The organism is Mesorhizobium sp. M8A.F.Ca.ET.218.01.1.1, from assembly GCF_004791165.1.
Taxonomy (GTDB): Bacteria; Pseudomonadota; Alphaproteobacteria; order Rhizobiales; family Rhizobiaceae; genus Mesorhizobium.
In genome coordinates, this window is sequence record NZ_SRUZ01000004.1 from 1 (window position 1) to 56,463 (window position 56,463).

The window sequence follows — 56,463 nt, forward strand, 5'->3', positions numbered from 1 at the left end:
CGGGTTCGCGAGGCCATGTTGTCGTTGGCGGCATAGACGAAGCTTTCCGAGAGCGTGGGGTCGCCAAGATTGGTGCTGGAGGTCAGCCGGTCGGCATTGTCATAGCCATAGGTCCAGCTGTCGGAGGCCGTCAGCCCCGTCGTGCCGGTGATGCGGCCTAGATTGTCGCGGGCGTATTGATCGTCGAGGAGAACCGTTGCGCCCCTCGATGTGGTGACGCGCGTCACCCAGCGCCGTGTCGGCGAATAGGTGAAGGCGGTCTTCACCCCGTTGGCGTAATTAATCTCCTTGGTCTGCCCGTCGGCCTCATAGATGGTTGAGGTGATGAAGCCGGAAGCGGAGGCAAGCTTGTTGCCGGCGGTGTATTGCAGCGGTGCCGCAACCGTCCCGAAGTCGAGCTGATTCGACCACGAGGACGCGCCGGTCGAGGCCGATAACGAGGTCAATCTGCCTACCACCGAAATTTACATTGGCGAGAATAACGGCCGGGATGCCTTGCGCCGTCAGACATTCAACGGCGCGCGCAAGGCTGGCCCGTTCGGAGGCGTGTTCTATGGGGTCGCCAATGAAAATCTCGATAGAGGCCAATCGCAGCCCTTTTGCGTCGAGGAAGGTTGTGGTCCGCTACGTCAAGATTGGTAACGCGCCCACTGGATGTTTATGTTGGCATGCGTTTCGGAAGTTCTTCAAGAGTGTTCCTAAACCGCTCCTGACACATCAACAACAATGACCGTAATGCGGCTTTTTGCAGTTTCCGGCAGCAATTCCGTGAGGGTCTTTTCCAGCTCATCCGCCGAGGTCGGGCGGGCCACGCCTTTGGGGGGAGCGGGAATTTTTCCCGTCATTTTGTCGCCAAACCAGAAGACACAATAGATGCCGAAACCCTTCGCGCCTGGGTCCGGCGTATAAAATCTGTCCAGCTGCCCCATCGCAGCGGTCCATAGCTCGGCATGGCTATCGCGTTTCAGCTCCCAAAGAATTTTATGCGTCGCAATCGACACCGCGATATCCGCGCGTTTGTCTCTTGCCATATGCCCTTCCGGCTCGGCAGCGATACCAAGGGCCTGAAGGGGCGGTCGCAGCATGGTGAGGAAATTGTCACGACAGGCTTCTTCCGGACGCGCTTCCGTGGGCTTTGCATGCGCGTCGATATTCCAGAACTGCTTGTAGATGTCGGTATTTCCCCGCTCGATGTGTTTTTTCAGGTCGAGCAATTGGGCAACGACCAGCGCGTGAAGATCGGCAACAGTAGCAGGTGGCCCGTTCGATAGGGCGGCCACGGTTCGCGGCCAGTCCGGGCGGTCATATTCCACATCGCGCCGGCGCTTACGCTGGTTCGCAAGGGCATGAAGAATATGAGGGCTATAGGACGCCAAATCAGCGTTTGCCACGAGCCTTTCAAGGGCATGGGTTGCGGCCACTGTTGGCAATGTTGAGATCGCATCGAACAGCCTGCGGCAATATTCCGCCGCGTCCCACGCATTCCTATCACCGCTCCATCCACCTGCGGGAAAGGATGCATCGGGAAAATAGGTGCCGGTCAAACGCGCCAGAAGTTCAAGTTGCGGGAGCGCGAGCGCCGTTTCGACGGGCTGCCCGCGTGAAGCAAAACCGCTCCGGTCACGGAGCAGAAAAATGATGTCCGGGCGCTTCCGCGCGAAATCCTCGACCCGATCTGCAAACTGCGCTGGGGATAAAAGGTAGGCTGTCGCCAGCCACATTTCATACTGTGGCTCGTTGTTGGCCGCAGTTCCCGCAAGCATCTCCTCAGCGACCGCCAGAAACTCCGCACGGGCATCCGGTAACTTGGTTGCCGCATCCAGCATGTCACCGAGGCGAAACAGGTTCGCGTTCGGGAAATCACGCAACAGTTCAAGCACACTTTCCTTGCGATAGGGCTCGAATGCCTCTGCGGTCAAAAGCTCGCGCAGCCCATCAATCCCTTGATCGCCAGCGGATAAGCGAAGCCGCGCGATTGCAAGATAAACGTCGCGCGCAAGTTCGGGGCGCTGTTGCAGCAGCGCGTCTCGCCAGGGATGCGTAAGCCAGGTGACGCTTCTGTTTCGCTTAATGGAAACCGGGTTCGTGACATCGAAAGCCAGGAGTGCTTTCAAGAAATCATCCGTCAGGCCGGCAAATCCTTCGCCCGTGGCCCAGCGCTCATTCAACCCGGCGACAAGCGCGTGCCACCAGTCATAGCACCTATGTTTCGCCATGAGGCCCATGACATCTGCAAAGGTTGGCAGATCATTGCGCAACAGCGCCGCACGCAACCCGGCAAGAGCAATCTCGATGAGATCGGCACCTACCCATGCCGCAACCCTGTCGCGGGGCTCAAGGCTCTGGTCGACGTCGCTGTACAACGCAAAGTAAATCTTCCCGAGATGGTTTAGCCACCCGAGATCCGCACCGCTGCGGATGCGCTCGACTTTTTGCACAAACTCCTCGCGCTGGCGCTCGCGCGCGGCATCATTCTCGGCTTTCCGGTTCTTTCGTCCCTCGAAGTACCCGTCATACAAGCTCGACCTGACCGCGTCGGCGCGTACCGGCTCAAGACTGGCTTCCTGGTCGGCCAATTTATACAAATTCCTGAACATTATGTCGGCCCGAGGCTGTTCCAGCCGATAACACAGACTGAAAGCAAGCTCGTAGAAAAAGGACCGCCTCGCGCTGCCTTGATCGGCGGCTGCGAGTTGCGCGACAACGATACCAAGCAAAGGACCAGCCGGGAGCGTTTGCAAGATACTCCGCTGGTATATGGAGTATTTTTGCCAGCGGTCGTTGTCCGCGACTAGCGTACTGAAGAAATGACTTGCAACAGCCTCCAGCTTTTTGGGCGCTTCGATGATCGCGTTGCGCAACTCCTCGATCTGGTTATCGTCGCCGAATGCCAGCCGCTTACTAAGCCAGCGCAACGCCCGTTCCGGGTCAAACGCGCGGTTTTCGCGCCATGCGCGCACGAGAGTATTGGCGAAGAACATGCCCACCTCGCTGTGCCTGCGATTATGTTCACCATACTCCTTCTGCCGAGTGGGTGCGATGCCGTCGAGCACCGATGGCAAATCGGCAAGCGGTACGCGGTCGGCCAATCCCCACAGGGTTCCGGTCGCAAGGAAATCCTCGTCGCTGTGCAATGTGTCGTTGACGAGCTGGACGACATCCGCATGACCAAAAGGATGCCCGTAAAGCTCCTTGATAATTTCGGCGCGGAGCCGAAGATCGTTGGCCGTGTTTCCGAGGTCGGCCTTGAAGGCTGCAACGATTGAAGCTTTCCCTTCATCACCGAGCCGAAGCAGGGCCAGCAGGGCATGCAAACGCTGTTCATAGGGCGCATCTTGTGAAAGCACTGCGACAAGGTCGGGCCGCATCTCGGGGAGTGGCGCACCTAAGCGGAGTGCATCGATCACAACCGAGCGCACCCCGAAGCCCGCGTTTGGGTCCTTCAAGATCGCACGAAATTCTTCAGCCATGTCACCGCGAGAGAGGGCGGCAATTGGAGGCGCATCCCTGTTTCCAGACCGAAACCAAGGGTCAGACTTGGAAAGGCGACCAAGAGCACGCAGGAGCGCTACGCATGATGACGGCGCCAGTGATGCCGCATCGCCATAGGTGAGAACGCCGTACGGGTCCTTTTCAATCAGTTCATCGGCATACTCGGGGAGATGCACCGCAAGCCACGCGTGAAGGCCCCTCAATTCGGATGCAGGATGTCCGTCAACGCCCATCAAAGCCGTGACCCGGTCGAACGGCAAGCCATCGCGCACCTGCTTCGCCAGAAACGCGGCAGCCAGATATTCGGCCGTGGTGCGGTGCGCGTAGTCGACTGTTTCGGCTTCCGGGCCTGCGACGAAAACCCTTCGACTTAAGGCCGCCTGAATCTTTGCTGGATCAAGGAAGGTCAGAGAACGATAGCCCGGAATTTCCGGAATACCTTCTTGCTCGGTCAGGCTGATCGCTTCAACATCGGCAATAAGCCGTGCTGCGCAGATCGCGCCGGCGACTGGCCGCAGTTCCGCAGTCGAATAGACGCCGCTGCCTTTGCGCGCATGGTCCGCGTCAAACTCTTGGAGCATGAGCCCGGTCGACTGCTCGAAAACCTCCCTGCGTGTCGCGGGCCATGAACCCGTTTTCACCGCGCGCCATAGCATGATGAGGTTTTGCGGGTTTTCTAGAAAGTCATCGAGCCCGCGGGCCATTGCTTCCTTAAGAAACGCGACAGCCTCGTGCGGCTGCAAGCCTTGTTGGGTAAGAACCCAGAGTTGTTCCTTGAATGAAAGTTTTTGAAGCAGCAGAACCGGCGGTGTGCCCACGTGTTCAAAGTACGGGCGAAGCGCAGCCAGGTCACTTTCCCCGAGCCAATCCGCTACCCGGCATGAAATCCGGACTTTTGCCGGGCTGACCTCGAATAATTTCTCGACAAGCGCATCAACCGTGTCCCGGTCGCCGCGCCCGGAGCGCTTTTCATCAAGCCCGTCGATAAAAAGTACCTGACCGGAGAGCTTGTTCGTGGGTGTCGCCAGAAAGGCGCGGGCGGTGATGAGCCTTGCGCCTTCGGCCTTTGCGGTTTCCCGAAAGAGGTACGATTTGCCGGCACCGGGATCGCCCAGCAAAACAATGTTGGGTGCGCTCCCGAAATCCGAAAAACGACGAGGGCGCGCTTCGTCGGGGTTGTCATGGGGTACGTTGGTTTGGCGAACCGTGCGGGTCATTTTCGGGAAATAATACAAATAGTGGAAAGCATGAAACTCATGTCTTGAAGCACCTTTTGTCAAGCAACAGTGCAAATGACCGGAGACGCCCTTCTGTGCAGGACCGGGCACTACGCGCATGCGCTCGAAACCGCTTCGCGTCTTCGTCCTTCGGGTGACGATCCCTTGCAGCTTCGGCTGCTTGGAGCACCGGCTGAGCCACTGCTCGGAGCCTTTGCGCCGCCCACCGCTCCCGCCAACCATCGCTACGTTCGTTGGCCCTTTTTCTCCTCATGCCGCTCCGCATTGAACGCCTGCTTCCCCTTCGCGGCCCACAGGTTGCTTGCATGCTCGCCTTCATGGCTCTGCAGCTTGGTGGCGATCCAAAGCATCGCTCCATAGATGATGGCGCGATCGTCATTTGTCAGCTCGACGATGCCTGCCTTTGCGACGAGACCGCCGAGTTCAATCAGTTGCCGGGTGCGCTTGCGGCGCTCGACCTGCCAGGTGCGCATTTCATTGCGAGCCATTGCCGCTTGCCAGCGATTGCGGGCCGCCCGATAGCGCTGCAGCGCCGCGAACGTTGCGCTAAGATGCCGAAGCAACTCGCCGGGAGCCGCTCTCGAAAAACATCGCCCCACGCTTCGCCCATGCCTCACGCTTCGCGGCGTCTTTCGTTTCGGCGATCGCGACCAGCGCGCCAGCCAGTTCTTCAGTGCTGAGTTGATCGGCGCCGGTGGTGAGCACCAGCTCGCCAAGCTGCTGCACCTTGCGCGTCTTGAGCTCCCGCGCCTTGTCCTCCAGCGCCTTCAGTTCCGCGTCGAAGTCCCGTGGTTTACGCATGTGCTGTCTCCATCGGTTGTTGATGCAGCGATGATAGGGGAGCGCGTGCTGGAAGGCTTCATGGTTGCCGAGACAGCCCGGGACGGGCTGGTCCATCCCGAGAATTTTTCGAGGGAGGGCGCGCTTATACGTCGTGCCGACGTGGGCTTTGACGTGCAAATGATCCTGTCGCGATGGCGATCTATCATCTTCATGTCAAAGTCATTGGCCGCAAGGCCGGGAGCAGCGGTGTTGCGTCTGCAGCCTACCGCTCGGCTTCGCGGCTGCGTGATGAGCGCATTGAGCGCAAGCATGACTTCTCGGCCAAACGTGGCGTCGTCCATTCCGAGGTGATGCTGCCGGAGAATGCACCGGAAGCCTGGAGCGACCGTGAACGGCTATGGAATGATGTCGAAGCTTTCGAGGTTCGCAAGGATGCACAGCTTGCCCGCGAAGTGGAGTTCGCCCTGCCGCGCGAACTAAGCCAGGCGCAAGGCATCGAACTGGCCCGCGACTTTGTGCAGGCCGAGTTTGTCAGCCGAGGGATGGTCGCCGACCTCAATGTGCATTGGGACAGGGCGGAGGATGGCAGTCCCAAGCCGCATGCCCATGTCATGCTCACCATGCGTTCGGTCGATAAGAACGGTTTTGGACCAAAGGTGCGCGACTGGAACAGCACCGAAATGGTCGAGCGCTGGCGCGAGCGATGGGCGGAGTTTGCCAATGAGCGCCTTGCCGAACTCGACATTGACGCCCGTATTGCTCATCGCAGTCTGGAGGCGCAGGGCATTGCTTTCGAGCCGCAGACCCAGATTGGCGCACCGGCTCAACGCATTGAAGGCAACGTCCTTGACGTCGCCGGCATTGAAGCCGATCGCGCCGAATTGCACCGCGAGATCGCCCGCAACAATGGTGCGCGCATCATCGCCGATCCAACCGTGGCACTGGATGCGATGACGCATCAGCAATCGACGTTCACGCGAAAGGACATTGCGAAGTTCGCGCATCGCCATAGCGACGGAATGGAGCAGTTCAACGCCGTGATGGGAGCTATCAGCGAAGCGCCCGATCTGGTCGAACTCGGCAAGGACGGCCACGGAGAAGATCGCTTCACCACGAGCCAAATGATCGAGACGGAACAGCGCCTGCATCGCTCGGCAGAACGCATGAATGGGCAGGATTGTCATGTGGTGAGTGACGCACATCGCGAGGCAGCTCTGGCGCATGCCAGGCAGCGCGGCCTTGTATTGTCGGGCGAGCAAAGCGATGCACTGGATCACATCACCGACGGCCGCGGTCTTGGTGTCGTTGTCGGTTTTGCCGGAACAGGCAAGAGCGCCATGCTGGGCGTCGCGCGCCAGGCATGGGCAGCAGCCGGCTACGAGGTTCGAGGCGCGGCACTCTCCGGCATTGCGGCCGAGAATCTCGAAAGCGGATCAGGAATTGTGTCGCGAACCATTGCCAGCATGGAACACAGCTGGGGACAAGGCCGCGATCTGCTCACCGCGCACGATGTTCTGGTGATCGACGAAGCCGGCATGGTCGGCACGCGCCAGTTGGAGCGCGTGCTCTCCCATGCCGCGGACGCTGGCGCGAAGGTCGTGCTGGTCGGTGATCCGCAGCAGCTGCAGGCGATTGAAGCCGGCGCCGCATTCCGTTCGATCCACGACCGCTACGGGGGCGTCGAGATCGGTCAGGTGCGTCGGCAACGCGAGGACTGGCAGCGTGACGCCACGCGCGATCTGGCAAGCGGCAGGATCGGCGCTGCGATCGGCGCCTATGAAGCACAAGGCATGGTGCACCAGGCAGCATCGCGTGACGAGGCGCGCAGCGGGCTTGTCGAGCGCTGGGACCGCGACAGGCAGGCAGAGCCTGAGGCGAGCCGGATCATTCTCACCCACACGAACGACGAAGTGAGTGCGCTCAACCAGGCAGCGCGCGAGCGCATGCGCGCTGCTGGAGATCTCGGTGAAGAAGTTCAGGTGGATGTGGAACGCGGTGCAAGGACTTTCGCGAACGGCGACCGGGTCATGTTCCTGCGCAACGAACGGTCGCTCAGCGTCAAGAACGGCGCGCTCGGCGTGATCGAAGAGGTCAGCGTGCAGAGTATGACGGTTCAAACAGACGACGGCAGGTCTGTGCGCTTTGACCTGAAGGACTATTCCCACATCGACCACGGCTATGCCGCGACCATTCACAAGGCCCAGGGCATGACCGTCGACCGCACGCATGTGCTGGCGACGCCAGGCATGGATGCCCATGGCAGCTACGTTGCCCTGTCGCGTCATCGCGACAGGATGGACCTTCATTACGGCAGCGATGACTTTGCATCCCGCGAACGGCTCGTCCGAACGCTGTCACGCGATCGCGCCAAGGACATGGCGTCGGATTACGATCAGATGGACCCGGCGCGAGACTACGCCGAGCGGCGCGGCATCACCTTCCGACAGCGCGTGGTCCAGATCGTGCGCCGGTTCGTTCCTGAGAAGCTCCGCGACAGGATCGGCGGCCTGCTGGGCGGTTTGCGCGCGCCCACAGACGCCGAGCCCAGCCAGGACCGCGGGGGCCGGCCGGAAAGGGGAGACGGTGGAGCGCAAAACGGAGATGCCGGCGCCGCGCCGGGTAGAGAAGCGTCTGCCCGAGGAGCGCAGCGCGAGGCGGATGCGCCGGTGGATTCGGAAGCGGCCTTGCGCAGCGCTCGCACGAAGGCGCTTGTGCGCCACGCGCGCGCGCTTGACGCTGTTATCCGCACAGGAAATGCGGACGGGCAGGGGACTCTTGAACAGATGCGCGAATTGCGAGATGCCCGCAGCGAGTTCGAGAAGATTCGGCCACACGGTTGGCGCGATGCCGAAGCGGCCTATGTCAAGAATCCCCAGATGGTTCGTGAGGCGGCCGCCGGGCGAGTCAATCGCATCGTCCTAGCTCTGCAACTTGAAACGGAAATTCGCACCGGGCTCGAAGCCGATCCGATCCGCCGCGCCGACAGTTTCGTGGAAAGCTGGCAAAAACTGGAAAGGACAAGCCAACGCCAATACCAAGCCGGCGACATGTCCGGCTACAAGTCAACGCGCTCGGCAATGTCCGACATGGCTAAGAGCCTCGAACGCGATCCGCAGCTTGAATCCCTGCTTGCCAATCACAAGAAGGCGCTTGGCATCCAGGTCGAATCCGGCCGGCGCCTGGGTTTGGAGCTCGCGTTCAACCACGGCATTGGCAAAGGGCGCGGTATAGGAATCTAAACCCTCCGATTTGCCGCCGTTACCACGCCCGAGATCGATGAGATGACAAATCTGATTGCGCCAAGCCCTGGGTTGTTCTGTTTGGTTCCAGCAGGTGTCAAATGCTCTCAGCGAAAGGCAAGTCGCGATGCCTGAACCGGATCGTATTGTTCGCCTTAGGACCGTCCTCGCGCGGACCGGCCTTTCCCGCTCGACGATGTACCGCAAAATCGCCGAAGGCACGTTCCCAGCTCAGATCAAGATCAGCGTAAATGGTGCCGGATGGCGGGAATCCGATATCAATCTATGGCTCGCTAATCCTGTCTCCTGGAGAGCGGGACGTGAAAACAGCGACTGATGGCGGTCGAATGCAAGTTGCTGCCACTTTGAGCAGTCGTGCATCGGGTGGGCCAGGCTTGCAACAGATCGAACTAAGGGTCGATCGACTCTGCCTATCGGCGAGGCGGTGAAGGTCCGCATCGCCGACCCGGATGTCAAAACAGGCGATCAGCCGAAGACTGAGGGCTGAAAGTCAGAAATGCTCTGGGATGTACCGGGTTGGGATCGGTCGAGGCGATGTGCAGCGGGTGCTATCACGGCCGCTTGGCCAAGCGCACACCGGCCCCTCCGCCGTTTTCTGGGATGAATTCAATCCCCGCAGCTTCAAGGGTTGTTCGGAGTGACGCCACGGTAGAAATCTTAAGCTGTTCGCCTCGTTCAAAGCGGGCGACGGTATCCGGCGATACGCCCGCGTTGTGGGCTAAATCTCTTGTTCCCCAACCTAGTGCCACACGTGCCATTTTACATTGGACTGCATTCATTTTCGTAACATTGATACGATTCTTGTTGATCCGCGATCTCGACCGCGTTATCGTATCCCTGATACGATTATGTCTACGACTGCGGCTGCTGACGGTGTTGAGACCACCTCCAGCAGCCTAACCATAACCTAAGCTTTCAGGGAGCTCGGATCATGGCTGATTCCGACCATAGCACGACTTTGTCTTCCGTCACGCGGCGGCTGCTGATGACGCAGATCGTTGCGTTGGCTGCTTTACGGCCGTTCAGGGCACGGGCGCGTGAATATATTCCGGCCAGAGGCCGACAGGACGATCCGGCTCTTCGCCTGTGTAAGAGCTGGCACGAGATTCACAGCTGCACCTCGAGTCTGTGCCAGGAACAACAGCGACTTGAGACATATCTAGTAAAAACCATCGGCTTTCCCTCTGCTAGTCTGCGGCTTTGCGATGGCCAGGAACAGACGGTCTATTCTCCCGAAAGCCTCAACGATCTCTATTCACCCGAAAATGAGATCGTATGGGGCAGGGCGCTTGCGGACTTAGCGGCACATCAAACTCGTTGGGACGCCGCTGATGCCGAGATCGGGTATTCGAGAACAGACGAATTAATACGAGAGTCGGAAGTGGCGGAACAGGCTCTTCTGGATCACCTGCCTCAGTCTCCAGCATGCACCGTCGAAGGTGCATTGGCCAAGCTCCTGGTCGTCCTGCGCTATGGCGAGCAATGGGAAGATCCAGACGATTTCCCGTGGCCCCATATCCGGTCAGTGCTTGACGACCTTGCCCGGCATCACAACATCGATCCTGCAAGCATCGGCGCATCCAGCGGAGTGAGGTAGGGGAAGTACAAAAAAGCCCCCCCGGCGGACCCCTGCCGAATGACCCAAGATGGGATTAGGCGGAGCGGACGCTCCAAGAATGGCGGCATAGCTCTTGCGCCTTTGACGGACACGAGGAAAGACGTGCGGAATTCGGAGTCTCTTCTGAGATTTCGAAACCCAGTGACAATGCCCCCCATTTCAAAGCTTATGTGTGATATTTGAGCAGGCGATTCACACGGTAGGGGTCACAGGTTCGAATCCTGTACCGCCACCAATGTTTTCAATCAGTTGAATGCTTGTAACACCGTAGGCGCCAGACTATGTCACATTGATGTCACCGAACGGGCTTGTTTTGTAAACCGAAGGTCGGGAGTTCAATCCTCTCTGCCGGCACCAGATTTTTCAAATAGTTACATGAAGGCCGCCCGTGCCAATTCTTTCCATGTAACTTTCATGTAACGGGGGACTCTGCTCGTACGAGACATGCAGCCCCGCTTTTGAATTATCGACGATCACTTCGTCTCCGCGCGCCGATGAGGGCGTCGCCCCTCAGGGATTTGTCTATTTCGTCGCCTTCGACCGATCTGGCGGCTTGAGCATTACGAGCCGTTTCTGTTTCCTCTTTAAGATTTCTCTAGTAAGATTTGGGAATGTCAGGACAATCGCAGCAAGCATTAGATAAAGCACCTCATATTCGCTTTCTCTCCATCAAGCGGTTTAGGGGGATAGAGAAGCTTTTGTGGAGGCCAAGTAAGGGCGTAAACTTGCTTCTCGGCGGTGGCATGTTGGCAAGACCACCATTCTGGAAGCAATTGCGCTTTTGCTGAACCCGACCAACGCCAGCGCCCTGTCGGATGCCGATTACTGGCAGCGCCGTTTTGAAGACGGATTTGAGATCGGCGCCGTGATGTCGCTTCCATTGTCTTGCGGCATTGCCGAGCAGCGCAAGGCGGCCTGGCCTTGGGAATGGGACGGGAAGGCGCCAAAAGTGCCGGATTTGGAAGTTAACAATGGGCAGGCCAATGACCCAGTGTTTTGCCTGCGCGTATGCGGCACGCCGGACTTTGAGCTTCAGTACGAGATTTGCCAGCCCGACGAGACCTTCGATCATTTTCCAGTGTCGGTGCGCCGCAACATTGGGCTCGTGCGTTTAAGCGGCGACGATCGGAATGACAGGGATCTCAGGTTAATCCAGGGGTCTGCCCTTGAGCGCCTCTTGAGCGACAGAACCCTGCGCTCGCGCTTGGGTAATAAGCTTGGGCAAACCGATGTACAAGCTGAATTGAAAGACGACGCGAAATCGGCTCTGGGCGAGCTGGATAAGCGATTTGCCAAGCGCGCGCTACCACACGCACTAGCCTTGGTCTGGTCGGCGGGCCCGGTTTTTCATTGAACGCACTCATTGGTCTGACAGCGACCAAGGACGGCGCGGTACTGCCCCTGTCGAGCTGGGGCGCTGGCACCAGGCGAATGGCAGCCCTCGAAGTTGCAGCCGCACACCATGTTGAACACCCGGTGATGGTCGTTGATGAAATAGAGCGCGGGCTTGAATCATACCGGCAGCGCGTACTCATGGAAGAATTGATAGCGCGGCCATCTCAGGTTTTCGTGACAACCCACAGCGCCCCCGCATTAAATGCGGCAGTGGGAGCGAGTCTTTGGTATGTCGATACCGGCGGGGCAGTAGGCAGTCTTCCGTCCATTGCACCACAGCAGAAACGCGACCCTGAAACATTCTTGGCCCGCTTGGCTATCATAGCTGAGGGTCAGACCGAAGTTGGTTTCGTCACAACGTTGATCAATCGCTCACTTGGCGGAGATATGCGCAATTACGGTATCTGGGTCAGCGACGGCGGGAGCAACACAGAGACGCTGACAGTACTGCGCGGGCTGGCTGGTAGCGGTCTCAAGATCGGCGGATTCGCTGGCAATGAGGGTACCGACAACGGGAATTGGCAAGCGGTCAAAGAGAGGCTGGGCGACTTGCTGATGCGTTGGCCAGATGGATGCCTGGAGACTAACCTCATTCCTCACCTTGCCGACGAGCAGCTCGCAAATTTCATCCGAGACCCGGATGGCGATGATGGTGAACGCCTGCGGACAATGGCCGATCGCCTCGGGATCGAGGACAAATCCTTGGCTGCGATTAAGGCTTCTACCGACGACATCCGCAAACTCGTGGCTGAGGCCGCGTGCGGAAACGCTCCGACCGACCCCGACGCTTCGCCGGAGCAGAAGAAGGCTTGGAAGAAGCATGGCCAACGATGGTTCAAGTCGACCGCTGGCGGCGTTGAGCTTGCGGAAAAGATGTTCGCGCTCGCTCTTTGGCCCCACGTCCAAGATCAGCTTCTGCCATTCGTAAATGCCATTCGATTGGCCGTCGGTTTTCAAGCTGTCCAGACGATTGATTGATGGGCGACGTTTCGGTTGCCGACGCGCTTAGGTCGCCCGCACGCCTTGTCGTTGTGGAGGCTCCAGGTGGTTGCGGCAAGACTTTTCAAGGTGCGAATTACGCCCGCGATGTAGCACCATCGCTCGGCAATGGCCGTCTTCTTATCCTGACCCATACCAATGCGGCCTGCGACGTTTTTGCCGGACGCACTCGCGGCCTAGGCAGCCGTGTGGAAATCCGCACGATCGACGGTCTGATCGGCGAGATTGCTGGCGCTTATAACAAGTCGATTGGCTTGCCGGCTGACGTAGGCGCATGGGCGCGGCGGGAAGCCAATGGCTACGCCATTGTCGCTCAAAAGACGGCAGTGCTTCTCACTCAGAATCCCATGATCGCAGAATACCTTGCCTGTCGTTATCCGGTGATAATCTGCGATGAGCATCAGGACGCGAATGCGGATCAACACGCAATCGTCATGTCCCTTCATGCGGCCGGGTCTCGTCTTCGGATATTTGCCGATCCGATGCAGCAAATCTTCAACGGTAGCCAGGCGCAAGCTGTGGCATCCGAACAGCGATGGACCGACTTGAAGAATGCGGCCGACCACTTTGATGAACTCGACCAGCCGCATCGTTGGAAGGATACCCAACCGGAGTTGGGCGAATGGACCCTTAGGGCGCGGGCGGCGCTAATGGCCGGGGGCCAGGTCGATTTGACCGCCAAGCTGCCGGCTGGACTTACTGTGCACTATGCAGATAATATCGCTTCTCAGCACGGTGGGTTCAGTGTGGCGCAAAATCTACGTGCTCCCATCTATGCCATGTCAAACGGGCGGTCTCTGTTGGTCCTCACTGGCCATAACGACACAGTCACATCCCTACGTGCCTTTTTCGGTCGTCGGTTACCCATCTGGGAGGGGCACGTTCGGAATGGATTAGCTGACCTCATCGCCCACATAAAAGTCCACCAGGGCGAACCTGTCGAGCTGGCGCGAGCAACTCTCAGTTTTATGGCGGCGGTGGCGTCCGGGTTTTCGCCTTCGGCTTTTGGCAATTGCTTGGTGACCGAAGTGCAAAATGGTTGTGCTGCCAAGCGCACCGGAAAGCCGCACCTGTTGCAATCGATTGGCCGACATATCTTGGATGCCCCAAATCATCAGGGTGTGGCGAGGGCGCTAGAGCGCTTACGAGAGCTAGTTGAAAAAGAATCGTGTTTTGCTGGCGTGCGGATTCATCATCCTCGTGAATTTGCCGAGGCGATCCAGCTCGGCAAATTTGAAGATGCCGATGAGGGCTTCGCCGAGATCGCCAGGCGACGAACGCATGCTCGCCCTAAACTCCCGAACAAGGCCATCAGCACCATTCACAAGGCGAAGGGGTTAGAATTCGACAGTGTGATGCTTATCCTTTGCGACCAAAAGAATTTTAGCAACACCCGAGCGTCCAGAGCAAAGCTTTACGTCGCGCTTAGCCGAGCCACTAGCAAACTCATGCTAGTGGTATCTAGAGGGCAGTCAACTCTACTACTCAAGATCTAGCTCCGAAGGAAGGAGTTATGTGTTCGAAACGCGTCGGCGGGGCCACACCGAGGTGATCGGTCCTGTCTTATATAATTTTCGTGTAACTACGCCGTATAGGTGACCGCTAGGTAGACCCTAGGCATCAAGTAATTGCGGATCAAGCCCTGGGTGCGCAGAAGTATGGGGACGACCCGAACTGGCGGCGATTCAACCCCTCAATCTGAGCGTAATGCCATTTCTGTTCACAAGACCAAGTACTCGCTGGACAAAATGTTGTGCGGGGCGGACACTTCGTGACGGGGGAGTTCATTCAATGATCGTTGCCGATAACGAGACCGACGTAGATTACTTATACTACGAGCCGGTTGCGAAGACCGTTGTCCGTCTCATACGGGAAAAAGCCGGAGAGCCGTTGACCATAGGTCTGCATGGGGACTGGGGGGCGGGGAAGTCCAGTTCCCTTTTGATGATTGAAAGAGCCTTTGCCGAGGAAGACGCTACTTTGTGCGTGCGCTTCAACGGCTGGCTGTTTGAAGGCTATGACGATGCCAAGGCGGTCCTGATCGAAACCATCGTCGCAGAACTGTTGAAAAAGCGCTCAACCATTCCGACGCTGAAGGCCAAGGCCAACCAGGTTCTCAAAAACGTAAGCTGGATGAAGGTCGCCCGCACACTCGGGGGAGCAGCCATGACGGCGTTCACGGGCCTGCCAAGCGGCGAGATCGTCCAGGGGCTCAGCAAAGTCGCGAAGGACGTCATCGCTAACCCTGCCGACGTGCTGACGGGCGAGATGTTCACCAGGGTTTTCGACGGCGCCGTGGAGCACTTCAAGGCTGACGGTCCTGAAAATACCGCCCCGCACCGAATCCACCAATTCCGGCAAGACTTCGAGCAGCTATTGTCCGAGGCGAAGATCGACCGCCTCGTGGTCCTTGTCGATGATCTTGACAGGTGCCTGCCGGAAACTGCCATCGCCACGCTTGAGGCGATACGGCTGTTCTTATTCGTACCCAATGCGGCGTTTGTCATCGCCGCTGACGAGGGGATGATCGAGTACGCTGTTCGCCGGCATTTTCCCGAACTGCCGTCAACCGTCGGTCCCAATAGCTACGCCCGCAACTACCTAGAGAAATTGATCCAAGTACCGTTCCGGATGCCAGCCCTTGGGCAGTTCGAGACCCGCATCTACCTGACGCTCTTGCTTTACCTGAATGCAGGAGCGGATGCCAAATCGGATGCTTTCAAAGCTGTCATCAACGTTGCAAGGGAGGCATTGAGGAAGCCGTGGATCGGGGAGGGCTTTTCGCGCGACGAGATAGGGAAGAAGACTGCGGTCAACGCTAAACTGGATGAAGCGCTTCAGGTCGCAGCCGACCTTACGCCGATCCTCGCAGAGGGGGCCAGCGGCAATCCGCGTCAAATCAAGCGCTTCGCCAACAGCATGAAATTGCGATTAGAGATCGCGGAGGAGAGGGGGTTCGGCAAGGACCTGAGCGCGCCCATACTCGGCAAGCTGATGCTGGCAGAGCGTTTTTCGGCGAACCTTTTCAACACCATCGCCTCGGACTCGGCTGCCAGCCGCAGATCCAAGGCGATTGCAGATCTGGAGGGAGCCGCGGCCCCAGGAGCCAAGACCACCACCAAAGCCGGTCCCCGTGCTGGACGAACGACAGAGACTTCGGCGGAGGAAATCTGGGCAACCCGGTGGGCGGCCTTGTCTCCCAAGCTCGCTGACGTCGACCTTCGCCCGTACATCTTCGTCAGCCGCGACCGCCGCGCCAATGTTGCCCCGTCGTCGGTGTCCGATCCGGTTGCGGCGTTGAGCGAGCGTCTTTCCTCGAACACTATGACTGTCCGCACTACCGACCTGAAGCTCGTCTCGTTCCTTACGACGGGCGATGCTGAGCGTGTATTCGAAGCCTTGGCGCTCAAGGTCACTTCCACTGGCGATCTGCGGCAACGCCCCGACGCCGCCGAAGGACTGGCTTTTCTTGTCGAGACCCGACGCGAGCTGCAGGACACGCTACTCGTCCTGCTGTCGCGCATGCCTATCGGAAACCTCGGTTCGTGGGTGCTCACAGGTTGGCAAAAGGCGTTCGACACCGGGCACCAGGCGAAATTCCGCGAGCAGGTCAAAAGCTGGGCAGCCCAGGACGAAAACACCCAACTTCGCGACATCGCCAAGCTCCAGCTCAGTGCCGGTCAAAGTCGCAAACGCGGAGCGAAGTGATGGGAACGTCAGGTAGCAACCGCGGCTCGCGACGCGGGCTTGTTCCGACCTGGGTGAGCGACCCCGCTCCGGCGGCTCCAAAACCTGCGCCGCCCCAAGCACCCGCAGGCGGTAGTTCGTCCCCCGGCGGACCTTCAAACCCACAAACTCCATCCGGGCCGCCTGCACCTATTCCGCCAGCAACGAAACTTCCCCCACTTCCCTCCGGATCGGCTGGCGCCAGCCTGGGTTCGGCCCGCGGTGATTTCACGCGAGCTGCCAGGACGAAGGGGGGCAGCAGCAGGCACCTAAAACGTGCCTCCGGCAAGTATGTTCGCGCGGTCGGTGGTGCCCGGAATGCGGCCCGGATCATGGCGCCATCTCGCGGCGTTGCGTCTGAGATCGGCCGTGTTGCCGCAGACGCGCTCCAGCGCGGTCCTGCCGAGGCGCTTCGCCGGTTCAACCTGGAGAGCATGGCCGGTACACCCGCGGCTGAGGTTTTTGAGACGCTTGCCGACATCATCTGTCCCGCGGGCGGCACCATTGACGAGGCCATCGCGCGGGAAGCTATGCTTGCCGCTGCCGCCGAACTTGCCGCCAGTGGCGTCACCTTCGACGCGTTGTCCGCCGAGGCCCTAGAAGCAGTATTCCTCGGAACGATCGCCAGGTCGATCGAAGATAAGCTTTTCAATGAACTTGGGTCTAAGGCGGTGCGCTTGCCGGATGACACCGCGGCCGTCGATCGCATCGAGCGTCAACTGCACGACTTCGTCACCGGTGCGGTCCGTGATGCCTTTGCCGGTGCAGACGGTGGGATTGCGACGCTCGATATCGCAACCGTTGATGCCACGGTCGCCGAAATTTACGAACGCACATTCGAGGTATTGCAGGTGCTTGGAGACAACGCATGAGGCGCTTTACCTTCGCAAGTCGCTTGGGTGCCGCCGACATGGCAATTATACCGTTGCTCCAGGAGGATTCCACCCTTGTACCCATCCAGTTTATCGAGGCCTATGACCGCCTAGACTATGGTCTGGGCGCTGCGCTGGACAGCCTCCATCGATTGGGCAGGCAGCCACCCGAAGTGGCGATCGACCTCGCCATCCTCGCCGCCACAATCAACGCTGCGGACACGCGGGTCTCCCGTGCCAGCAACGCACAGAACGGTTGGACCCGTGAGATCGATATTGTCGTGCCGGTTTCTGACCCTGTACTCTGGACAGCGCAGGGCGAAATCATAGGGCACCTGCTGCGGTTCCTGACCGGCGATCACTGGCGCGTCGCTTTCCGGGACCGCCCCACGGGCAAATCCCGGCTCGCAGAACCGCCAACCGTGCTGCCGGTCCTTTCGTTTGACGAGGTGGCACTTCTCTCTGGGGGACTCGACAGTCTCGTTGGCGCGATCGACGCCCTGGTTGCCGGTCGTCGGCCGCTTTTCATTAGCCACTGGTACGACGCTGAGACCAGCAAGGCGCAGAAAGCCGTACTCCACCACTTGGAAACTAAGTTCCCCGGCGACCGCTATCGTTCGATCAGAGTCAGGCTTGGCTTCGACAAACACCACGTCTCAACGGGCGAAATAGAGAACAGTCAGCGCGGGCGGTCGTTCCTTTTCTTTTCGCTCGCGGTCTTGGCCGCATCATCGCTCCAAGGTCAGGTTAAGGTCGGCGTGCCGGAAAACGGGCTGATCGGTTTGAACGTGCCGTTGGATCCGTTGAGGCTAGGAGCGCTGAGCACCCGCACTACCCATCCGCACTACATGGCGAGTTTCAATATCCTGCTTGAACGGCTCGGCCTGAACGTGGCGCTCGTCAATCCGTATCGGCACAAGACCAAGGGCGAGATGGTTGCAGAATGCGCCGATCTCGAATTCCTTAAGTCGTTGGTGCCGATTTCGATGTCGTGTTCGGCACCCGCAAAGGCTCGCTACAAAGGACTTTCGCCACGACATTGCGGCACGTGCGTTCCGTGCCTGATCCGCCGGGCGTCGCTTTTACATGGTCTGGGGCCAAAAGATGACACGTTGTATGCTACCGAGAGCCTTACCGCTCGTCCCCTGGATTCCGCCAAGGCAGAGGGTGAGCATGTGCGGTCGTTCCAGCTGCTAGCCGGGCGGCTCGCTGCCAATCCCAGCTTGGCCGGAACGATGGCACGTATACCCGGACCACTAAACGATGCCCCTGGGGAAATCGCAGCGTATATTGACGTCTTTCGCCGGGGCATCCAGGAGGTGGTCGCGCTACTCCAACCTGTTCAGGCACGCCCCGACTGATGACACGCAAACCGGACCAAGTCGACTTCCACTGCCATCTTGACCTGTACCCCGATCTGGCCACTGCGATCGCCATCTGCGAAAGCTCCCGCACCGCGACACTTGCGGTCACTACGACGCCCAAGGCGTTCCGGCGCAACATTCAGTTGGCCCGTTCGTCGGAGTTCGTGCGCGTTGCCCTTGGCTTGCATCCGCATCTGGCTGAAGATCGCCAAGGCGAGCTGCTCCTGTTCGAGGCACTCCTGCCAGAAACACGCTATGTGGGCGAGATCGGCCTTGACGCTGGCCCACGGTACTACCGATCCATGCCGACGCAGGAAATGGTGTTCCGAAAAATCCTGAGCATGTGCGCCACCAGCGGCGGCAAGATTCTGTCCGTTCACAGCGTCAGGACGGCGGGCCGTGTTCTTGACCACATCGACGAGTGCCTGCCACGGGACCGGGGCAAAGTAGTCCTGCACTGGTTCAGCGGCTCAGCCGCTGAAGCTAGTCGCGCGGTGCAGGCAGGCTGCTATTTCTCGGTCAATCAAGCAATGCTGGAAAAGCCGCGCGGGCGCGAGATCGTTGCTCAGCTGCCGTTAGATCGCATTCTAACCGAGACAGACGGGCCATTTGTCGACATCGACGGTGGACCAGTCACTCCGGGCGGAGTGTTGCCGACGATTAAAAGTCTTGCCGCGCTTAGTGAACTCGCTACCGCTGATATGGCCAACCAGCTTATTCGGAACTGGATCAAGCTCGTTTCGTAGCCCTTGCAGCTGCGCTCGGCACAAAGCAGGATCCCGTCCCGCCGGTGCCAAACCGCATCCGTCCGACCCAATTCAAGCCAGCTGCCATGGCAACAGCTCCCGTTGAAAACGGATCTGTTCTGGCAAGCGTTGCGCAAAATCGTCGAGCGGCCTGATCCAGGACCGCAATCCCGCATTGAGGGCAGATCGAACCCGGCGTGATCCGGTGACGCGCGCATGGGGACGGCTCACCTGGACCGTGCGGCAATGGGGAGCAGGCTGCTACAGGCCGCGCCGCAGGCAAGGGCAAAGCCCTCCTTCTCTTCGTTCCGGCCCTTCGGGTGCATGCGCCGCCTTGGCCCTCCGCCGCTGGAGGCTCCCGCCGCTACGGCGGTCCAGAAAGGAGCCAACCATGTCAACGAAGCGCGACACCTATCAGATCATCACCGACACCATCCTCGAAGCCCTCGAAAACTGCGGGCCTTGCGAGCGCCCCTGGGTCGGCCCGTCGCTGACCATGCCGGTCAACGCCGTATCCGGCCACGAATATCGCGGCACCAACGTGGTAATGCTTTGGATCGTCGCCAAAGAAGCTGGATATCCGGAAAATGCCTGGGCGACCTTCAAGCAGTGGTCCAAGAAGGGCGCTGTAGTCCGCAAGGGCGAGAAAGGCACGCCGGTGATCTGGTTCCAGATGCTCGAGCGCAGGGATGCCGATGACACAGGCGCCGACGAGAATGGCCGCCGCATTCCTTGTGCCCGGTTGAGCTGGGTGTTCAACGCCGGTCAGGTGGACGGCTACCGGCCCGAACAAGTCCGCCTGCCGGGCGACAACCAGGTGTCCCCGATCGCGCAGGCCGATGCCCTGATCGCCGCAAGCCTGGCCAAGATCACCCACGAAGGCGCACAGGCTTTCTACCGGCCCAGCGCCGACGAAATCGTGTTACCGCCGCAGCATCTGTTCACCGGCACCTCCACCAGTAGTGCTACCGAAGCCTATTACGGTGTTGCCCTCCACGAACTGACCCATTGGACAGCGCCGCGCCTGAATCGCGAATTCGGCAAGCGCTTCGGCGATACCGCCTACGCGGCCGAAGAACTGGTGGCCGAGCTCGGAGCCGCTTTCCTTGGCGCAAAGCTGGGCATCGAGGCGGAGCCACGCGCTGACCATGCCAAGTACCTGGCCAGCTGGATCAAGCTCCTGAAGGGCGACCGCAGGGCGTTTATCACCGCCGCCGGCAGGGCCTCTGAAGCCAGCGATTACCTGCTGGCCTTCATAGCCCGAGAGATGGAGAACGCGGCCTAATGGTCGCCTTTCTCCAACCTACGCCCGTCACTGCGCCTAGAAATGGCTCCGGCGAGGGGGGAGGGCCACTTACGGCCGGGTTCAGATAACGGATCGCACGTCCAGCCTTGCAGTCCTGAAAGACGGCTCTCCGCAACATTGATGGCAACCCTTCAGGCCAACTCGAACAGCAATGGCATCCGCTTGCGTGCTACCGAGCCTTGCCAATCGGCCTACGCTTTGGAGGGCCGAGGTTTCTCCCGCGCTCCCACATCCCTCCGCCCACAGCAGCTGAAATTAAGCGGGGATGCTCGTTAAGCAGCCGGGCGATGCGCGCTTCATCATCCAGTGCAATACCTGCATGTTCATCCAGCCAGCGCACGATATCAGCCACTTCGAGCGTCGATTGCACGCCGAGGATCGCCGCCTGCGCCGCGTCAACTAATTTGCGTAGTTCGTCGTCGTCCATTTTGCCCCGTCCTATCTATGATAAAGGACATTATCACAGATGCCGGCGCCGCAATCTCGGTCGAAAAGACAGGACTGCCTTACACAAATCCTTGCACATCCATTGTGAAAGCGGCTATAACCCGTTTGTAATCAACGAGATGGACAAAGACTACTCGGTCTCCAAAACCGCTGACCCTCCATCCATGGAAGCGATTGAGTCTTATTCCGACAGGCGCCTCGTTCCTTCATCCGCACGTCATGAAAATCGAAGTCGTGGATGTCCAGGTCAGCACACCTTCGGTGGAAGGCGGCGCGACTGACCGATCATTAAAATTCGAGAATTCGATCGTCGTCACTACTTCGCTGGCCAACTGGTCCTCGACGGTAGCCCGAGCGTCGTACTGGCTGCGGCAGATCTCAACCTCTGCCGGCGAACACATGTGGAATGCCGGCGAGGAAAAGCAATCGTTATGCAGCTTCCTTGAATGCGGCTTTACGCTTCTTCTTCGTCAGCATCTCGCGGACAAACTTGTCCCATCGCGCCATGGCAGCGCGCTTTTCCGGCATATAATTCCAGCGATCGTAGCTCTTGGAACTGACGTCCTGCAAAGTGTGGTTCTGTAATCGGTCTCGGATTTCTTTTGAGAGCCCTGCCTTGCCGGCAAGCGTCTTCCAGGTTCGCCGGAGATCGCGGTTCGTCACGATGGGGATGACCTCGCGATCTCGTTGGCGCCACATGAATGAGTAGAGCGTGCCATGGCTGACTGGCTTGGACGGATCGGTTGCGGATGGAAAAAACCAGCCAAATTCATTCGGCTTGATCGACCCGACAAGCTCCGCCGCAATCTTAGGCACGGGGATGGCGTGAGGCTTTCCATTCTTTGTTTTGGACCAATCGATGATGCGTTCGGCCGCATCCCATTGATCGACGTGTAGCCGAGCGATCTCCTCGACGCGCTGGCCCGTCAGCATAAGAATTCTTACGGCACGCGTGTAAGGGGGGTGAACCGGCGCATCGGGAGATTCGAGCCAACGATAAAGACGGACAAATTCCTCTTCGTCCAACCAACGCGTTCCGACGTTTTTCGGTTCGGTCGGAATACCTGCAGCTGGATTGTAGACGAGACGAAAGCGACGGACCGAGGTTGAACGGTAGTCATGCTCGGACTTCAGCCCCCAACTGTAGGCTGAGCGAACATAGCTCCGAACATGATCGGCCATGGACCGTTTGCCTCGCTGATAAATAGGGCGAATGATGTCCCTAATCTCATCAGGCTCGATATCGCGGGCAGGGCGGTTGCGACCGAGCGAATCGGCGATCTTGTTCAACCCCTTTTCGGCCTCCTTCCAGGACGGTTTTCCATCCGCCTTGAGCGACGCCACGTAAGCCTCGAACAGATCGGCGATCGTGCCGGGTCGCGTGTCGCCCACAATCTTGATGCTGCGTCCCTTCTGGATCATGTCGGCGAAGTCGCGTCTGAAAACCTCGCGGGCCTGGCTAAGGCCCATTGACGGATACGAGCCGAGCTTTTTCTTGAGACGCTTTTGGTCTCGCCACTGCTGGGCCATCCAGTCCGCGGTCACGCGGGTCGGCATTGGCTTTATCACGAGAACGAGGCGGCCTGTTCCGTGGCCCTCGCCATCCACAAGGTTCTGCTGCTTTCCGGTCTCGTCGACCTGCTTCAAAGCGCGGCGAATCTCTCCATCGGTAAGGCTTGGCACTGGGAACTCCCGTAGGCTTTCGAGTGGGATCGGCTGACGGGTAGTAGGGGTCTGTGGTTGGGCTCAAAACGGGCTTCGATCCCCCTAAAACCGACCCCAATATGCCACAATGTCCAACTCTGCGACAAGTCGAAAAAGTTATATGTATCAATGTGCTAAAGCGTGATCGTGCGTGATCGAAAAGGGGCAAGTGGGATGATTGTGGACCAGGATGATGGCCGTGGCGGACAGTTCGAGCGCGCGCTTGACCACTTCCCTGGGATAGACGGGCGTGTGGTCGACCGTGCCGGTCTGCTGCACTTCGTCTGATATCAGCGCGTTCTTCTTGTCGAGGAACAGGATGCGGAATTGCTCGCGCGCCTCGAACGCCATGGCCGAGCGGCAATAGTCGAGAAGCTGCTGCCATGAGGCCAGGACTTCGCGGCCGTGGATCTCGCCGCGCGCCATGCGCTGGGCGGTCGCCGCGACGACCTTCAGTTCGAGCGCCACGGCCGGGCCGATGCCCTTGACCTCCTGCAACAGGCCGACGGGCGCGCCGAGCACCTCGGCCAAGGTGCCGAAGCGGGCGAGCAGCGCCTTGGCCACCGGCTTGGTGTCGGCGCGCGGGATCAGGCGGAAGAGCAGGAGTTCCAGAAGCTCATAGTCGGGCAAGGCATCCGGGCCGGCCGACGCAAAGCGCTCGCGCAGGCGATCGCGATGGCCGAGATAATGCGGCTTTTCATCGGCTGCCGCCTTGGCTCTCGCCGCCGACCGCACCGGCACCTCGGAGAAGAAACTCCGCTCATCGTCGTCGCCTTGTGTCGCCATGCGCCGCCCATATCCAGCCCGCAGCTGAGCAATGATCGCTGATCCCCACGAAATACTAGGACGGCGGACAGGGGCGGTCGAGGTCTTTTGTCTTTTCAACGCTGTCAATCAGCCCACAGCCGTCGAGCAGCCGGAATTGCTCCCCAGTCGGCGGCAAGGAATGAGTAGTTTCCAACTTTCGCGCAATGTTGCGGCAATGGGGGGCGCCCAAGCCGGGAGATCCTGCGCATGCTGGATCGCCGCGAGCGTTATCGGGAAAGGCACGACTAATACCCGCGCGAACGCTTCGATCCATGCACCGATGGCAGGGTCAGCGATGGCCGTCCGCGCAGTTGCCGCGAAATAATGCGCTGGTTCCGAGACCAGGACGAGGACGAAGACCGGCGGCCACGCAAACACTGGAAATAGGCGCGAAAACAACCAGACGATAGAGAGGACGGCCTCCTAGGCGGGCAAGCCGGGGCGGTCGAGCTTTTTGGGCGACAGCGTAAAGATCTCGCAGCCGGTGTCGGTTACGCCGACAGTGTGCTCGTATTGCGCCGACAGCGAGCGGTCGCGTGTCACCGCTGTCCAGCCATCCGACAGCACCTTCACATGCGGTCGGCCGAGGTTGATCATCGGCTCGATGGTGAAGATCATGCCGGGGCGCATTTCCACGCCTTCATTGGCATTGCCGTAGTGCAGGATGTTGGGGGCGTCGTGGAACAGCTGGCCGACTCCGTGGCCGCAGAAATCGCGCACCACCGAGCAGCGCTCGGCTTCGGCATAAGTCTGGATGGCGGCGCCGATGGCGCCGGTGCGCGCGCCTGGCCTGACGGCGGCGATGCCGTGCATCAGGCATTCGTGGGTGACCTCGAGAAGGCGTTCGGCCGCCCGCTTGATCGTGCCGACCGGATACATGCGCGAGGAATCGCCGTGCCAGCCATCGAGGATGTAGGTGACGTCGATGTTGACGATATCGCCATCCTTCAGCGGCTTGTTGTCGGGAATGCCGTGACAGACGACGTGGTTGATCGAGGTGCAGGACGATTTCGTATAGCCGCGATAGTTGAGCGTGGCCGGCAGTGCGCCGTGGTCCATGCCGAACTCGAAGACGAAACGGTCGATCGTGTCGGTGGTGACGCCGGGGCCGACCATCGGCACCAGTTCGTCAAGGCAGCGCGCGGTGAGGTCGCATGCCTTGCGCATGCCGGCAAAGCCTTCCTCGCCATAAAGGCGGATCTGGCCGGTGTTTCTGAGCGGTGCCGTGGCGGCGTCGAGATAGGTGACCATTTTGTCCGTATAGAAGGTGGCGCGCCGCAGGAGTGCTGGCGCTAAGATGTCACCAGATTTGGCACTTGGGGGCGAAAGGTTCAAGGAAGAACTGCCTGATGCAGCTCCAGCGCCGGGATATTCGCATGCCGAGGCGATCCTTTTCCCGGTTTTGCATGGCGTTCGCTTTCCATTGTGGCCATCGTGCGTTAGGCGGGGTGATGTTTTGGAGGTCGCATCCGTTCCCGGCGGTCCGGCGCATCAAGTCCCTTGAATCGCCACTGACGGCAGCCTGCTCATGTCTGATGGGCTTGGTGCTGCTGGCGATGCTGTGTCTCGGCCGGCCGGACACGCCCATTTCCTGGGATGCCGCGCAAGGCGGTGCCAGCGTTGGCCTCGAACGGTCGGGTGAGGTCGCAGCGCTGCTGCGTGTCGCCAACAAGGCCCAGGCGCTGGAGGTTCGCGGCGCCCGGCCGGTGCTTGCGAAGTTCGCCGGCGGCCATCCGGCCCTCCCGGTTCCGCAGGCTGTCTTCCGTCGCCCCGCCCCGACGTCGCCGGAGATGTTTGTCGCCGGCCATGGGCCGGTCTGCGCGCCCCGTGTCAGCACCAACCAGCCGCGTGCGCCTCCCTCCACGCGAGCCTGAGCGGTCCGGGACCGCACGTTCACCTCCATTCCAAGCCATTCGCGTCGCAACCCGTGCGGCGGCCGAGAGCCGCGCATTGGTGGCGCGGCGCGTCATTTTCGGATCATTGCAATGCAACAGCGTATCAAGACATTCAAAAGCCTGTCACGCGCGGCCTCGGCTGCTTCATTTCTTTCCGTCCAGGCGCTCATCGGTATCGGAACCGTTTATTGGGCGATCGCCGAGACGCTCTATTTGTCGAGAACCGGAGCGCTCGTCCTCGGCGCCCTGTTCGCCTTGCCGTCAGCCTACGTTCTGCTGACGGTGGCGCGGATGGCCTTCGACGCGGAGACCGATCCGGCCAACCAGTGACCGAGGGTTCAAGACGTCCGTGTTCGAAAGTTCACGGGCGTCTGCTGGTCCTTGCCGCAGCAAACGGTCGCGGTTGACTGCGGCAAATCGTCCGCTTCCGCAGTGGCGACACATTCTCACGACATAAGATGGCGAGCAACTTTTTACGACGAGCGGCGTTGCTTGGGACTATGCCGGTTCGGGAGATGTCGGATGGACAGATTGCAATTCGAGGTGCCGGTGCGCATTGCACCAGGTCCCGGCTTGCCCGTCGAGGAAATCTACGGCGTCGAGCAGGCGCTCGATTTTCTGCAGGACTGGCCGGCACGCCGGCAGGGGCCCGTGTATCAGAAAGCCTTCAATGCCTGTTTTGGCGCGACCGTCGATGTGGTCAAGACCGAAGACGCCTGCCGGGCGTTCATGGCGTTCTGCCGCGTCACCGGACTTATGGCGGGCGACATGATGGCGCCACGCAAGCGCGGCGGTGAGGCGCGAGCACTGCAGGCTTGAGAGCCGCGCCGAATGGCGTAAACCAGCTCAGCTTCGAGTGCGTATGACAATTCGCGTGCGGGGAATGCATTGGCCGGCGCCGTTAAGCTTCCGTTTCCACTTTCGCGGTTAGCCATTGCTTGTTCGGCAATGGTTGATTCGTTGCGTCAGTTTCATGGTTCGGAAGATGTCCCCAGAAAAAGTCCTTGCGTTCCCGATCGATCGTCAGTTATTCTTGGTCAGGGAAGTTGCCGCCAGGCTCGGCAATCTGCATGGCGAGACCGCCACCTCGTTCTGGAAGGCAAAAGCGGCGGAGTTGCTCGATCTCGTTGTCGGGACGGGCAGGGACAGAACGGCGGCCAGTGACGAAGTACGCAGGTTTTTCCTTGCCGTACAAAGAGAACTGTTGGCTGGGTCGGTTGCTGAGCCAGCTCCAGTTCTTTCCGCCTGAAGCAGATATCATCCCAAAGATCGCGCTACTGGTTCGAGTTTTCTTGGCTCATCCTTCGAGTCGGCCACTGCCGGTGCCGTCGCATGTTGTTGGGGCCAGACGGCGCTGATCCCAGTTCGCGGTGATAGGTCCTAAGCCGGGCCGCTTGATCCTGTCCCCATACCGGCTCCCCCATGCAGCGCGGCGTGGTCGTTTCGTCAGGAACGGTAAACAGCCGGCGCCCCGTCCGTTGGCCCCCTGTTCGTCCAGATGGCCGCGTGCACCCATTAAGAATGGCGGCCTTCATCAAAAATGAGCCAAAGTTTTTAGGCGTTCATTCATACATGCGTGTTTTCTAATGGATTATGGTGTTCAACTGCTTCACCCGAATCCGGCTCATGGCGGCCAGCATGCGCCGCAGCAGATCGGCGAATGTCGCCACCATCTTTGCCCTCACCTTGCCGATCGTTGTCGGTGCGGCGGGTTTTGGCGTGGAAACCTCCTATTGGTACTATAACAGCTTGAGACTGCAGGCCACGGCGGATGCCGCAGCCTATGCCGGCGCACTGGAGCAGATCTCGGGTTCGGATACGCCGACGATCGTCGCTGCCGCGACCCAGTCTGCTGCAACGAATGGTCTTGGCGCCGGCACGATCGTCGTCAATACACCGCCGGCATCCGGGCCGAACACGGCCAAGAAAGCGGTTGAAGTTATCGTCGGCCAAAAGCTCAATCGTATGTTCACCCTGATCTTCACCCAGAGTCAGGTTCCAGAACAGGCGAGGGCGGTGGCGCTCATCACTGACGCATCCAAGGCCTGCCTCCGGGCGCTCGATCCCTCGGCCTCGCAGTCGGTGCTCGTCTCCGGCAGCGCCAGCATGAAGCTCACCGGCTGCGTCATCATGACGAATTCGATCGCCCAAGACGCCATTAAGGTGCAGGGATCGGCGGCTCTCCAGGCCGACTGCCTGATCTCGGCGGGCGGCGTCGTGCTGAACAATCCGGTGACCACGATCTGCAAGGCGCCGATCACCCAGGCCTTGCCCATACCCGATCCGTTCGCCAGCGTGCCAGCGCCTGCCGCCAGCAACCCATGCCAGACTCTCAAAAATAATAAGACGACGCAAACAATCCAGCCCGGGACTTATTGCAGTGGCATGGACCTCTCCGGAAATGTCACGCTTTCGCCCGGCGTCTATGTCGTTCAGGGGAATTTGAAGATCAACGCGGGGGCAGTCGTCACGGGCAGCGGCGTCACCATCTTCATGGCGGGCAGCAGCACCGTCAGCATGAACGGGAATGCGACCGTGACGCTCAGCGCGCCTCAGTCGGGCACCTATTCCGGTATGCTGTTCTACGGTGACAGGACAGGCATGGCGGCGCAGAGCACCTTCAACGGTACTGCAGATTCCTTGCTGACAGGCGCCATCTATTTCTCCAAGCAGCAAGTCAACTACCTGGGCAACTTCTCAGGCAAGAATGGCTGCACGCAGGTTGTCGCCGACACTATCCAGTGGTCCGGCAATTCCACGATCAACCAGGACTGCTCGAGTCTGGGAATGAAGGACCTCCCGGCGGCGGCGTCAGTCGCGATTGTCGAATGAAGCCCGGGGCCTATCGATTGATTCCAGCCATTCGCGAAGACGCGGGCACTGCCGCGGTTGAGTTCGCGATGGTCTTGCCCATCCTGTGTCTGGTACTGCTCGGCATAGCCGACGGCTGGTCATACGTCACGAGTTCGCTGTCGATGCGCGCCAGCGTGAAGACGGCAGCGAACATGCTCTTGGCGGGCTCGGCCGACGACAGCGCGACGCAGGCCGCAGCACTGGCGAACTGGGAGAGGATGCCGGACGACGGTCAGGTCACGCTGAGCCGGATCTACAAATGCGGAACGACCGTGGTCGACGCTTCGACCTTGTGCAGCGGGCCGAAGGCACCGTCGGTCTTTGTCCAGATCGACGCATCGGCGACATGGACACCTCCCTTCACCTTCGGCGTCTTTTCCGCCCCCAGCACGATCGGCCAGCAGGAGCTGATCCGTGTTCGGTAATGCGGGAGGCTTCAAGGCCGATCGATCGGGCGGAGCCGCGCTCGAATTCGCGCTCATCGCACCGTTCCTTATCATGCTGCTATTCGGAATCTTCGCCTTCGGCTGGTCGATGAATTCGGCCTCCAGCGTTCGCTACACGCTGGAGGCGTCCGCACGGTCCCTGCAACTTAACAACACGTTGTCCCAAACTGCCCTCCAGTCGATCGCGACGCAGAAATTGCAGGCCCTGGGCCTGCACGATGTCAACGTCACGATCGCCATCGATCCGGCGAGCGGCGGCTTTCGCATGGCGCATCTGACCGCCACCTATGCCTTCGTCATAGACTTCCCATACTTCGACGGCTTCCCGATCAATTACGCGACGACGGTGACCGTGCCGCTGGTCGGCAGTTAGACACGCAGTCTGACCACGAAGCTGCTGGCCTCGAGCCCCGTGGTCAGGCTCTTTTCCGCAATGGGGTGTTGCCGAAATTTTTACCCAAGACATGAAGAATCTTTAAACTTCTGCACGTTACCAAAGCACGCATGGCCTCGTGGCGGAGCGGCTACGCTAGAGACTGCAAATCTCGGAAGCCTCGGTTCGATTCCGAGGCGAGGCCTCCAAAATTCCGAAGCAATGGACTGGCTCGGGCGGAAGTAAATCCCATTCCCGGTTCATTTCCGCGTCACGCCGAGCGATTCCGCGTGGCCGCAAAAATGCTCTATCGGAACAGATATTTCGAGACCTCGGGATTGCCGCGGCGCCACATCACATTGTCCAGGAAATAGTGGTGCACGTTGATGAAAATCAACACGATGAAGAAGAACAGCGACGATCCCAGCACCTCCTGGTCATAGGGGATAAGGGCCGTCAGCGCGGTCGGAATCAGCCAGAAACCCAGACCGCCGAGGAGGAGGCCAGCACTGATGAACTCCACAAGCCGCACCCTGTAGGCCGGACCAAGAATGGACAGGATTCCGGACGGCGGAACTTTCTCGACATCGCGCCCGTCACGCTCGACATTGCTCTGGTAGCGCCAGACCACCGCCAGGTACTGCAAGGAATGGAGCGCCGGCACCACGAGCAGCCAGAGCGGATTTGTCCTTACAATCAGAATCCAGAGATAGAGCGACGCGACGTAGGCGATGACGCCGTTATATGGCAGGCTGCCGCCATTCCTGCCCCAACGATTGATCAGCATCACGGCAGTGGCGGCCGTTGACGCGGCCGCGGCCGACAGCCCAATCGCATTGAGCCATGCAGGGGTGGCAAACGTATAATACTCCAGTCCCAGGTACTTTCCCCGGCTGACCGCCGTGTTGGTCTGAAGCCATGCGAACAGCCAGACGGCATAGCTGTTGATCAGTAGGATTTTCTTGTCCGGATCGGTGAAGAACCTGCGCTTCAGGACGGCATCCACCATCAACATGCCGTAGCCTTGCTTGACGTAGTGCCAGCCGACGAAAAAGAACATCGCGTTGGTTGCGTTTCCCAGCAGCCGGGCGTTCGCCGTGATCGAGCTGTAGGCAAAAAATGCGCCCATGAGCAGGGGAACGACGATGCCGGCGAAGATGTAGCGGAGCTGGAGGTTCCTGTCGTAGCCGTCGCCGCGCAGCTTCCGTCCGAAATTGCGGTAGAAGAGTTGGTATGAGTGGGCGAAGTGCGGATAGTTGATCACATAAGCCAGGAAGAGCATCGTCGCCGCCACCAGACTTTCGTACCTCAGTGGCACGAAGTACAGCGCCGGCAATATCAGGAATGCGCTGCCGCCAAGCATCAGAAAATCCGCGAGCGGACCAAAGAGATATTTTGGGGGCGTTGCCGCGGGAGCGCGTACATCGGCCGAAAGGTGAACCATCATATGAGCGCTCCTTTCGCATCCATTTAATCACCGGCCCGTCCGCTCGACAAGATAGAGGAGCCGAGCGGTCAGCGCGAAGGCATGGCTGCAGCCGACGTCGTAGCCGGCGATATTGTCGACGCGGTGCCGCCCCCTGCCAAATCGCATCGGCCAGCCATTGGCCGCGTAGGATCGGGAGAGAGACCGAGGTCTGATAGACTGGCATTGGTGACCGGGAGGAACGCGCTGTAACGGCCTCGCAAGCTCGGTTTTGCCGCTCGAAGTTCCCGCCACGAGCGGAAGAGCCAAGACCAGGGTTGTCATTTGAGGATGACGTAGAGTGGAATCAGGATAGAAAAAGCGGCGACGCCAGTGAGAAATAGGTCTGTGATCATGCGCCGCCGCGGTGCGCGACGTACACGAAATGTCGGTATCTACGCAAAACCCGCCCCCATTATTGCCCCAACTGAGCATCGCGTAGTCACGGCAGGAGTGCAAGCATCGTCTAAATTAGGAGTGCGCAATCATCTAACCGTAGCGCAAGCTTCACGGTTCCGACCGCGGTCTATCCCCGGTCGTGACCGCCTTGCGCGGCACCAGGGGATAACCGATCTGGCCAAAGATGTTTGAGGGGATCGGATCGTCGACGCCGTACTTGGCCGGCATTGAGGCTGTAGGCACGCGATAGGTGCCAAACACCAGGTCGATGAGCGCCAGTTGGCCGGCGAAGTTGCGGTCATAGGCGGCTCGCTCGCCGGCATGGTGCCAGTGATGGAACTGCGGACCGGCGATCAGCCAGGTCAGCGGCCGAAGCCGATCTTGGTGTTGGAATGGACCAGCATCGTGTGCCCCATATAAATCACCGAATAGAGCGCGATGGCCTCGCCGCTGAAGCCGAGCAGGAACACCGGCAGCAGCGCCGTTGCCTTGGTGACGATCTGGTCGACGGGGTGGACGTGGAAGGCGGCGAGGCAGTCCATTTCCTCGACGCTGTGATGGATGGCATGGAAGCGCCAGAGGATCGGGACGGCATGAAAGGTGCGGTGCGCGGCGTAGACGCCAAGGTCGGTCAGCACGATGATTTCCAGTACCTGCATCCAGGTCTGCTGGCCCGCCACCCCCGTCGTCACCCCGTCCGGCACCAGCAAGGCGAGCGCGCTGAAGATCGGCACGAAGATCAGGCCGCCGACGAAGTTGACGACGAAGCCGTTGAAGGCCGCGTAGGACAGGTCGTTGAAAAAGCCCTTGCGAAAAATCCGTTGCAGCCGCCGCAACGGAAACAGCCGTTCCAGCGGAATGAAGATCAGCAGGCCGATCGCGACCGCCTTCAGGCCGAACAGGTCGGCGATCTGCTGTATCGCATCCACGCCCCCAACCCTTCCCAACGGACAGAGAGGATATCCAAAGCACCGCGATCACCGCCGTGCAAGGCGGAAGGTGTATAGGAGGTTAATTCCTGTTCGGCGCTAGGTCAGCCAAAGCGCGTAACGCTTTATCCATGCCTCGTCTCTTTGACGCCTCAGTTCGTATTCCGGCACCAATGCCGAGTTTACGACGGCGGCTGGATGCCTCGGCCATATATGATCGCCGGCTTTCTGCACGCCCCAAATGGCGATCAGCACGACGGTCGTTACACCGCAGACTCGTCCAAAAGATAGTCGTTCCATCGGCACCGGTCCCCTCTGCCGCCAGGGATGATGAGCAAATAGTCCCAACAAAGCATGAACGAGCGGTCCGCTGAACGGTCCCTCGCAAACGTCAACCTCTCTTTGCACGGCTTTCATGGATAATCAGCGCGATCACCAGACGTTCGAATTGGAGGCACTGCGTGCGCGACCGCGGACTGAAGGACCGCCGACCAAGGGCTGGACACCATGGAAAGCCGGCGCCGGTATTCCTCCGTCCGCAGCCGAACTGTTCAGGCAAATTCACTGGCGTTATTCGTCGGATATTCGACGCATCGTCTCAAAACGGAGCTCAGTGCTTGAAAGATCTGGTACGCCCAAGGGGAATCGAACCCCTGTTACCGCCGTGAAAGGGCGGTGTCCTAACCGCTAGACGATGGGCGCGCTCAGACGAAGCGGCTTATACTGACGTTGCGCGCAACCGGCAACCCGTTAGGTGCCGCCTTGGACAACTTTTTTCCGGCCCGCCAAATCGGCGATTTCGCCCGGGTTGGCAGGGCCTGGTAATTTGCGGTGACGTCAGTCGCTTCGTCGTCCTCGGGCCGTCGCGGCAAGGCTTCGCGTCTGCTTCGCACAGGAGTGACGAAGTCGAGTCGGCTTCGGCCAATCTTGAAGGTTCACGGGAGCGCTATTGGCGGAGCCCAACAGGCTCAGGTCCATTGACGCTGTCAGCCGTCGCCACCGCCACTGCGCCGGCGGCAGCGCCAGTTCCAGTCGCGCTCGGGGCCGACGTCGACATGGACCGATTCGGTGTGGCAATAAGTGCCGACGCCGCCGCGGCCTGGCATGGTCCTGATGTAGTTCGCCAGCTCCCATTTGGAGACGCCGGGCACCTGGATGTCGGCGGCGGCGCAATACATGTGCAGCGAATTCTTGGCGCCGTTGGCGCGGCGGTTGCGGGCCGGGTCGCGATAGCCGGAGGTCACCATCATCTTGCGACCATAGTGGCCTTCGATCGTCTTCAGCACGCGCACGAGGGACGGCTTCAGGCAGGCGACGTCCACGCTCTCATTCTGCTTCAGGAGACCGTTGGGCGCCAGGCGGGCCATGCCGGCGGCCGACGCAACCTGATAGCTGCCACCCGAGCCTTCGTCCTCGTTGAGGTCGACGTCGCTTTCGTCGTCGAGGCCGGATTTGCGCTTGATCTCGAACAGGGCCGTCTGGCGCACGCCGGGCAAGGCATCGCTACCGGTGATGTGACCGGCTTCGTCACCGGTCGAAGCCAACTGTATCGGCTTTGCCGTGGAATCGGCCGAGGCCAAAGTGATGATCGGCTTTGCCGGAGCGGGCTTGGCCTGCACGGTCGGCTGTTCGCCCGATCGTGGGTTGAGCAGCGGCGCGGGCGTCGCCGAAGCGGGGGTGGCGCCGAACATCGAGGCCAGGAAGCCTTTCTTCTTCGGAGCCTCGGCTTGCGGCGCCTCGCCGGCGGTCACATAGACCGGATTGTTCATCACCGGTGCCGCGGCCGGCTTCGGCGCCGTCGCGGCGGCATCGGCGGCGGCGATCTTCTGGGCGACCGCGTCGGTCTGCTGCGCCGTCTGTACCGGCTGCTGCAGGGCCTGCGGCGTCTGTCCCGCGATCGTTTCCGCGCCGGCCGGCGTGGGAAGCGGGAAAGCGGCCTGGGGCTTGGCCACGGGTACGTAGGCAACTGTCTCGGGGAGTGCCGCGTCGCTTTCGCTCATCACGGTCGTCTGCTCCGTCGCCACCTGCGACGACGAATCGGTGGCGGCTGGGGGCTTGCCCGTGGAGGCGGCGTGGATGTCCGATGCGGAAGCATTATAGCCCGGCATTCCAACCGACATCGTCGGGTCGCCAGCCGATGTGCAGGAGGCCAGAAGCACGGAGCAGAGCGCTGCCACAATGGCGCGGCGTTCTCCCTTTGCGAGGCTCCATCCTGCTGATTTCAAAGTCAAATTCCCCCTCGACGTCCGGTCGGTACATCCATGTCGCTGACTGGCATGTCCGCGTCAGGGTGACCTTTGTCTCCGATCCGGAAACGAGACCTGTGTCAAATCAGCAAGCCTGTAAGTATTTTTGCGGCGATTGCCGAATTGCGGCTGCTTGATGGTTGACGACACCATTTCGCCCGCTTTTAGGGGGCCGTCAACTCACCACACATTACAGTCCGTTACACACGCACCTTGACATAGGTGCCGGGAGCATCGCCCAAGGTTTTCATATGCTTGCCGGGTTTGCGGGCAGGTACGCGGGTGTTGTCCTTGGCCTCTATCCAGCTTTGCCAATGCGGCCACCAGGATCCGGGATGGTCCGTGGCCCTTTCTATCCACTGATCGAAGTCGCCTTTCGGCGGGCCGCCGGTCCAGTACTGGTACTTGTTGGATGCGGGTGGATTGACGACGCCCGCTATATGTCCCGATCCCGCCATCACGTACTCGACCGGGCCGCCGAAATATTTCGAGCCGAGGAAGACGGACAAAGCCGGCGCGATGTGATCTTCCCGGGAGGCGAGATTGTAGACCGGGATGGTGACATCGCTGAGCGAGACCGTGTGGCCCGCCAGCTCCATCGTGCCGCGCGAGAGGTTGTTCTCGAGATAGCAGTTGCGCAGGTAGAAGGAATGGTTGGCCGCCGCCATGCGGGTCGAATCGGCGTTCCAGTAGAGCAGGTCGAAGGGCAGGGGATCCTTGCCGCGCATGTAGTTGTTGACGACATAGGGCCAGATCAGGTCACCCGAGCGCAGCATGTTGAAGGCGGTGGCCATCTTGGTGCCGTCGAGATAGCCTTTTTCGTTCATCGACTTTTCCACCGCCGCGACCTGTTCCTCGTCGACGAACACTTTCAAATCGCCGGCATGGGTGAAGTCGACCTGCGTGGTGAAAAAGGTCGCCGACTTGATGCGGTCGTCGCCTTCCCCAGCCATCAGCGCCAGTGCCGCCGCCAGCAGCGTGCCGCCGACGCAGTAGCCGATCGCGTTGACGTCGCGTTCGCCGGTCGCCTTCTCGATCGTGTCGAGGCCGTATTGCAGGCCCTCCCGGATATAGGCTTCCCAGTTCTTGGCGCCGTGACGTTCGTCCGGATTGATCCAGGAGATGACGAAAACGGTGTGGCCTTGCTCGATCGCCCAGCGGATGAAGGATTTCTGCGGGTTGAGATCGAGGATGTAGAACTTGTTGATCCAGGGCGGGCAGATCAGCAGTGGGCGCTTCAGCACCGTCTCGGTCGCCGCATCATACTGGATGATCTCGGCGACATCGCTGCGCCCGACCACCTTGCCGGGCGTGGTGGCGATGTTCCTGCCGATCTCGAAGGGCGAATAGTCGGCCTGGCGCAATTTCAGGTCGCCCTTGCCTGCGGCGATGTCCTCGGCCAGCATCTTCATGCCGCGCACCAGGTTCTCGCCGTTGGAGGCGACGGTTTCGCGAAACAATTCGGGATTGGTCAGGATGAAATTGGACGGCGAGATGGCGTTGGATACCTGCTTGACGTAGAAGCTCGCCTTGTGGCGGGTATGCTCGTCCAGGCCTTCGGCGTGGTCGACCAGTTCGGACGCCCAGCGCGAGGTGACGAGATAGGCCTGCTTGAGGAAATCGAAGAAGGCGTTGCGGCCCCATTCCGGATCCTGGAAGCGCTTGTCGCCGCGCTCCGGCTTGACGGCATCGTCGGCACCCTCGGCGTTGGGGCTGACGCGCTGGATGGCGTTCGCCCAAACCGTCATATAGCCGGCGAACAGCCGCGTCTGCGCTTCGAGCGCGCGCTGCGGATCGGCAAGCCAGTATTCACTGAGCTTGGAGAAAGTCTTGACCATGTCGACGACAGGCTCGGCGACGTGGTCGCGCACCTCACCCTTTTCGCGCGGTTCAGCCCAGGCGGATGCCGCCTTGCCGGCCTGTTCGATCATCCGCGCCATGTTCAGCGCGAAGCGTTCCGGGTCCTTCACCAGATATTGCTCGACCGTCGAAGGTCCGCCATCTTCCGCTTTGCCCGAATCGGGTGTTTTGGACATGGTTCGCGGGGTTCCTCCGGAAGCGTTTTCTTGACATATTAACATGGGACATCCGACAGGGTCCAATCTCGCTCTACCCCGGCTGCCAAGGAAACAATATGACGATTAAGTTTGGCGAGACTGTTTTTTTCGGTGCGGGCCATTTTTTCCGCATCGGCGCTGCGATCATGTTCGTGGCCATCGCCGGATGCTCGAGCACGAATACCGGCGGTCCGGTGCCGATGGCCACCGACGCGGGGCCGAAGGATACCGGCACCTTTCCGAACCTCAACATCCCGCCGCAAGTGGCGGCGAAACAGTTCACCGAGGCCGAGAAGAACGCCAAGCTGGCCCAGTTGAAGGCCGACGAGAACGCGCAGCGTGCCAAAAGAGGCGGCGCTGCCGTCACCAACCAGGCGGCGCTGACCGATCTCGCGAAGAAACATGGTCCGCAGACGCTGACGCAGATCGAAGGCAAATGCGACCCCGCCCTCGACCCTACCTGCAAATGAGTATATAGCGCGCGCCCAATGCCCTAACATATCCGGGGCTCCCTTTGCTGTCTGGAACTGCCATGGAAGAATTTCACAAGGTCCGCCGGCTTCCGCCTTATGTGTTCGAGCAGGTCAACCGGCTCAAGGCCAGCGCCCGTTCGCGCGGCGCCGACATCGTCGACCTCGGCATGGGCAATCCGGACCTGCCGACGCCCAAGGCCATCGTCGACAAATTATGCGAGGTCGTGCGCGATCCGCGCACGCACCGCTATTCCTCATCGCGCGGCATTCCCGGCCTGCGCCGCGCCCAGGCAAACTACTATGCCCGCCGCTTCGGCGTGAAGCTCAACCCCGACACCCAGGTGGTGGCCACGCTTGGCTCGAAGGAAGGCTTCGCCAACATGGCGCAGGCGATCACCGCGCCCGGCGACGTGATCCTGTGCCCCAATCCGACCTATCCGATACACGCCTTCGGCTTCATCATGTCGGGCGGCGTCATCCGTTCGCTGCAGGTCGAGCCCGATGACGGCTTCATCCCGGCGCTCGAGCGCGGCGTCCGCCATTCGATCCCGAAGCCGCTGGCGCTGATCCTCAACTATCCGTCGAACCCGACGGCGCTGGTGGCCTCGCTCGATTTCTACAAGGACGTGGTGGCCTTCGCCAAGAAGAACGACATCATCATCCTGTCCGACCTTGCCTATTCGGAAATCTACTTCGACGGCAATCCGCCGCCTTCCGTGCTGCAGGTGCCGGGCGCCATGGACGTCTGCGTCGAGTTCACCTCGATGTCGAAGACCTTCTCCATGCCCGGTTGGCGCATGGGCTTCGCCGTCGGCAATGAGCGGCTGATCTCGGCGCTGACCCGGGTCAAATCCTATCTCGATTACGGTGCCTTCACGCCGATCCAGGTGGCGGCCGCGCACGCGCTCAATGGCGACGGCGCCGATATCGCCGAGGTGCGTGACATCTATCACAAGCGCCGCGACGTGATGGTCGATGCCTTCGGCCGCGCCGGATGGACCGTTCCCGCACCAGCGGCCTCGATGTTCGCCTGGGCGCCGATCCCGGAGCCGTTCCGTCATCTCGGCTCGCTCGAATTCTCCAAGCTGCTCATCGAACACGCCGATGTGGCGGTGGCGCCTGGTGTCGGTTTCGGCGAGCATGGCGATGATTTCGTGCGCGTGGCGCTGGTCGAGAACGAGCACCGGATCCGCCAGGCGGCGCGCAACATCAAGCGCTTCCTGTCGACCAGCGCCAAGCAGCCCAACAATGTGGTGCCGCTTTCCGCCCACCGGTAAATACAAATTCGATCTGATTTGAGGGGCGTCGCCTTCCATGGCTGAAGCACTGCGTGTTGGAATTGCCGGACTCGGCACGGTCGGCGCATCGGTGGCGCGCGTGTTGCGCGACAAGGCGACGGAACTGACCCGCCAATGCGGGCGCGACATCATCGTGTCGGCGGTTTCGGCGCGCGACCGGAAACGCGACCGTGGCATCGATCTAAGCGCCGCGAACTGGTTCGACGATCCGGTTAAGATGGCGCAGACCGCCGAGCTCGACGTTTTCGTCGAGCTGATCGGCGGCGATGAGGGGCCGGCGCGGGCCTCGGTGAAAGCCGCGCTCGAAGCCGGCCGTCATGTCGTCACCGCCAACAAGGCGCTGCTTGCCAAGCATGGCGTGGCGCTTGCCGAAATCGCCGAGAAGAAGGGCGTGCTGCTCAACTACGAGGCCGCTGTAGCAGGTGGCATTCCCGTCATCAAGACGATGCGTGAAGCGATGGCCGGCAACTCGGTCAACCGTGTGTTCGGCATTCTCAACGGCACCTGCAACTATATCCTGACCCGCATGGAGGCCGAGGGCGTCTCCTTCGACGTCGTGCTGAAGGACGCGCAGCGGCTGGGCTATGCCGAAGCCGATCCGACCTTCGACATCGAGGGCCATGACACCGCGCACAAGCTCTCGATTCTGACCAGCCTAGCCTTCGGCACCAGGATCGCGGCGAACGACATCTACATGGAAGGCATTTCCAACATCACCCAGGCCGACATCCGTGCGGCAGGCGATCTCGGCTACCGGATCAAGCTGCTCGGCGTCGCCCAGCGCACAGAGAGCGGTATCGAGCAGCGCGTCCATCCGACCATGGTGCCGACGGCTTCCGTCATCGCGCAGGTGCACGGCGTCACCAATGCGGTGGCCATCGAGACCGATATTCTGGGCGAATTGCTGCTCTCCGGCCCCGGCGCCGGCGGCAATGCCACCGCCTCGGCGGTCATCGGCGACGTCGCCGACATCGCCAAGAGCCGGCCCGGCTTCCAGCATGGTCCTGTCTTCGGCCGGCCGGCGAAGGAGCTGAAACCCTACAGGAAGGCGCAGATGCGCAGCCATGCCGGCGGCTACTTCATCCGGCTGACCGTGCATGACCGCATCGGCGTGTTCGCGGCGATCGCAAAGCGTATGGCCGACAATGATATTTCGCTGGAATCGATCGTCCAGCATGCGGTCAGCGGCGAGGCGGCGGCGCAGAAGACGGTGATCCTCGTCACCCACGAGACCACCGAGGCCGCCGTGCGCAAGGCCGTCGACGGCATCACCAAGGACGGCCATCTGACCGACAAGCCGCAGGTCATCCGCATCGAGCGGGCAGGGTAGCAGGCCCCCGGAATCTCTGGGCATAACCACTGCCGGCACATTTCGGTTCGATGGGGATATCCCGGAACGAATTGGCGTCGGCGCCGTTCTCTTGGTCAGCAACCAAGGGAGCCGCTTCATGGCCGATACCAACAAATCCGACAGCCCTGACATCGGCGACATCCAGAAGACGTTGGAAAAGCAGATCGCAGACCTGCGCAAGGAGATCACCAAGATCAACAAGAGCATTTCGGCGCGTAGCGCGGAAATGCTCGATGATGCCAGCGAACAGGCATCGGATTTCTACGAGACAGCCGCTTCGCGTGCCTCGCGGACGGCACAGCAGTTGCGCAGCCAGGCCCAGGCGGTTTCGGACGTCGCGCGCGAAAATCCGGGCACGACGACCGCCGTGGTTGGCCTTATCGGCCTGCTCGGCTTTCTGGCCGGGATAGCCGTCGGCCAGTCGATGAACGACACGTCGCGCCGCTGGTACTGAGCGCGCCGGCATTGAGCCGGCGCTGCCGGCTCGCTTCGTTTCAGGACATCATTTGAAGGAGGGCACCATGGCTTCGTCCGTGTTGATCGGCATCCTGATCACGTTTCTCGTCATCATTCTCGTTCTCTATCTGGTGCAGCGGCTGCCGCTCGACGCCAGAATGAGGCAGATCGTGCAGATCATCGTCATCATCATCGGCATTATTTCGCTGCTCAAATACCTCGCGGTTTTCTAGGCCACCAACGGCGGCAACTTCCTGTTTCCTGCCGGCCCGGTTCGTCTCGAACCGGGCCGACATTGTTTCAAGAATAAGGTTCAATCGATTGATATTGCTATCCTTTCGATAAAACTGGCGACAGGTCTTGCCGTTGTCATGCTCGTTTGACAAAACAGGCGCGCCTCCGGCGGGAGGCGGCGTCAAACGAGGATTTGCCGAATGAATGTGGCCCAGAATATCGTCGCCGGCCTTGACCGGATACTCACCATGGAACTGGTGCGCGTCACCGAACGAGCCGCCGTCGCGGCCGCCAGGCTGCGCGGCCGCGGCGACGAAAAGGCCGCCGACCAGGTCGCAGTCGACGCCATGCGCGAGGAGCTCAACCGCCTTGCCATCAAGGGCACGGTGGTGATCGGCGAGGGCGAGCGGGACGAGGCGCCGATGCTCTATATCGGCGAAGAGGTCGGTACCGGCAAAGGCCCGGCGGTCGATATCGCGCTTGATCCGCTCGAAGGCACGACGATTTGCGCCAAGAACCTGCCGAACGCGCTCGCCGTGATCGCGATCGCCGAGAAGGGCAGCCTGCTGTTCGCACCCGACGTCTACATGGACAAGATCGCGATCGGTCCGGGTTATGCAGAAGGCGTCATCGACATCGATGCCTCGCCGGCCGACAACATCGCCAGTGTCGCCCGGGCGAAGGGCGCCGCCGTATCCGACATCACGGCCTGCATCCTCGACCGGCCGCGCCACGCCAAGCTGATCGACGCCGTGCGTGCCACCGGCGCCGCGATCCGCCTGATCGGCGACGGCGACGTCGCCGGCGTCATTCACACCACCGACCCGGAAGAAACCGGCATCGACATCTATCTCGGTACCGGAGGCGCGCCGGAAGGCGTTCTGGCCGCGGCCGCGCTGCGCTGCACCGGCGGCCAGATGCAAGGCAGGCTGATCCTCGATACGCCGGAGAAGATCGCCCGTGCGGCAAAGATGGGCATTGCCGATCCGAAGCGGGTTTATCGGGCCGAGGACATGGCGCGCGGCGACGTGCTGTTCGCGGCCACCGGCGTCACCGACGGCAACATGCTGGCCGGCGTCAGGTTCGGCCGCACCTACATCACCACGCATACGATCGTGCTGCGCTCCTCGTCGCGCACCGTGCGGGAGATCAAGGCCCGGCACCAGGATCTGGATAAGTTCTAGACCTGCTTGCGGAGCCGGGTCGCAGTTGTTAGCCATTGGCGGCATCTGAACCTGGCCGCGCAAGGATTGACGATGAAGGCGTTTGACTGGCACGCGGATCCGATCCTGCGTGCCACTCCCATCACAAAATCCTATCGCAACACCCAGAACGCGCGCCGCTTTCTCACCCGTGAATGCGGCGTCACGTTCAGGTTCGATCGACCCTTCATGGCCTGGCTCAAGGACGGTCGGGAAAAGACGAGGGGAGATGCAGCCGACGACAGGCTGAAAAGCGGAAAGCGTAGTTGTTCTTGAATTCTTCTGCGACGCCTACTGCCGCGAACCGCTTGGCCTTGCCGGCCTTTGGCCCTAAAGCGCGTCGCGTTAACGCGACGCGCTTTCGGGTGTTGTTTGTGCATGTGGTTATCCCAAAACCGCTGCACACTTTTTGGCGACATGCATTATTCTGCGGCCAACCATGAGTTGGCAAAGCGCATGACAGGCGAAAGGCGCCTCTTCCTCGATGTCAGGCAGTCGGCTACCGGTCTCTCCTGGGAGCACCGGCTGACCGAACGGCAGGACATGATCGCGCTCGCCATCGCGCAAGGCCATGGCGTGCCGGACATCGTCGCGCGCGTTCTTGCCGGACGCGGCGTGACCGCTGATGAGACCGAGCGGTTTCTCGACCCGACGATCCGCGACCTGTTGCCGAACCCGGCCTCATTGACCGACATGGACAAGGCCGCCATCCGCATCGCCGCCGCCGTCGTGGCCCGGGAAAAAATAGCGATCTTCGGTGACTACGACGTCGATGGCGCGGCCTCGTCGGCCTTGCTGAAGCGGTTTCTCGCGCATTTCTCGGTGCCGTCGGAAATCTATATCCCGGATCGTATTTTCGAAGGCTACGGTCCCAATCCCGATGCCATGCGCGAACTGGTCTCGCGCGGCGCGACGCTGATCGTCACCGTCGATTGCGGCACCAACAGCGCCGCTTCCGTCGAGGCAGCCAAGGAGGCGGGCGCCGATGTCGTGGTGCTGGACCACCACCAGGTTGGCGGCGCGCTACCGGCGGCGCATGCCGTCGTCAATCCCAATCGCGACGACGACCTTTCCGGGCAGGGCCATCTCTGTGCCGCCGGCGTGGTCTTTCTCGCTCTGGTGCAGACTGCGAAGGTGCTGCGCGCGATGACCGACGCCGCGCCGCCGGACCTGCTTTCCCTGCTCGATCTCGTGGCGCTTGCGACCGTCTGCGACGTGGTGCCGCTCACCGGCGTCAATCGCGCCTTCGTCGTCAAGGGCCTGCAAATGGCGCGGCAGCAGAAGAATGAAGGGATGGCTGCCCTTGCGCGGGTGTCGCGCATCGGCGAGCCGATCAGCACCTTCCATCTCGCCTATCTGATCGGCCCGCGCATCAATGCGGGCGGACGCATCGGCGATGCGGCGCTCGGCAGCCGGCTGCTTGCAACGGACGATCCGGTCGAGGCGCAGACCATCGCCGAGACGCTCGACCGGCTGAACCAGGAGCGGCAGCTGATGGAGCAGGAGATGCTTGCCGCCGCGCGCGCCGAGGCCGATGCCGAGCTGGCGGGCGGCAGCGGCCCGGCGATCGTCGTCACCGCCAGCAACAACTGGCATCCCGGCATTGTCGGCCTGCTGGCCTCGCGATTGAAGGATCATGCGCGGCGGCCGGCTTTCGCCATCGCCTTCAACGCTGTGGGCATCGGTACCGGTTCGGGCCGTTCGGTGTCGGGTTTCGATCTTGGCCGGCTGGTACGCGAGGCGGCCATTGCCGGGCTCATCGTCAAGGGCGGCGGCCATGGCATGGCCGCCGGCATCACCGTCGAGCGCGCAAGGCTGGGCGAACTCAGGGCCTTCTTCGAGGAGCGCGCGGCTGCCGACGTTTTCCGGTTGCAGGATGAGGAAAGCCTGGCGATCGACGGCGCGCTTGCCGCGGAAGGCGCGACGCTCGGCCTGCTCGACGCGCTGGAGAAGGCGGGCCCCTTCGGCGCCGGGCATGTCGCGCCGGTTTTCGTGCTGCCGCGCCATCGGCTGGTCGATATCAGGCCGGTCGGCACCAACCATATTCGGGCTGATTTGCAGTCGGAGAGCGGCGGCCGCATCCAGGCGATCGCCTTTCGCGCCGTCGACACCGTGCTTGGCGAATTCCTGTTCAAGAACCGAGGCAAGACCGTGCATGTCGCCGGCTCGCTGTCGGGCAATCACTGGAACGGCAACCGCACGGTGCAGTTTCGCATCATCGATGCTGCGCGGGCATAGCCGCGCGGCGGAAACCGGGCAATTCAGCTGGCCGGTGCATAACGCAGCAACGTCACGCCCTGGGTAAGACTTTCCGTGCCGAGCGGTTTCAGCGTCAGCGACAGGCCGGATTGGAAGTATGGCTTGCCGCCACCCACCACCACAGGATGCATGTAGAGCCGGTATTCATCAATGAGACCGGCTCGTGCCAGGGACGCCGCAAGATCGGCGCCGCCGAGGATGACGAGGCCATCGGCCCGTGCCTTGAGAGACTTTACCGTGTTCTCGGCATCGTCATCCACCAGCCGGGCATTGGCCCCGACTTGCTGAAGCGTGGTCGAGAAGACGATCTTCGGCGTCTCCCGCCATGCACGGGCAAAATCCCGCTCGACCTCGGTGGCGCCGGTCTCGCGCTCAGGGCTGTCCCAGAAGCGCATGGTCTCGTACATGCGCCGTCCCGCGAGCACGGCGGAGGCCTGTCTCATCATGTCGTTGAAATGCTGGTGCAGCTCTGCTTCGGGTACCGGCAAGCCGATGTCCTCGTCCGATCGGGCGATGTAGCCGTCCAACGACGTCAGCATGGAATAGACAATCCTGGCCATCGGCACCTCCGCTTCAATTGGCGCAGATCACCATGACCAATTGCATCTTGCAATCAGTTTGTGCGCAAGCGAATAGAGCTAGATGATCTAGGCGAGAACCGTCTGCAGCCGTGTCAGTTCGCCGATCTGCGCCATCGTCGCCTGGTAACCGAGCTGGATCGCTTCGTCGGCCCGGTGGAATTCGGTCAGGCCGATATGGCTGAGCTTGGGCTGCAGCGACATGTCGGGCGGATCCCCGGCAAGCCTGGCGCGCGAAATGCGGTCCTGGATGATGTTGAAGGCTTCGACCATCACGCCGGTGATGCCCAGACGCGTCTGGTGCGATTGGTGCTGGGCGTTGACCTGGCCGGGCCTTGGGGCGTCCTTTTCGATAACCAGTTCGCCGGCACTGTGCTTGATCACGGCGGCGCGGCCGAACAGGTCGTAGTGCAGGTTGACCGCCACGACGAGCGGCTGCTCGTAGGCGCGGCAGACCGAAACGGGCACCGGATTGACCAGCGCGCCGTCGACCAGCACACGACCATTGCAATCGACCGGCTCGAACACGCCGGGCAGTGCGTAGGATGCGCGCATGGCCGTGATCAGCGAACCGCTCGACAGCCAGATCTCGTGGCCGGTGCGGATTTCCGATGCGACGCAGACAAACGGCTTTGGCAGATCGTCGAAGCGGATACCGGCCACGTGCTCGCGCAGGCGCGCGTCCAGTTTCATGCCGCCGAAGAGGCCGCTGCCGCGCAGGTTGAGATCCAGCAGGCCGAAGATGCGCCGTCTGGTGAGGCTGCGGGCGAACTCTTCCAGCTCATCCAGTTTGCCGGCAAGATAACAGCCGCCGACCAGAGCACCGATCGAGGTACCGGCAATCATCGAAACTTCGATGCCGGCTTCATCGAGCGCGCGCAGCACGCCGATATGCGCCCAGCCTCTGGCGCAACCGCCGCCGAGCGCCAGCGAAATACCTGTTTTCTTGGGGGATTTTGTTTCGGATGCGCCGCCGGTCGAGGACAGGCCGTTGGCCTCCCTGACGTCTGGTCTGCTACGCAATGACGCCCATTCGAGCATCATGATCTCCCTTGTCCCAAAGCTAATATACGGATGGGCCGTATCGAAATGATGAATCTGTGTGGTTGATGTGAGGCAGAAGGTTCAAGCTGATGGCTTCCGATACGTGTTTTCCGCATCGAACAGCGGCTTGCTGCCGTCGTCGGCAAGCGTCCCCTTGCCGTCGATCAGCCCCACCGTCCGATAAAAGCATGAACGTCGGCCAGTGTGACAAGTTGCGTCGTGGCCCAACACTTTCACGCGCAACCACAACGCATCCTGGTCACAATCCGTGAGCATCTCGACGACATGCTGGAAATTGCCAGAGGTTTCGCCCTTCTTCCAGAGCGTGTTGCGCGAGCGCGACCAGTAGTGGGCGATGCCTGTCTCCAGCGTCAGCGCCAGCGCTTGCGCATTCATATGCGCGACCATCAGCAGCATGCCGTCGGCGGCATCGCTGACGACGACGGTGACCAGGCCGTTGGCGTCGAAGCGCGGCGAGAACACCGCGCCTTCTTCCAGGGTCTTCTTGTCTGACGGAGCTTTCGGGAATTCCAGTGCCGACATATCAGGTCTATTTTCCTGTTGACCGTGACGTCGGCAAGGGGCTCACGCCCCGCCGCCGCGCACCATGGTGACAAAACGAACCTGCTCTTCAGGCGTATCCTTGAAGACGCCGGTGAAGGTTGAGGTCAGCGTGGTTGAGCCCTGCTTGCGGATGCCGCGCATGGCCATGCACATGTGCTCGGCCTCGATCATGACGGCGACGCCGCGCGGGTTGAGTACGTCCTGGATGACACCGGCAATCTGCGCGGTCAACGCTTCCTGCGTCTGCAGGCGATGGGCGAAGATATCGACGACGCGGGCGATCTTCGACAGGCCGACCACCTTGCCGTCGGGCAGATAGCCGACATGCGCCTTGCCGATGATCGGCACCATGTGATGCTCGCAATGCGAATGGAACTGGATGTCCTTGACGATGACCAGGTCATCGTAGCCGGCGACCTCCTCGAAGGTGCGGCCGAGCTCGTCCGCCGGGCACATGTCGTAGCCGCCGAACATTTCACGGTAGGCCTTGGCCACGCGCTTGGGGGTGTCGATCAAACCCTCGCGATCCGGATTGTCGCCGGTCCAACGTAGCAAGGTGTGCACGGCAGCCTCGACTTCGGCTTCGCTCGGGCGGTCGGTGACCGGCTTTTCCATGTAGGCGGACTGGGGCATGAGCTTCTTGATGACGGCATCCATAAAAGGCGTCTCCCGTAGTTCCTCTCTCAGGAGGAACGAGTTGAACGGACCACGACCTTTCGGTGTCGGAAACTCGCCCCGTTTCCAGCCCCGTAAGCGGCGTGAACTTCCCGGCAAGGACGGTGGCGTTCGCCGCCTTGTCGATACCGGACTGCCAGCATTATATATGGTCGTGCCGAGCGAATGAAAGACGCAACAACGGCAATCGCTGTTCGCTTGGCGGCGACGGATTGGAAAATAATGATCAACGACGTCTACAACGCGAAAATTCTCGGTTTTGCCGGAAACATCGCCCGCATCGGCCGGCTCGATCATCCAGACGCGACCGCGAAGGCGCATTCCAAGCTGTGCGGTTCGACCGTTACCGTCGACCTCAAGATGGAGGACGGCGTGGTTACCGACTTCGCCCACGACGTGAAGGCCTGCGCGCTCGGCCAGGCATCGTCCTCGATCATGGCGCAACATGTCGTCGGCGCCAGCGCCGAGGAATTGCGGGCGGTGCGCGAAACCATGCTCAAGATGCTGAAGGAAAACGGCGCGCCGCCGGAAGGCCGCTTCGCCGACCTCAGCTATTTGGAGCCGGTGCGCGACTACAAGGCGCGCCATGCGTCCACCATGCTGACCTTCGACGCGGTGGTCGACGCGATCGGCCAGATCGAGAAGAAGCGCGCCGACGAAGCGGCCTGAGCGTGGGCTTTGGCCTTACGGCGGCGGGCGGGTCCAGCCAGGGCGCAGCCGGTCATTCATGCAATAACCTCATGTTCGCCGGCATTCTTGCGGCTTCACTTGTGTCGAGCGGCGGCTCGTGCGGGGCGGAACCAGCGGTCCAGCGCGATATCGGCGACTATCTCATGAAGGCTATCCAAGCCTGTTGGAGCATGCCCACAAGCATTGCACGCGTTCGGATCAGCCTGAACAAGGACGGATCGCTCGCCGGCCCGCCAAAAATCGTCGGCCCCGTGACACCGCCACGGGATAAGGTAGCCGAAGCCGCCATTCGGGCAATCACGCGTTGCGCGCCGTTTTCCGGGTTGGCATCCTACGCCGCCCACTATGATTTGTGGCGCGACATCGTCGTCACGTTCAACCCGGCAGACGACCCTGCGGCGGGACATCCGCCCCTGGACGTCAACGATCTCGACAAACTTCTCGAAAAATACAAAGCAAAGTAGCGGAATCTTGCCAGGGCAATGGCTCAGGCCGGCGCTTTCAGCGCCAGCCTGCTGTCGGCAAATTCGCCCCTCAGCCAATCGGCGAAGGCCGCTGCCGGTTCGGAGAGATCGTGCAAACTCCTGGCCACCAGCCAATAAGCGCCGGACGCGACATCGATGTCGAACGGCTTGACCAGTGCCCCGGTCGCCAATTCTTCGCCAATCTGAAGGATATCGCCCAGCGCCACCCCATGTCCAAGCAGCGCGGCCTGCTTCGAGAGCGAGGCGTCCGCAAGCATCGGCCCGCGCGCGGCCACGGCATCGGCCGGCACGCCCGCCGCCTCGAACCAGCGCGCCCAACCCTGGCGGTTTTCCTCGTGCAAAAGCGTGAAGCGAGCAAGATCGGCCGGCTTCTCGAGGGCCGGGCCCGATGAAAGCAGCGCCGGCGACAGAACCGGCGAATCGACCGTTGAAGCCAGCCGTTCGGCCTCGCTACGGGGCCATGACGTCGAGCGCGAGCTGAAACGCAAGGCAAGTTCGGGCTGGTCGCTGCGGAACTCGATCAGCCTTGGGTCGACTTCGAGGGAAACGTCGATGTCGGGCCGCAACTGCCGGAACCGGTTGAGCCTCGGCACCAGCCACACCGCTGCGAGCGAAGGTTCAACGCTGACGCGAACCACGAACTGGGCCGGGGTGGCGGCCAGATCGCCGAGCAGGCGGTCAATCGCATCGAAGCTCGTCATCAGTTGAGCAAGCAGCCGGCGGCCCGCATCCGTCAGTTCGACGCGGCGATGGTGCCGTTCGAAAAGCGGTTGGCGCAGGAAGGTTTCGAGTTCGCGGATCTGCCGGCTGATCGCCGCCTGCGAGACCAAAAGCTCCTCGGCGGCCTTGCTGAAGCTCAAATGCCGCCCAGCCGCCTCGAAGCTCCTCAATGCCGTCAGAGGCAGGCGTCCACGCTTCATTTTCGTATAACCCAGGATTATCCGAAGGGGAAATTATACTCGTTTGAAGGCGAAGGCCAGCAGCGGTCTAATCCGGTCAAAGGAGACACGGCCATGGTCCAGTTTCTGAACATCCTTGGCGATGTCATGCGGATCGCGACGTTTCAATGGCGTGACGAAAGACGCGATGCAAGGCATCACGACGAGTGGCCCACCCTGGCCGGTGGGCACCTCCGGTCGACCGGCAGCCATTTCGCCGTTACCGCCCGTGACGGCGGGGCGAGCGGGATTGCGTTCTCCGGCGCAAGCGCACATCTATCAGCTGGAAACGCGGAGATCGCAGTGGGCGACCAGCACGGGCATGCGCATACAGCCGGAGCGTCGAGGCGCGGCCGCAATTGGCCCGGCCCTTGGCGCAAGACACCCGGCCGCGTGCTCGGCACCTCGCTCGTGCGGCTTTACCAACTGACGCTGTCCGGCTTTGTCGGCAATTCCTGCCGGCATCTGCCGACCTGTTCGGAATATGCGCATGAGGCAATCGCCCGTCATGGTCTTTGGGCCGGTGGCTGGATGGGGTTGTTCCGCGTGCTGCGCTGCGGTCCATTCGGCACGCACGGCATCGACCTCGTGCCGGAGGTTCTGGCGCCCCGCTACGCCTGGTTCATGCCATGGCGGTACTGGGGGATCGGCCGTAAGCGAGGCGAAGCGCAGGGATGAGGAAGCTGCTCACGCGGCGCCAGCCGCGCCGGTTTACGATCCGGTAGGGTTAACGCTCGCCTGCACAACAACTGCGCATTTGAGACAAAATCGAGACAAGAGCCCTCGCTAAGCCCGCTCGCGAACCCCTCCTGGAGCGAGCATCCCATGCGCAACATCGACCGTCTTCCCTTCATCTTTGCCGGAATCCTGTTCCTGCTTGCCTGGCTGTTGGGATTTCCGATGCGTGCTCAATCGGCGCCGCTCGCGGATGTGCATTGTACGCTCATCGCCGACGCCCAGAGCGGCAAGACGCTTTACCAGGATGGTACCTGCGACCAGCGCTTCAGCCCGGCATCGACGTTCAAGGTGCCGCTTTCGCTGATCGGCTACGACGCAGGCATCCTCACCGATCAACACACTCCGGCATGGGACTACAACCCTGAGTTCAAGGCGGTGAAGCGCGACCAGAAAACCGTCGATCCGACGATCTGGGAACGTGATTCCATCATCTGGTTCTCACGCGAGATCACCCGCAGGCTTGGAGCCGAGAAATTTGCCGGCTATGTATCGAAGCTCAACTACGGCAACGGCGACGTTTCCGGCAAACCCGGCAAGGATGACGGACTGACCCATTCCTGGGTGAACTCCTCGCTCGAGATCACGCCGGTCGAACAGGTCGCCTTCCTGCGGCAACTGCTCGCCGGCACTATGCCAGTGTCGGCCAAGGCGCATGAAATGACACGGGCCATCATACCGAGCTTCAAGGCCGGCAATTGGGCCGTTCAGGGCAAGACCGGCAGCACCAGGCTCGGCGAGGGCGGCAAGGACAAGCGCTCGCTCGGCTGGTTTGTCGGCTGGGCGCGGAAAGACGGCCGCCAGATCGTGTTCGCCCGGCTCGTCGTCGATGCGAAGCGGACCGACATGCCGAAGGGGTTGGCGACACGGGCCGCGTTCCTGAAGGACCTGCCGCAGCTGATGAAATGAGTTTGATTTCCACGCAATTCCCAAGGGGAAGCGCTACGCGCTTCTCCCGGGAAAACCGCTGCACGCTTTTCCTGGATTTGCTTAAGCGCTTCGGCGGGCGCGGATGATGTGGCCGCCGGAATTGCTCGTCATTGCCTTCGGTGCTCCGGAAAAGCGAGCGGCGATATCGCCGCTCTTGAGATCTTCGATCTCGTCGAAGCCGAGTTCAGTCAGGGATTTCGCCAGCTCTGCCGGAACAAAGAAGCTGATCCAAGGCTCCCCGACAGACGCGACGCGCGCCGCATGGAAGGCCTGGGCCGCCTGTCCCGCCGCATCGCGGTTCTCGGTCGGCTCGCTGTAGTCGAACACGACCTCCGAGCCGGGGATACCGGCTATCCAGGACAATGTGTTGAAGATCGCTTCCTTCGTCAGGTAGGGTACGACCCCCAGCCAGATGAAGAAGGCCGGCGCGGTCGACTGCAAACCGGCCTCGGCCAGTTCCGCAGACAGGCTTTGCCGCTCGAAATCGACCGGCACGAATCTGGTGGCGGCTGGCTCGGCAAGACCGCTATCGGCAATGCATCTGCGTTTCCAGGCTTGCGTGGCCGGGTGATCGACTTCGAACACGCTGAGGTCCGGATACGGATTGCGCAGCGAAAACGTATCGAGGCCGGCGCCAAGTACGACGAGTTGGCGGACACCGCGACGCACTGCCGCCGCCAGCCAGTCCTCGGCGAAGCGGGCGCGCGCTGCCACGAACAGGCGCATGCGCAGGCGGCGCTCGTCTTCCTGCTCAAGCTCCTGCGCCGCGGGAGCGGCTTCACCCAGAATCGCGATCGCGTAGGCATCGCGAAACAACCCTGCCTGCGGTGAAAATTGATGCAGAGCCCTCATGCGGGCGACGCCAAGGGCGGTTCGGCTGGGTGTTGCGTTTTCCATATCGACAATTCCAGACGATTGCGGGGATGTGCGCAAGCCTGGGCGACGTGTCTGCGACATCTCTGCCGACATTTCCTGACGGCCGGGCCAGTCAGCACTCTTTACCTGGCCCGGCACTGCCTCTAAAACCCGCGCGCTGCCGTTTGTCCATGTGATTGGCGCTTCCGGCTTTATCTTGTGCATGTCGTAATCCAGGACCGCCATACATTTTTGGGCGACATGCATTTCAACCACCCGCGCTCGTTTGCGGGACTGGATAGGAGAACCATATGCTGAATTCCGTTTCCCTGACATTTCCCGATGGCTCCGTCCGCGACTATGACGCGGCAATGACCGGTGCCGGCCTTGCCGAGTCGATCTCCAAGTCGCTGGCCAAGAAGGCCGTGGCCTATGCCATCGACGGCACCGTGCGCGACCTCAGTGATCCCGTGGGCAAATCCGGCAAGGTCGAGATCATCACCCGCGAAGACCCGCGTGCGCTGGAACTCATCCGCCATGACACCGCGCATGTGCTGGCAGAAGCCGTGCAGGAATTGTGGCCGGGCACGCAGGTGACCATCGGGCCGGTGATCGAGAACGGATTCTATTACGACTTTGCCCGCAACGAGCCGTTCACCCCGGACGATTTCCCGGTGATCGAGAAGAAGATGCGCGAGATCATCGCGCGCAACAAGCCGTTCACCAAAGAGGTCTGGTCGCGCGACAGGGCAAAAAAGGTCTTTGCCGACAAGGGCGAGCGCTACAAGCTCGAACTGATCGACGCCATTCCCGAGGATCAGGATCTCAAGATCTATGCGCAGGGCGACTGGTTCGACCTTTGCCGTGGTCCGCACATGGCCTCGACCGGCCAGATCGGCAACGCCTTCAAGCTGATGAAGGTGGCCGGCGCCTATTGGCGCGGCGATTCGAACAACCCGATGCTGACACGCATCTATGGCACGGCCTGGGCCGACCAGGCGCAGCTCGAAGGCTACCAGACGATGCTGGAGGAGGCCGAGAAGCGCGACCACCGCAAGCTTGGCCGCGAAATGGACCTGTTCCATTTTCAGGAAGAGGGGCCGGGCGTGGTTTTCTGGCACGCCAAGGGCTGGAAGATGTTCCAGAACCTGGTCAACTACATGCGTCGACGCCTCGACGAGCAGGGCTATCAGGAGGTCAATGCGCCGCAGGTACTCGACAAGAGCCTGTGGGAGACGTCGGGCCACTGGGGCTGGTACCGCGACGCCATGTTCAAGGTGACGGTCGCGGGCGATGAAACCGACGATGACCGCGTCTTCGCGCTGAAGCCGATGAACTGCCCGGGTCACGTGCAGATTTTCAAGCATGGGTTGAAGTCATACCGAGATCTACCCGTAAAGCTTGCGGAATTCGGCAATGTGCATCGCTACGAGCCATCGGGCGCGCTGCACGGGCTGATGCGCGTGCGCGGCTTCACGCAGGACGATGCGCATATCTTCTGCACCGAGGAACAGCTGGCTTCCGAGTGCTTGCGCATCAACGACCTGATCCTGTCGACCTACGCCGATTTCGGTTTCGACGAAATCAGCGTCAAGCTGTCGACGCGGCCGGACAAGCGCGTCGGCACCGACGAGGCATGGGATCATGCCGAGGCGATCATGGGCAGCGTGCTGGAAACGATCAGGACGCGCTCCGGCAATCGGATCAAGACCTCGATCAATCCGGGCGAGGGCGCCTTCTACGGGCCGAAGTTCGAATATGTGCTGAAGGATGCGATCGGCCGCGAATGGCAATGCGGCACGACGCAGGTCGACTTCAACCTGCCGGAGCGTTTTGGCGCCTTCTACATCGGCTCGGATTCCGAGAAGAAGCAGCCTGTCATGGTGCATCGCGCCATCTGCGGCTCGATGGAGCGGTTCCTCGGCATCCTGATCGAGAACTATTCCGGCCATTTCCCGCTGTGGTTCGCACCGCTGCAGGTGGTGGTGGCGACCATCACGTCGGACGCCGACAGCTATGCGAACGAGGTCGTGGCGAAGCTGAAAGCCGCCGGGCTGTTGGCGGAAGCCGATCTGCGCAACGAGAAGATCAACTACAAGGTCCGTGAGCACAGCCTGGCCAAGGTGCCGGTCATCCTCGTCTGCGGCAAGCGCGAGGCGGAGGAGCAGACCGTCAATATCCGCCGGCTCGGTTCGCGCGACCAGGAATCGCTTGGCCTTGCCGAAGCGATCGAACGGCTGACCGAAGAAGCGGTCACACCTGATCGCCGACGCAAGCGCGCTGCTTGATTCGGACTGTTTTCGATCGAATGGCGGTGGAGCGATCCACCGCCATTTTCATATCCCTGTCACGGCGATGTTGTACCGAAACGCTATGCTCAAGCTGAAATCGCGCGAACGACCATTTCCCGAGCTTTCCTATGCCAACCCGCACCAGCCGGCTCTGGCGCGCTGGTTCATTCATTCGGTGGAAGGCCTTTCGGGCCGCGACCGGTTCGCAGCGCTCTATGAATTCTGGCGCCATCAGGTTGTGCCGACCGGTGAGCGTGTGTTCAGCCGCATGCTGGACCTCATCGATGTAGGCGTGCGAACGCCCGACCAATGGCCGCCCGCGCAATTGCCCGACACGCCGCTGGTGATCATTGCCAACCATCCCTTCGGCATTGGCGACGGCATCGCCGTGCTGTCACTGGCAGAGCAACTCGGGCGACCTTTTCGAGTGATGATCCACAAGGATCTGCTCAGGATTCGCGAGATGGGGCCCTATTCGCTGCCAATCGACTTTTCCGAGACCAAGGAAGCGGTGAAGAACAACATGGCGGTGCGCCATGAAGCGGTGCGGCTGCTCAAGGAAGGTGTCACGATCGTGGTGTTTCCGGCCGGCGGCGTCGCCACCGCGCCAAAGGGTTTTGGCCGCGCGCGCGACCTGCCATGGAAGATGTTTCCGGCCCGTCTCGTCCAGGAAGCCAAGGCATCGGTCATTCCCATGCATTTCTCCGGGCAGAACGGCAGGCTTTTCCATCTGGTCAGCGGGCCGATGAACATGGCCGAGCGCGACGGGCGTGTGGCCAAATTCGTCGGCAAGGCCTCGCTGACCTTGCGCACCTCGCTGCTCATCCGTGAATTCGCGCGGTTGTCCGGCAAGGCGATCGAGGTGCGCGTCGGCGATGTACTCAGCTGGAGCGAACTGGAGCCTTTGCGCGACCGCAAAGCGTTGCTCGATCGCCTTTATCGCGGCGTGTTCGACCTGGCGCCAGAGCTGCCGCGTCGGCGCATTCCTTTCCTGCCGGCTCGAACGAAACTGGCGGCCTAAAGGAGTATCTCCGGCGAAAACGAGATCGCCTCCAATGCGCCGTCTCTTTGCTTTTACGCAATTCCGGACGCCAAACCGCTTCGCACCTTTGCTGGAATTGCTTTAGTCCGCGCCTTCTTCCGGATCCATGGCCGCTGCTTCGGTGGCGAGAACCTCGATTTCCTGGTTCTGCCCGCCCACGACCGTGAAATCCTTCTGATAGATCCGGTCGCGGTTCTTGGCGATGATGGTGTAGTCGCCTTCCGCAAGCACCATCGAGGCGAAAGCGCCGACGGTTTCCTTGATCGGATCGCCGGATTCGTTGAGCAGTGACCAGGATGTGTCGGCGATCGCTTCGCCACCCGCTTCGCGCACCAGCTTCATCGTGATTTCGGCCGCGTGATGCTCGACGGTGGCTTCGGTCAGCTTGCCGGCCTCGACGCGGATGTCGGAGCGGATGACGGCATTGACCGCGCCGTAGGTTGAGACGACGTGGTAGATGCCGGCATTGAGTCGCACGACGCTATTGGGTTCGACATCGGGAATGATCAGTGCGCGGTCGCCATTGGCCTCGGCGGTGCCCTCATAGATCGAGAAGCGCAGTTTTTTCGGCGGAATGCGCACGCCGCCGGACAGGACCGCGTCGAGCTTCAGGCCGCCGGCATCGAGCACCAGGCTTTCTCGCTTGGCTTCCTTGCCGACGGTGATGCGTTTGGTGGCGCCGGCGCGGCCATAAGAGGCGTGGACCAGATAGCTGCCGGGTTCGAGCTGAAAGACGGCGCTGCCGCCATGCGCGGAGGCGACCATCGGCAATTTGCCGTTGACGGCTTCAGGCTTGAAGACGCGCCAGACGAGACCGCGGGTGATGTCGGTGCCCTTGTCGGTCAACTGGGCCGACAGGGTGATGGCGCCACCGCCGCCAAGCGCCAGCGGGGTCCCGCTCTTGGGCGTCGCATAGCTCGAAATTCCGGGAAGTTTCAGGTCGCCAACGCCATCCTTTTCCTGCGCGACAGCCATGGAGACCGGCAGCAGGAACAGCGCGGCGCAGAGCCGGACCAGGAAAAGACGCAGTCGCCCCTCAAACATGCCTTGCGTTGAAGCCCATGGCGGTGGCAATTTCAAGGCTTAAGAGTCCGATCCGTGACTCTTCAGCCCGGCGCTAGCGCGCCTTTGCCCGAGCCGCCCGAATTCCCGATGGTGCGCTTCAGCTCAAAACAGAATGTCCAGGAGACTTGCGCCCATGGCGTCGCCGATCATCGACTTCCTGCTGACCCGAAATTCAGCGCCGATTCCCGATCTCAAGGAGCCTGCGCCCAGCGACGCCGATATCGCCACGATGATTGCCGCCGCCACACGCGTGCCCGACCATGGACGGCTCGAACCCTGGCGCTTCATCCTCTATCGCGGCGAGGCCCGCATCGAGATCGGCAGACAACTGGCGGCGCTGGCTGAACAACGTGAAGGACCGTTGACAGAAGGCCGCCGCAACCAGGAACTGGCGCGGTTCTCGCGCGCGCCGCTGGTGATCGGTGTCGTATCAATTCCCAGGGAGAACCCGAAAATCCCGCAATGGGAGATGTTCCTGTCCGGAGGCATGGCGGCGCTGAATCTGATGATATCTGCCAATGCGCTTGGCTACGGCACCAACATGATCAGCAACTGGTATTCCGACGTGCCGGAGGGCAGGGCGATCCTCGGACTGGCGCCGCAGGAGCGCGTCGTTGGTTTCATCCATATCGGCTCTTATGCGGGCCAGGCGCCGGAGCGGCCACGGCCCGATCCGGCAAAACTCTATGCGGACTATACCGGACCTTGGGCGGGCTGAATGTTCTACGAGCCGTCCAAGGGGCATGGCCTGCCGCATGATCCGTCGAAGGCGATCGTGGCGCCGCGTCCGATTGGCTGGATATCGACGCTGAACAAGGCCGGCGAGGTCAATCTCGCGCCATACTCCTTCTTCAACGCCGTCTCGACCCGGCCTTTCA

Annotated in this window: 53 protein-coding genes, 2 tRNA genes and 1 pseudogene (1 of these 56 only partly in view); 35 read left to right on the top strand and 21 right to left on the bottom strand. The window is 61.0% G+C overall.

Annotated features, from left to right (window positions below; genetic code table 11):
- The 4 genes and pseudogenes from EN861_RS16050 to EN861_RS16070 all read right to left on the bottom strand — a co-directional run.
- The coding region (locus EN861_RS16050; protein ID WP_189343653.1) for an RHS repeat protein at nucleotides 1-446 on the bottom strand (446 nt) is incomplete at its 3' end.
- Between the two features lie 252 nt (nucleotides 447-698).
- On the bottom strand, nucleotides 699-4,952 hold the full coding sequence (locus tag EN861_RS16060; RefSeq protein ID WP_245512039.1) for a hypothetical protein: 4,254 nt from the start codon (nucleotides 4,950-4,952) through the stop codon (nucleotides 699-701).
- Between the two features lie 2 nt (nucleotides 4,953-4,954).
- Entirely contained in the window at nucleotides 4,955-5,203 is a 249-nt protein-coding gene (locus EN861_RS16065; RefSeq protein ID WP_135864308.1) for a conjugal transfer protein TraD, read from the bottom strand.
- 1 nt (nucleotide 5,204) lies between these two features.
- Nucleotides 5,205-5,531: pseudogene (locus tag EN861_RS16070) on the bottom strand (conjugal transfer protein TraD).
- A 173-nt stretch (nucleotides 5,532-5,704) separates the two neighbouring features.
- Here EN861_RS16070 and traA point away from each other — a divergent pair.
- Complete coding sequence (gene traA / locus EN861_RS16075) at nucleotides 5,705-8,752, top strand: Ti-type conjugative transfer relaxase TraA (protein ID WP_135864310.1); 3,048 nt, start codon at nucleotides 5,705-5,707, stop codon at nucleotides 8,750-8,752.
- A gap of 127 nt (nucleotides 8,753-8,879) precedes the next feature.
- Nucleotides 8,880-9,089 (top strand): AlpA family phage regulatory protein, encoded by a 210-nt coding sequence (locus EN861_RS16080; protein WP_135864313.1) that lies wholly within the window; start codon nucleotides 8,880-8,882, stop codon nucleotides 9,087-9,089.
- A 235-nt stretch (nucleotides 9,090-9,324) separates the two neighbouring features.
- Here the strand turns inward: EN861_RS16080 and EN861_RS36300 are convergent, their stop codons facing one another.
- On the bottom strand, nucleotides 9,325-9,552 hold the full coding sequence (locus EN861_RS36300) for a helix-turn-helix transcriptional regulator (protein WP_245512040.1): 228 nt from the start codon (nucleotides 9,550-9,552) through the stop codon (nucleotides 9,325-9,327).
- 152 nt (nucleotides 9,553-9,704) lie between these two features.
- On the opposite strand from EN861_RS36300, the gene EN861_RS16090 reads away from it, so the two are divergent.
- From EN861_RS16090 to EN861_RS16125, 9 genes are all read left to right on the top strand, one after another.
- Nucleotides 9,705-10,370, top strand: a complete 666-nt coding sequence (locus EN861_RS16090; protein ID WP_135864315.1) for a hypothetical protein — start codon at nucleotides 9,705-9,707, stop codon at nucleotides 10,368-10,370.
- 802 nt (nucleotides 10,371-11,172) lie between these two features.
- Nucleotides 11,173-11,745 carry a hypothetical protein gene (locus EN861_RS35840; RefSeq protein ID WP_210235186.1) on the top strand — a complete coding sequence of 191 codons (573 nt, stop codon included), beginning with the start codon at nucleotides 11,173-11,175 and terminating at the stop codon, nucleotides 11,743-11,745.
- Nucleotides 11,746-11,822: 77 nt separating this feature from the next.
- Nucleotides 11,823-12,764, top strand: a complete 942-nt coding sequence (locus EN861_RS35845) for a hypothetical protein (protein ID WP_245512041.1) — start codon at nucleotides 11,823-11,825, stop codon at nucleotides 12,762-12,764.
- Nucleotides 12,764-14,281 (top strand): ATP-binding domain-containing protein, encoded by a 1,518-nt coding sequence (locus EN861_RS16100; RefSeq protein ID WP_135864317.1) that lies wholly within the window; start codon nucleotides 12,764-12,766, stop codon nucleotides 14,279-14,281. Before EN861_RS35845 ends, EN861_RS16100 begins: the two co-directional genes overlap by 1 nt.
- A 295-nt stretch (nucleotides 14,282-14,576) precedes the next feature.
- Nucleotides 14,577-16,493: a Qat anti-phage system ATPase QatA gene (gene qatA / locus EN861_RS16105; RefSeq protein ID WP_189343654.1), complete on the top strand. Its 1,917-nt coding sequence runs from the start codon at nucleotides 14,577-14,579 to the stop codon at nucleotides 16,491-16,493.
- Nucleotides 16,493-17,383, top strand: a complete 891-nt coding sequence (gene qatB / locus EN861_RS36840) for a Qat anti-phage system associated protein QatB (RefSeq protein ID WP_348630906.1) — start codon at nucleotides 16,493-16,495, stop codon at nucleotides 17,381-17,383. Before qatA ends, qatB begins: the two co-directional genes overlap by 1 nt.
- A complete protein-coding gene (qatC, locus tag EN861_RS16115) occupies nucleotides 17,380-18,744 on the top strand; it encodes a Qat anti-phage system QueC-like protein QatC (protein ID WP_135864322.1) in 1,365 nt (454 codons plus the stop codon). Before qatB ends, qatC begins: the two co-directional genes overlap by 4 nt.
- Entirely contained in the window at nucleotides 18,744-19,493 is a 750-nt protein-coding gene (gene qatD / locus EN861_RS16120) for a Qat anti-phage system TatD family nuclease QatD (protein ID WP_135864324.1), read from the top strand. The genes qatC and qatD overlap by 1 nt, the downstream gene beginning before the upstream one ends.
- A 391-nt stretch (nucleotides 19,494-19,884) precedes the next feature.
- A complete protein-coding gene (locus tag EN861_RS16125) occupies nucleotides 19,885-20,778 on the top strand; it encodes a zincin-like metallopeptidase domain-containing protein (RefSeq protein ID WP_135864326.1) in 894 nt (297 codons plus the stop codon).
- A 190-nt stretch (nucleotides 20,779-20,968) separates the two neighbouring features.
- Here the strand turns inward: EN861_RS16125 and EN861_RS16130 are convergent, their stop codons facing one another.
- The 4 genes from EN861_RS16130 to map all read right to left on the bottom strand — a co-directional run bounded on the left by EN861_RS16130 (nucleotide 20,969) and on the right by map (nucleotide 25,008).
- Nucleotides 20,969-21,226, bottom strand: coding sequence for a hypothetical protein (locus tag EN861_RS16130; protein ID WP_135864328.1), 258 nt, complete (start codon nucleotides 21,224-21,226; stop codon nucleotides 20,969-20,971).
- Between the two features lie 449 nt (nucleotides 21,227-21,675).
- Nucleotides 21,676-22,929 carry a site-specific integrase gene (locus EN861_RS16135; RefSeq protein ID WP_135864330.1) on the bottom strand — a complete coding sequence of 418 codons (1,254 nt, stop codon included), beginning with the start codon at nucleotides 22,927-22,929 and terminating at the stop codon, nucleotides 21,676-21,678.
- Nucleotides 22,930-23,076: 147 nt separating this feature from the next.
- Nucleotides 23,077-23,736 (bottom strand): RadC family protein, encoded by a 660-nt coding sequence (locus EN861_RS16140; RefSeq protein ID WP_135864332.1) that lies wholly within the window; start codon nucleotides 23,734-23,736, stop codon nucleotides 23,077-23,079.
- A 444-nt stretch (nucleotides 23,737-24,180) separates the two neighbouring features.
- A complete protein-coding gene (map, locus tag EN861_RS16145; RefSeq protein WP_127872642.1) occupies nucleotides 24,181-25,008 on the bottom strand; it encodes a type I methionyl aminopeptidase in 828 nt (275 codons plus the stop codon).
- Between the two features lie 200 nt (nucleotides 25,009-25,208).
- On the opposite strand from map, the gene EN861_RS16150 reads away from it, so the two are divergent.
- The 8 genes from EN861_RS16150 to EN861_RS16185 all read left to right on the top strand — a co-directional run bounded on the left by EN861_RS16150 (nucleotide 25,209) and on the right by EN861_RS16185 (nucleotide 29,533).
- The gene (locus EN861_RS16150; protein WP_127872641.1) at nucleotides 25,209-25,631 is read left to right on the top strand and encodes a hypothetical protein; all 423 of its coding nucleotides are present in this window, start codon (nucleotides 25,209-25,211) and stop codon (nucleotides 25,629-25,631) included.
- 111 nt (nucleotides 25,632-25,742) lie between these two features.
- Nucleotides 25,743-25,982 carry a hypothetical protein gene (locus tag EN861_RS16155; RefSeq protein WP_127872640.1) on the top strand — a complete coding sequence of 80 codons (240 nt, stop codon included), beginning with the start codon at nucleotides 25,743-25,745 and terminating at the stop codon, nucleotides 25,980-25,982.
- 192 nt (nucleotides 25,983-26,174) lie between these two features.
- On the top strand, nucleotides 26,175-26,471 hold the full coding sequence (locus tag EN861_RS16160) for a DUF982 domain-containing protein (protein WP_127276690.1): 297 nt from the start codon (nucleotides 26,175-26,177) through the stop codon (nucleotides 26,469-26,471).
- 166 nt (nucleotides 26,472-26,637) lie between these two features.
- Nucleotides 26,638-26,901 (top strand): DUF6074 family protein, encoded by a 264-nt coding sequence (locus EN861_RS16165; RefSeq protein ID WP_135864334.1) that lies wholly within the window; start codon nucleotides 26,638-26,640, stop codon nucleotides 26,899-26,901.
- A 344-nt stretch (nucleotides 26,902-27,245) separates the two neighbouring features.
- Complete coding sequence (locus EN861_RS16170) at nucleotides 27,246-28,484, top strand: pilus assembly protein TadG-related protein (RefSeq protein WP_167531455.1); 1,239 nt, start codon at nucleotides 27,246-27,248, stop codon at nucleotides 28,482-28,484.
- Nucleotides 28,481-28,930 carry a TadE/TadG family type IV pilus assembly protein gene (locus tag EN861_RS16175; protein WP_127276692.1) on the top strand — a complete coding sequence of 150 codons (450 nt, stop codon included), beginning with the start codon at nucleotides 28,481-28,483 and terminating at the stop codon, nucleotides 28,928-28,930. The genes EN861_RS16170 and EN861_RS16175 overlap by 4 nt, the downstream gene beginning before the upstream one ends.
- A complete protein-coding gene (locus EN861_RS16180) occupies nucleotides 28,920-29,324 on the top strand; it encodes a TadE/TadG family type IV pilus assembly protein (RefSeq protein WP_127276694.1) in 405 nt (134 codons plus the stop codon). The genes EN861_RS16175 and EN861_RS16180 overlap by 11 nt, the downstream gene beginning before the upstream one ends.
- A gap of 133 nt (nucleotides 29,325-29,457) precedes the next feature.
- Nucleotides 29,458-29,533, top strand: a tRNA-Cys gene (locus tag EN861_RS16185).
- Between the two features lie 98 nt (nucleotides 29,534-29,631).
- On the opposite strand, the gene EN861_RS16190 is transcribed toward EN861_RS16185, so the two are convergent.
- The 5 genes from EN861_RS16190 to phaC all read right to left on the bottom strand — a co-directional run bounded on the left by EN861_RS16190 (nucleotide 29,632) and on the right by phaC (nucleotide 36,399).
- A complete protein-coding gene (locus EN861_RS16190) occupies nucleotides 29,632-30,771 on the bottom strand; it encodes a hypothetical protein (protein WP_135864337.1) in 1,140 nt (379 codons plus the stop codon).
- A 779-nt stretch (nucleotides 30,772-31,550) separates the two neighbouring features.
- The gene (locus EN861_RS16195) at nucleotides 31,551-32,117 is read right to left on the bottom strand and encodes a sterol desaturase family protein (protein WP_167531456.1); all 567 of its coding nucleotides are present in this window, start codon (nucleotides 32,115-32,117) and stop codon (nucleotides 31,551-31,553) included.
- A gap of 627 nt (nucleotides 32,118-32,744) precedes the next feature.
- Nucleotides 32,745-32,819 (bottom strand) — tRNA-Glu (locus EN861_RS16200).
- A 284-nt stretch (nucleotides 32,820-33,103) separates the two neighbouring features.
- Nucleotides 33,104-34,348 carry a YcbK family protein gene (locus EN861_RS16205; RefSeq protein WP_127279867.1) on the bottom strand — a complete coding sequence of 415 codons (1,245 nt, stop codon included), beginning with the start codon at nucleotides 34,346-34,348 and terminating at the stop codon, nucleotides 33,104-33,106.
- A gap of 215 nt (nucleotides 34,349-34,563) precedes the next feature.
- Nucleotides 34,564-36,399: a class I poly(R)-hydroxyalkanoic acid synthase gene (phaC, locus tag EN861_RS16210; RefSeq protein ID WP_135864339.1), complete on the bottom strand. Its 1,836-nt coding sequence runs from the start codon at nucleotides 36,397-36,399 to the stop codon at nucleotides 34,564-34,566.
- 98 nt (nucleotides 36,400-36,497) lie between these two features.
- Here phaC and EN861_RS16215 point away from each other — a divergent pair, with 98 nt between their 5' ends.
- The 8 genes from EN861_RS16215 (at nucleotide 36,498) to recJ (ending at nucleotide 43,672) form a co-directional block, all read left to right on the top strand.
- The gene (locus tag EN861_RS16215; protein ID WP_127279869.1) at nucleotides 36,498-36,890 is read left to right on the top strand and encodes a hypothetical protein; all 393 of its coding nucleotides are present in this window, start codon (nucleotides 36,498-36,500) and stop codon (nucleotides 36,888-36,890) included.
- Nucleotides 36,891-36,952: 62 nt separating this feature from the next.
- Entirely contained in the window at nucleotides 36,953-38,170 is a 1,218-nt protein-coding gene (locus tag EN861_RS16220) for an LL-diaminopimelate aminotransferase (protein WP_127872635.1), read from the top strand.
- Nucleotides 38,171-38,207: 37 nt separating this feature from the next.
- Nucleotides 38,208-39,521, top strand: a complete 1,314-nt coding sequence (locus EN861_RS16225) for a homoserine dehydrogenase (RefSeq protein WP_127280820.1) — start codon at nucleotides 38,208-38,210, stop codon at nucleotides 39,519-39,521.
- Nucleotides 39,522-39,639: 118 nt separating this feature from the next.
- Nucleotides 39,640-39,996 (top strand): hypothetical protein, encoded by a 357-nt coding sequence (locus EN861_RS16230; protein ID WP_127280821.1) that lies wholly within the window; start codon nucleotides 39,640-39,642, stop codon nucleotides 39,994-39,996.
- Nucleotides 39,997-40,063: 67 nt separating this feature from the next.
- Nucleotides 40,064-40,231: a Thivi_2564 family membrane protein gene (locus EN861_RS16235; protein WP_081295122.1), complete on the top strand. Its 168-nt coding sequence runs from the start codon at nucleotides 40,064-40,066 to the stop codon at nucleotides 40,229-40,231.
- A 201-nt stretch (nucleotides 40,232-40,432) separates the two neighbouring features.
- Nucleotides 40,433-41,416, top strand: coding sequence for a class II fructose-bisphosphatase (glpX, locus tag EN861_RS16240; RefSeq protein WP_135864345.1), 984 nt, complete (start codon nucleotides 40,433-40,435; stop codon nucleotides 41,414-41,416).
- 72 nt (nucleotides 41,417-41,488) lie between these two features.
- Nucleotides 41,489-41,710, top strand: a complete 222-nt coding sequence (locus EN861_RS16245; protein ID WP_127281084.1) for a DUF6434 domain-containing protein — start codon at nucleotides 41,489-41,491, stop codon at nucleotides 41,708-41,710.
- A 180-nt stretch (nucleotides 41,711-41,890) separates the two neighbouring features.
- Complete coding sequence (gene recJ / locus EN861_RS16250; protein WP_135864349.1) at nucleotides 41,891-43,672, top strand: single-stranded-DNA-specific exonuclease RecJ; 1,782 nt, start codon at nucleotides 41,891-41,893, stop codon at nucleotides 43,670-43,672.
- A gap of 23 nt (nucleotides 43,673-43,695) precedes the next feature.
- On the opposite strand, the gene EN861_RS16255 is transcribed toward recJ, so the two are convergent.
- The 4 genes from EN861_RS16255 to folE all read right to left on the bottom strand — a co-directional run bounded on the left by EN861_RS16255 (nucleotide 43,696) and on the right by folE (nucleotide 46,536).
- Complete coding sequence (locus EN861_RS16255; protein ID WP_127277416.1) at nucleotides 43,696-44,253, bottom strand: dihydrofolate reductase family protein; 558 nt, start codon at nucleotides 44,251-44,253, stop codon at nucleotides 43,696-43,698.
- 87 nt (nucleotides 44,254-44,340) lie between these two features.
- Nucleotides 44,341-45,312, bottom strand: coding sequence for a patatin family protein (locus EN861_RS16260; RefSeq protein ID WP_127872630.1), 972 nt, complete (start codon nucleotides 45,310-45,312; stop codon nucleotides 44,341-44,343).
- A gap of 84 nt (nucleotides 45,313-45,396) precedes the next feature.
- The gene (hisI, locus tag EN861_RS16265; protein WP_127277422.1) at nucleotides 45,397-45,858 is read right to left on the bottom strand and encodes a phosphoribosyl-AMP cyclohydrolase; all 462 of its coding nucleotides are present in this window, start codon (nucleotides 45,856-45,858) and stop codon (nucleotides 45,397-45,399) included.
- A 42-nt stretch (nucleotides 45,859-45,900) separates the two neighbouring features.
- A complete protein-coding gene (gene folE, locus EN861_RS16270) occupies nucleotides 45,901-46,536 on the bottom strand; it encodes a GTP cyclohydrolase I FolE (protein WP_127277424.1) in 636 nt (211 codons plus the stop codon).
- Between the two features lie 240 nt (nucleotides 46,537-46,776).
- Here folE and EN861_RS16275 point away from each other — a divergent pair, with 240 nt between their 5' ends.
- Both EN861_RS16275 and EN861_RS16280 read left to right on the top strand, forming a co-directional pair.
- Nucleotides 46,777-47,223 (top strand): iron-sulfur cluster assembly scaffold protein, encoded by a 447-nt coding sequence (locus EN861_RS16275; RefSeq protein ID WP_127277427.1) that lies wholly within the window; start codon nucleotides 46,777-46,779, stop codon nucleotides 47,221-47,223.
- A gap of 71 nt (nucleotides 47,224-47,294) precedes the next feature.
- Nucleotides 47,295-47,708, top strand: a complete 414-nt coding sequence (locus EN861_RS16280; RefSeq protein WP_135864350.1) for a cell envelope integrity protein TolA — start codon at nucleotides 47,295-47,297, stop codon at nucleotides 47,706-47,708.
- A gap of 23 nt (nucleotides 47,709-47,731) precedes the next feature.
- Here EN861_RS16280 and EN861_RS16285 read toward each other — a convergent pair whose 3' ends face one another.
- Nucleotides 47,732-48,649 carry a LysR substrate-binding domain-containing protein gene (locus tag EN861_RS16285; protein ID WP_135864352.1) on the bottom strand — a complete coding sequence of 306 codons (918 nt, stop codon included), beginning with the start codon at nucleotides 48,647-48,649 and terminating at the stop codon, nucleotides 47,732-47,734.
- 321 nt (nucleotides 48,650-48,970) lie between these two features.
- On the opposite strand from EN861_RS16285, the gene yidD reads away from it, so the two are divergent.
- Both yidD and blaOXA read left to right on the top strand, forming a co-directional pair.
- A complete protein-coding gene (gene yidD / locus EN861_RS16290) occupies nucleotides 48,971-49,345 on the top strand; it encodes a membrane protein insertion efficiency factor YidD (RefSeq protein ID WP_127872627.1) in 375 nt (124 codons plus the stop codon).
- Nucleotides 49,346-49,492: 147 nt separating this feature from the next.
- The gene (blaOXA, locus tag EN861_RS16295; RefSeq protein ID WP_135864353.1) at nucleotides 49,493-50,311 is read left to right on the top strand and encodes a class D beta-lactamase; all 819 of its coding nucleotides are present in this window, start codon (nucleotides 49,493-49,495) and stop codon (nucleotides 50,309-50,311) included.
- A gap of 81 nt (nucleotides 50,312-50,392) precedes the next feature.
- Here the strand turns inward: blaOXA and EN861_RS16300 are convergent, their stop codons facing one another.
- Entirely contained in the window at nucleotides 50,393-51,454 is a 1,062-nt protein-coding gene (locus tag EN861_RS16300; RefSeq protein ID WP_245512061.1) for a class I SAM-dependent methyltransferase, read from the bottom strand.
- A 44-nt stretch (nucleotides 51,455-51,498) separates the two neighbouring features.
- On the opposite strand from EN861_RS16300, the gene thrS reads away from it, so the two are divergent.
- Nucleotides 51,499-53,475, top strand: a complete 1,977-nt coding sequence (thrS, locus tag EN861_RS16305) for a threonine--tRNA ligase (RefSeq protein ID WP_135864357.1) — start codon at nucleotides 51,499-51,501, stop codon at nucleotides 53,473-53,475.
- Between the two features lie 85 nt (nucleotides 53,476-53,560).
- Nucleotides 53,561-54,499: a GNAT family N-acetyltransferase gene (locus EN861_RS16310; RefSeq protein ID WP_135864359.1), complete on the top strand. Its 939-nt coding sequence runs from the start codon at nucleotides 53,561-53,563 to the stop codon at nucleotides 54,497-54,499.
- A gap of 102 nt (nucleotides 54,500-54,601) precedes the next feature.
- Here the strand turns inward: EN861_RS16310 and EN861_RS16315 are convergent, their stop codons facing one another.
- Nucleotides 54,602-55,564: a hypothetical protein gene (locus tag EN861_RS16315; RefSeq protein WP_127277443.1), complete on the bottom strand. Its 963-nt coding sequence runs from the start codon at nucleotides 55,562-55,564 to the stop codon at nucleotides 54,602-54,604.
- Between the two features lie 154 nt (nucleotides 55,565-55,718).
- On the opposite strand from EN861_RS16315, the gene EN861_RS16320 reads away from it, so the two are divergent.
- Both EN861_RS16320 and EN861_RS16325 read left to right on the top strand, forming a co-directional pair.
- Nucleotides 55,719-56,303, top strand: a complete 585-nt coding sequence (locus EN861_RS16320; RefSeq protein WP_127872623.1) for a nitroreductase — start codon at nucleotides 55,719-55,721, stop codon at nucleotides 56,301-56,303.
- Nucleotides 56,304-56,463 carry the beginning of a flavin reductase family protein gene (locus tag EN861_RS16325; protein WP_127277448.1) on the top strand. 449 nt of this gene lie beyond the right edge of the window, so 160 of the gene's 609 nt are visible here — the first part of the coding sequence; it begins with the start codon at nucleotides 56,304-56,306; its stop codon lies off the right edge, out of view. It begins immediately after the preceding gene.

Excerpts from the sequence above, each read along its gene's own strand:
- blaOXA (WP_135864353.1), top strand. The coding sequence starts at position 49,493 with ATGCGCAACATCGACCGTCTTCCCTTCATCTTTGCCGGAATCCTGTTC.
- EN861_RS16245 (WP_127281084.1), top strand. The coding sequence starts at position 41,489 with ATGAAGGCGTTTGACTGGCACGCGGATCCGATCCTGCGTGCCACTCCC.
- qatB (WP_348630906.1), top strand. The coding sequence starts at position 16,493 with ATGGGAACGTCAGGTAGCAACCGCGGCTCGCGACGCGGGCTTGTTCCG.
- EN861_RS16060 (WP_245512039.1), bottom strand. The coding sequence starts at position 4,952 with ATGGTTGGCGGGAGCGGTGGGCGGCGCAAAGGCTCCGAGCAGTGGCTC.
- phaC (WP_135864339.1), bottom strand. The coding sequence starts at position 36,399 with ATGTCCAAAACACCCGATTCGGGCAAAGCGGAAGATGGCGGACCTTCG.
- EN861_RS16300 (WP_245512061.1), bottom strand. The coding sequence starts at position 51,454 with ATGCATGTCGCCCAAAAATGTATGGCGGTCCTGGATTACGACATGCAC.
- EN861_RS16090 (WP_135864315.1), top strand. The coding sequence starts at position 9,705 with ATGGCTGATTCCGACCATAGCACGACTTTGTCTTCCGTCACGCGGCGG.
- EN861_RS16160 (WP_127276690.1), top strand. The coding sequence starts at position 26,175 with ATGGACAGATTGCAATTCGAGGTGCCGGTGCGCATTGCACCAGGTCCC.
- EN861_RS36300 (WP_245512040.1), bottom strand. The coding sequence starts at position 9,552 with ATGAATGCAGTCCAATGTAAAATGGCACGTGTGGCACTAGGTTGGGGA.
- traA (WP_135864310.1), top strand. The coding sequence starts at position 5,705 with ATGGCGATCTATCATCTTCATGTCAAAGTCATTGGCCGCAAGGCCGGG.
- EN861_RS16080 (WP_135864313.1), top strand. The coding sequence starts at position 8,880 with ATGCCTGAACCGGATCGTATTGTTCGCCTTAGGACCGTCCTCGCGCGG.
- EN861_RS16100 (WP_135864317.1), top strand. The coding sequence starts at position 12,764 with ATGGGCGACGTTTCGGTTGCCGACGCGCTTAGGTCGCCCGCACGCCTT.
- recJ (WP_135864349.1), top strand. The coding sequence starts at position 41,891 with ATGACAGGCGAAAGGCGCCTCTTCCTCGATGTCAGGCAGTCGGCTACC.
- EN861_RS16230 (WP_127280821.1), top strand. The coding sequence starts at position 39,640 with ATGGCCGATACCAACAAATCCGACAGCCCTGACATCGGCGACATCCAG.
- EN861_RS16310 (WP_135864359.1), top strand. The coding sequence starts at position 53,561 with ATGCTCAAGCTGAAATCGCGCGAACGACCATTTCCCGAGCTTTCCTAT.
- hisI (WP_127277422.1), bottom strand. The coding sequence starts at position 45,858 with ATGTCGGCACTGGAATTCCCGAAAGCTCCGTCAGACAAGAAGACCCTG.
- qatA (WP_189343654.1), top strand. The coding sequence starts at position 14,577 with ATGATCGTTGCCGATAACGAGACCGACGTAGATTACTTATACTACGAG.
- EN861_RS16225 (WP_127280820.1), top strand. The coding sequence starts at position 38,208 with ATGGCTGAAGCACTGCGTGTTGGAATTGCCGGACTCGGCACGGTCGGC.
- thrS (WP_135864357.1), top strand. The coding sequence starts at position 51,499 with ATGCTGAATTCCGTTTCCCTGACATTTCCCGATGGCTCCGTCCGCGAC.
- EN861_RS16220 (WP_127872635.1), top strand. The coding sequence starts at position 36,953 with ATGGAAGAATTTCACAAGGTCCGCCGGCTTCCGCCTTATGTGTTCGAG.
- EN861_RS16155 (WP_127872640.1), top strand. The coding sequence starts at position 25,743 with ATGCAACAGCGTATCAAGACATTCAAAAGCCTGTCACGCGCGGCCTCG.
- EN861_RS16235 (WP_081295122.1), top strand. The coding sequence starts at position 40,064 with ATGGCTTCGTCCGTGTTGATCGGCATCCTGATCACGTTTCTCGTCATC.
- EN861_RS16215 (WP_127279869.1), top strand. The coding sequence starts at position 36,498 with ATGACGATTAAGTTTGGCGAGACTGTTTTTTTCGGTGCGGGCCATTTT.
- glpX (WP_135864345.1), top strand. The coding sequence starts at position 40,433 with ATGAATGTGGCCCAGAATATCGTCGCCGGCCTTGACCGGATACTCACC.
- qatC (WP_135864322.1), top strand. The coding sequence starts at position 17,380 with ATGAGGCGCTTTACCTTCGCAAGTCGCTTGGGTGCCGCCGACATGGCA.
- qatD (WP_135864324.1), top strand. The coding sequence starts at position 18,744 with ATGACACGCAAACCGGACCAAGTCGACTTCCACTGCCATCTTGACCTG.
- EN861_RS16315 (WP_127277443.1), bottom strand. The coding sequence starts at position 55,564 with ATGTTTGAGGGGCGACTGCGTCTTTTCCTGGTCCGGCTCTGCGCCGCG.
- EN861_RS16150 (WP_127872641.1), top strand. The coding sequence starts at position 25,209 with ATGTTTTGGAGGTCGCATCCGTTCCCGGCGGTCCGGCGCATCAAGTCC.
- EN861_RS16175 (WP_127276692.1), top strand. The coding sequence starts at position 28,481 with ATGAAGCCCGGGGCCTATCGATTGATTCCAGCCATTCGCGAAGACGCG.
- EN861_RS16190 (WP_135864337.1), bottom strand. The coding sequence starts at position 30,771 with ATGATGGTTCACCTTTCGGCCGATGTACGCGCTCCCGCGGCAACGCCC.
- EN861_RS16260 (WP_127872630.1), bottom strand. The coding sequence starts at position 45,312 with ATGCTCGAATGGGCGTCATTGCGTAGCAGACCAGACGTCAGGGAGGCC.
- EN861_RS16165 (WP_135864334.1), top strand. The coding sequence starts at position 26,638 with ATGTCCCCAGAAAAAGTCCTTGCGTTCCCGATCGATCGTCAGTTATTC.
- EN861_RS16275 (WP_127277427.1), top strand. The coding sequence starts at position 46,777 with ATGATCAACGACGTCTACAACGCGAAAATTCTCGGTTTTGCCGGAAAC.
- EN861_RS16255 (WP_127277416.1), bottom strand. The coding sequence starts at position 44,253 with ATGGCCAGGATTGTCTATTCCATGCTGACGTCGTTGGACGGCTACATC.
- EN861_RS16320 (WP_127872623.1), top strand. The coding sequence starts at position 55,719 with ATGGCGTCGCCGATCATCGACTTCCTGCTGACCCGAAATTCAGCGCCG.
- EN861_RS16170 (WP_167531455.1), top strand. The coding sequence starts at position 27,246 with ATGGTGTTCAACTGCTTCACCCGAATCCGGCTCATGGCGGCCAGCATG.
- EN861_RS35845 (WP_245512041.1), top strand. The coding sequence starts at position 11,823 with ATGGCAGCCCTCGAAGTTGCAGCCGCACACCATGTTGAACACCCGGTG.
- EN861_RS16125 (WP_135864326.1), top strand. The coding sequence starts at position 19,885 with ATGTCAACGAAGCGCGACACCTATCAGATCATCACCGACACCATCCTC.
- EN861_RS16280 (WP_135864350.1), top strand. The coding sequence starts at position 47,295 with ATGTTCGCCGGCATTCTTGCGGCTTCACTTGTGTCGAGCGGCGGCTCG.
- map (WP_127872642.1), bottom strand. The coding sequence starts at position 25,008 with ATGGTCACCTATCTCGACGCCGCCACGGCACCGCTCAGAAACACCGGC.
- EN861_RS16130 (WP_135864328.1), bottom strand. The coding sequence starts at position 21,226 with ATGGACGACGACGAACTACGCAAATTAGTTGACGCGGCGCAGGCGGCG.
- EN861_RS16065 (WP_135864308.1), bottom strand. The coding sequence starts at position 5,203 with ATGCGCACCTGGCAGGTCGAGCGCCGCAAGCGCACCCGGCAACTGATT.
- EN861_RS16285 (WP_135864352.1), bottom strand. The coding sequence starts at position 48,649 with ATGAAGCGTGGACGCCTGCCTCTGACGGCATTGAGGAGCTTCGAGGCG.
- folE (WP_127277424.1), bottom strand. The coding sequence starts at position 46,536 with ATGGATGCCGTCATCAAGAAGCTCATGCCCCAGTCCGCCTACATGGAA.
- EN861_RS16140 (WP_135864332.1), bottom strand. The coding sequence starts at position 23,736 with ATGGCGACACAAGGCGACGACGATGAGCGGAGTTTCTTCTCCGAGGTG.